Origin of the sequence: Gracilibacillus halophilus YIM-C55.5 (genome assembly GCF_000359605.1) — a bacterium.
Lineage (GTDB): Bacteria > Bacillota > Bacilli > Bacillales > Amphibacillaceae > Gracilibacillus > Gracilibacillus halophilus.
Genome location: NZ_APML01000013.1, coordinates 1 through 52860, shown reverse-complemented (window position 1 = coordinate 52860; position 52860 = coordinate 1). Strand labels below are relative to the sequence as shown.

The window sequence follows — 52860 nt, the reverse complement described above, 5'->3', positions numbered from 1 at the left end:
GCGAATGGAGACAGAAAAGCATCTTGAATTATGAAAAAACTGCCTTCATTCGCTTGCACAAATCTTATTTTATTGACTTATTCTTCATATTCACCGATAACTTCGATTGCTTCTTCGACCAATGACATATCAATCATTTTCTCAAAGTCTAATTCGCCTTGAATCGCGCCTCTTTCTTTATAAAATTCATATTGATTTTTTACATCTTCTTCAAATATCATTCCATTTGGATTTAAGCCAGTGACGCCAACTTCTCTCCACAGTTCATGATCTTTCATTGCTGTGTGATCTGCCATGATCGATATGATTTCTTCTTCATTACCTGATCCTTTCACGAATGCCTCGTGATAGTCACGAATCGCTTGTAGATACGCCGCCATAAAACGTACGGCAACGTCTCGACGTTCAGTCATAAAATGAGGGGAACCAAGTACCATAGCAATTTGTGCTTCTGGAGCATAATCAGTTGCATCCCCGAAGCGTTGATGAATATCTTGATTTTCTCCTTGCGTGATGAGTGGTTCAATTTGTAATGCGAGATCAATTTGTTGATTTCCCATGGCTGACATCATATTGCCGAAGTCTGACATTAAGACAAATTCCACTTCATCTCTAGATACACCAGCGTGACTGAGCATTTGATCAAATATATAATCATCCACACCATTTTTTGTGGATACGGCAATCTTTTTCCCCTTCACATCCTCATATTCGGTAATTTCGTCCTTCAAATCTTCACGAACAACAAATGTGAAATAGGAATTGCCGTCAATATTATGACCTTTGTCAGCAATAAATCGTACGTCAATACCTTGTGCAATGGAATTAAAAAAAGAAGCAGAGGAAATACCGCCAGCTACATCAACTTCACCGGATGCTACAGCGGGTAACATTTCATCACTATTACCGAATGTCGCAAATTCGACTTCGATGTTATATTGTTCAAAGTATCCTTTTTCTTTTGCAATATAGAACCCGGCACCGGAAGCAGATCCATCTTCAGCGATAACAACTGTTTCCGTTTCAGCTAAAGGTTCTAATGGTTGATCTGGATCTTTATCTACCGTTTCTGTTTCCGTTGAATCTGAAGATTGACAACCGAGAAATAAAATCATCATCACTGCCCATAATAGATACATCGACCATTTTTTCATCTCATCACCTCAAAAATTAATGATTTGCAGATCGCGCGTGTTTGACTTCTCTATGCAGATGTTCCCATATGTTCAAAAAAGTGTTTGTCATGTCCTCACTTGCACGTACTTGTTCGATTGATCGAGGGCGCTGCATTTGAATCGGTAAATCCTCAATAATTTTTCCAGGTTGTGCGCTCATGAGTAATATACGATCACTTAATAACAACGCCTCATCTATGCTATGTGTGATAAAGAGGACGGTTTTCTCTGTTTCTTGCCAGATCGATAACAATTCTTCTTGTAAAATAAATTTATTTTGTTCATCAAGGGCTGCGAATGGTTCATCCATTAGTAAAATTTCTGGATTATTAGCAAATGCTCTTGCGATGCTCACCCGTTGTTTCATCCCACCGGAAAGTTCTTTCGGATACAATTTGCGGAAACGACGCAGGCCAACTTTTTCTAAATAATGATTGGTTTGCTCATGAATATAGTCAGTCGGCATATGGCGCATTTTTAACCCAAAGGATACATTTTCTTCCACAGTCATCCATGGAATCACACCACTTTCTTGAAATACCATGGATTGAAGTGGGTTTTGTTTATTTTCATGTTGAATCGAAATGTCCCCTAAACTTGGTTTCTCCAGTCCAGCGAGTATTCGTAGTAACGTTGTTTTGCCACAGCCACTTGGACCTAATAAACAGACAAATTCTCCTTTTTTAATGTCGATCGAAATATTCTCCAGTACATCCACATACTGATGTTGTTTCACGAATTGTTTTTCAAGTTGACGAATTTGAATTTTGAACATGCAACCCCTCGTTTCGTCGTTATTTCCAAGGCAATAATTTACGCTCTAAGCCTCGTAACAATAAAGAGAAAAAGTAACCAAAGAATGAGATAAGTAGTAATCCGACGTACATTTCTGGAAGTAAAAATGCTTTGTAATTCATCCAAATTACATAACCAATTCCTGAATTCGCACCAATCATTTCAGCAGCTACAATCGTCAATAAAGCAATGGCTTGCCCCATCTGTATCCCTTCCAACATGACGGGCAGTGATCCTGGTAAGGCAATTTTTAAGAAAAAGTCTTTGGAACTGGCTTGAAAATTTTTGGCGACGTCTGTATAAATAGGGTCAATATTGGCGACACCAGCTGCCGTGTTGATCGCTACAGGAAAAAATACACTAATAGCAATCGTAACCATTTTGGAAAATTCGCCAATCCCGAATAAAATCAAAATAATGGGTAGCATCGCTAATGTGGGAATTGGCATAAAAATCATGATAATAGGGGAGAAAAATGTTTTAAACCATTTGTACATCCCCATGAATAATCCGATACAAATGGCCGGAATGACACCTAATAGAAAACCACAGAAAATACGTAACAAACTTACCCCGATATGATGAAAAAGTTCACCGCCAGCTCCCATGTCAATCAGTGTTTGTAGAATCAAAGTAGGTGGTGGAAAGAAACGTGGATCTAATATTTCCATTCGCGAGAAAAATTCCCAAGCTATTAATAATACAATCGGAGCAGAAATGGTCAAAATTTGTTGATGTTTGAACCATTTAATTAATTTACGCATCGAGCATCTCTTCCTCTCTTGAATCACATCGTTAACGAAGGAAACATTGCATTTAACTTTATAGACAGTCTATGCGCCTGCCTAGAAGATGTGATTATTGAGAATAGGGAGGAGATAAAAAAAGTGACCCCGAATCGATCGAGATCACTAGTCGTGCCTTGAGCTTATTCAATTATTTGTATAATGAACTAACAGATTGTTGTTTGTATAGTCGAATAATGGCTTCGGCTAATACAGGTGCGACGGTAAGCTGCGTAATATGATCTGTTTGTTTCTCATCAGGAAGAGGAATTGAATTAGAGATTATCAATTCCTCAACATCAGAAGCATGAATGTGTTCAATTGCTGAACCGGATAAGACAGGATGTGTGGCGCACGCGAATATCTCATTCACACCATGTTGTTTTAAGCTTTCGAACTGGAACTGATACGCCAACCTGTATCAATAATATCATCGATAATGACAGCTGTTTTATCTTCGACTTCACCGACAATATTAATATTTGCTGTATCTTCGCTTGTACCTCTGCGATCAACAATCGCAATCGGTGCTTTTAATTGATCGGCTAGTTGACGTGCTCGAGAAACACTACTATGATCTGGTGCAACGACAACTACATCCTCTAATTGTTTTTTCAACAAATAATCGCCTAAGATCGGTACTGCTGTTATGGGATCAACAGGTATGTTAAAGAATCCCTGTGCTTGGGGTGCGTGTAAATCAAGTGATATTAATCGCGTCGCCCCAGCTTTTTGAATTAAATCGGCAATCAATTTTGCGGTAATAGGTTCTCTTGATCTCGTTTTGCGATCTTGCCTAGCATAACCGTAATACGGCATCACAACATTGATTGTTTTGGCAGATGCCCGTTTTAACGCGTCAATCATAATCAGTAATTCGAAAATATGCTGATTAACCGGGTCACATGTAGACTGTACGACAAAAACATCGCAACCTCGAATACTTTCTTCAATATTAATTTGAATTTCACCATCACTAAATGTTTTGACAGAAGATTTGCCTAGTTCAATTCCGATGGTTTCAGCAACTTCCTCTGCTAATTGTGGGTTTGAATTTAAGGAAAAAACTTTTAATTTAGAATCATGAGCTGTATGATTCACCCCGAAGACCTCCTACTTATGTATGCTAATTAAATTATCGCAAAAACAAGTCGTTGTCACAAGTTATATTGTTCGAAAATAGTTGATTAATGTCATTAATTGTTTCGTTTGTTGTTCTAATAAGTAAGAGCATTCTTCCATACACTCATGTAACGATAATGGGCGGTTAACAATCGAAAAACAACCGATAAATTTTTCTTGTAATGCGTCTATATGTTTTCCTAAGCCACCCGAAAGTAAGATCGCCGGAACATGATGGTGACTGGCTAGATCAGCAATAAAACCTGGCGCTTTGCCATAAAGAGTCTGATTATCACTTTGTCCTTCACCGGTAATCACGAGGTCCGCTTGTTGAATGGTTTCTTCCAAATTTGTGACATCCGCAATTAATTTCGCTCCTGATTGTAATGAACCGCCTATCGATAAGAAGGCAAATCCCAATCCACCTGCTGCACCTGCTCCAGTAGCATGTTGATAATTGGTCCCCATATGTTTTTCCATTAATGATGCAAAGTGGTCTAATGCTTGGTCGTATAAGGATATTTGTTCATTGCTTGCTCCTTTTTGCGGACCATAAATCATAGTGGCTCCTTCTGTTCCAGTCAACGGATTATCAACATCACTGGCAATTTGAATGTGAACGGATGATAGACGAGGATCTAGATGGCGAACGGACATATCGTGGATTTGTAATAAATCTTTTCCGAAAGGTCCAATCGGTTGAGAATCTTTATCCCAAGCTTCAAGGCCAAGTGCTTGTAACATTCCAAGCCCGCCATCATTTGTAGCGCTTCCACCTAAGCCAATAATAAAAGAATCACATCCATTGTCTAAAGCATGTAACATGGCTTCACCAATACCGAAACTCGTTGTATCATCAGGATTTCGTTCTGATCCAATGACTTGTGTCAGTCCAGCATGTTTGGCTGTTTCAATGACCGCAATGTGCTTATCAATTATCGCATAACTCGTCTGAATAGGTGTACCTAATGGGCCACTCGTTGTCACATTTATTTCTTCACCTTCAGTGGATGCTAGAATGGCTGCAATCGTTCCTTCTCCGCCATCAGCCATAGGCTTGATGATGGTGGTGTCTTTTCCAAATCGATCAATTGCTGCTTTCATTGTTTGTGCAACTTCAATGGATGTCAAACTTCCTTTAAATGAATCAGGTGCTACTACAATCTCCATTTTTTCTCCCCCAATGAAACAATATAGTTCTATTATACAAAAGTATGTAAGTGATCATGAAGTGAAAACTATAATAAATGTTTTCAGTAATTGGTTGGCAAATGAAAAAAGAGACAGGGACAACATATAATATAGCAACGTTGCATTCGATAACAAAAATAAGCTTTGTCAAAACACATCGCTTTCCGCGGGCAGGCCCCTCAATTTCCCGAAACGAGTTTCAGGTGATTTTCGGCTCGTGCTTGCCCGCAGGAGTTCGTGTTTTGACAAAGCAGTGATGCATAACTAGATCAAAACGAAAAGATAACGTTCATTTTTGTAATAGAGCTTTGTCCTACTCTTTTTAAAAATTATTTTGATTGGATGGCTAGTTGTTGTGACTTATATGATTTTCGCATTTCTAGCAGAATGATTGTGAACGCAATATGACCGTAAACTAAGTTGCTGATAAAGAATGCCCATAGGAACATTTCATTTGGTGCAATACCAACGGTTACATGCTTGATAAAGACAAACCATGAACCAAGAATAAATGGGAGCTGAAACAATGCGGTTTTTCTCCATTTGTCAGCCCATAATAGTAGGGGAGTTGCACTGAAAATAAATAGAAAGATAAGTAAAATATCCATAGTGAATGACCTCCTCTGTGGACGATCTTTGTAAGTGTTTACATAAAGTATAACACATTGTTCATGATTTTGTCATACTTTATTCACAAATTGTACAAAGAATATTCAAAAATGCTAAGGATGGCGAATGTAACTTGATGGGTTTGTATTTTCTGGCGTGGCAAGAATAATTCTCGCGTGACCGCAAATTATCTAGCATGGCAAAATTAATTCTCGTGTGACAACAAAATTACTAAAAAATCCTCTAAAGTGATTTCAACACTTTAGAGGATTTATATCGTGTATTAACCTGTATTGCGAAGGCCAGCTGCGACACCGTTGATGGTTAAAAGTGCTTCTTTTAACAGTTCTTCATAATCTTCGTTATCTTCATCCATTGATCGAACTTGTGACACTAATTGCACTTGTAGTTGATTAAGCGGGTCAACTAACGGATTTCTTAGACGAACGGATTCTTTAATATTTGGTTTATGATCCAGAAGTTCGTCTTGACCAGTAATTTGTAACACAATATCTTTTGTCACATAATACTCATCTTCGATTTGTTTGAAAATACGTTGACCGATTTCTTGATCTTGTACCATATTTGCATATTCTTTAGCTGTACCGAGGTCGGCTTTTGTTAATGCCATTTGTAAATTATTCATGGTTGCTGTAAAGAATGGCCAATCGCGATACATTCGTTGCAACATTTCTAAGTTGCCATGTTCATCAATATATTTCTTAATCCCTGTACCTGTTGCAAACCAAGCTGGTAACAACTGGCGACTCTGTGTCCAGGCGAAAACCCATGGAATTGCACGAAGATCTTCGAAATGATCACTGCCTTTTCGTTTCATAGGCCGTGAACCAATATTTAGATCGCCAAGTTCATGTAATGGTGTAGCTTGGTTGAAATACTTGATAAAGCCAGGATCTTCGAAAACTAATGATTGATATTTCTTCAGTGCGTATTCTGAAATTAAATTCATTGCGTTTTCTTCTTCTTGATTCAGTCCAATGTTTGATGAATTCTCTTCATTTAGTCCCATAATCGCTGTCATCATCGTAGAAGTAGCTTGTTCTAAACTACGATAAGCAATGTCTTTGAGTAAGTAACGAGAGGATAGCACTTCCCCTTGTTCTGTGATTTTCACACCATCGCCTAATGTGACAGGTGGTTGTGATAACAGACTCGAGTATAATGGTCCGCCACCACGACCGAGTGAGCCACCACGACCGTGGAAATATTTCAGTTTGACACCGTAACTGTTGGCAATGTCATGAATTTCTTGTTGTGCTTTATATAATTCCCAGTTCGCGGTGATATTTCCACCGTCTTTACTACTATCTGAGTATCCAAGCATAATTTCTTGTAAATCCCCACGAGCTTCTAAATGCTTACGGTATAATGGGATATCAAATAGTTGTTTAATCATACTAGGACCGTTTTTTAAGTCATCAATTGTTTCTAACAGTGGTGCAACATGGATGCGACTGACCACTTTTCCATCTGGATATACGCGATAAAGTCCAGCTTCTTTTGCTAAAACAAGCACTTCTAGTAGGTCACTGACCGCATCTGTCATACTAATTAAGTATACCTCAATCGCACGAAGACCAAATGTATCTTGTGCCTTCTTAATCATGCGGAACGTTTCAATCACTTCTAGCGTCCCTGGCGTGAATTCGTCATAAATGGAAATCAGCGGCCTTGGATTTTCCAACACACCGATAAGTGTATGAACTTTATCATCTTCATTCAATGCCTTATAATCTTGTGCGATTCCGACTTTACTGAAGACCTCCGTTAACGCTGCTTGGTGTTCACCACTATGATTACGAATATCGAGTGATGCTAGGTGGAAGCCAAATAAATCCACTTGGCGAATCACTTTACGTAGACGTTTAATCGGATTGGAGTTCGGATGATGACCTTCCATACTGTTGCGAATCATGTATAAATCATTAAGCAATTCTTCCGCTTTTGTATATCCTAATTCATGATCTTGTTCGGTATAATCTAACTTTTTCAACATTAACGATAGTTTCACACGATACACTTCATCATCTTTATGCCATCCATTTGTGTTTAATGTTTGGCGATCTTCTTCGATCGATTGTAATAATTCGTCACTCACTTCAACCTTATCCACCGAATGGCTAAGTCGGTCTTTCAATTCACCAAGAGATTCTTTATATTTTTTTAATACAAGTGAACGATGCCGTTTCAATGTTTCATAAGTTGTATCTGCTGTTACAAATGGATTTCCATCACGGTCGCCACCGATCCATGAACCAAAACGAAGGAAGGATGGAATGTTCCAACGTTGCTTATAATTTTCATATAATAAATCTTCTAAATCATCGTGGATTCTTGGTAATACATCGAATAGTACGCGATCGAAATAATATAAACCATTCGATACTTCTTTCATAACAGATGGTTTTTTCTGACGAATCTCTTGTGTTTGCCATAAAATCGTAATTTCATTAGCAATGGTTTCTTTAATAATTTTCTTCTCATAACGCGTGAAGGCATAATCCCATGCAGTTAAAAGGTTTGCAATGCGTTTATGAATTTGTAAAATCGTTCTTCGTGTAGCCTCTGTTGGGTGAGCTGTAATAATCAACTCCAACGAAAGACTCTCTAATAGTTCAGTAATTTGTTCTGGTGTGACGTTGTTATTAATTAATTGTCTCACACCTGCTTCGAGTGAACCTGGTTGAATGCTATCTGCATCTTGAGTTTGGTATTCTCTACGGCGTCGCGTACGATAATTTTGTTCCGCTATGTTAAATAGATGTAAATGAATTGAAAAAGCTCGAATCACATTTTGACGTAATCCCGGTTCTAATTCATTAATGGCTTTTTTAATGTCTTTATAGGTTGCTTCATCTTGTGTTTGACGAAGATTTGTAGAAAGGTTACGAATGTTCTTCACTTTTTCTAATAATTCGTTACCACCTTCGTGTAGTAATACATCATCTAATATTGACGTTAAGTATTCAGCATCTTCAAGTAATGATACTTGCGAATAATGCTCGTTCGTATCTGCTCCCATTTGTTCCACTTCCTTTCAAATTGATAGTAGTTTTCTGGGGTGTCTCTTATAATAGTACTTGCATCCTTTAACAGTACACATGCAATTATTATTTGGTTGGAGTTGGTTAGAGGATATGTTTTCATGGGTATGAAAGCCAACATGAATCACATGAGACGAGATAATGATGGCTATTCTCTACCAATACATGCGTATGATATAGAAATCATGTATAATCTGGTAAGAGACATAGATAATTAGATGAAGCATCCTTGTCTATTTTAAGGGAAAAATCAGATTTGCGCAAATCATTTTTTTGAAAATTATAAAATCTACTAGTGAGGAATGATGATAGTGGTAGAAATCTCAGGGATATTACCAGCGATTCGAAATATGAAAGATTTTGATTCTCTAATAGAAAGTGATCAACCTTTACTGATTATCTTAGAATCACGAATTTCTCAATTACATCATGTCGTGAATTATGCAAAAAAGAAAGGAAAACAAGTGTTGATTCATGCGGATTTAATTAATGGGTTAAAAGTAGATCAATATGGCATGGAATATCTCATTCGTCTAGTGAAAGTTGATGGTGTGATTTCAACAAGAGCAAATGTCATATCATTAGCTAAGAAAAACGGAATTGTTGCGATTCAACGTTTATTTGCACTCGATAGTGTGGCGTTAGAAAGTAATATGAAATTAATTCAAAAAACAAAACCAGATTACATTGAAGTGTTGCCAGGCATTATGCCATCGATTTTGGAAAAAGTGGCTGATCAAACGGGAGTACCAGTTATTGCTGGGGGATTAATTCGAACGAGAGAACATGTAGAAGACGCTTTAGCCAGTGGTGCCACCGCGGTAACGACATCCAACCTCGATTTATGGGAAGTGAAAAAATAAAAGAAATGATTGACAGCGCTTTACTCATGATATATCCTAAAATTAACAAGTTAATGAATGTGTCGGAGAAAAGGAGTCCACACAGCGATTTACGTACTTTCCTAGGACAAAGTATGTCGATTGGCTGTGTGGATTTTTTTATTCGGCGTTGCACGTGCATATCTCATTAGCTTCAAAATTGTTGAAGGGGTGAATGGGAATGTCTGAATTTCTTGCAGAGCTCATTGGAACGATGATTTTAGTTATTCTTGGTGTAGGAGTCGTCGGCGGTGTAGTATTACGAAAAACGAAAGCAGAAGGAGCAGGATGGGTAGTGATTACCATTGGCTGGGGGTTAGGTGTAGCCATGGGCGTCTATGCTGTTGGCCATGTCTCTGGTGCACATATAAATCCGGCTGTGACCTTAGGATTTGCAGCAATCGGTGAATTTCCATGGGGGAAAGTGCCGATGTATATAAGCGCTCAAATGATTGGTGCATTTATTGGTGCTGTCATTGTTTTCTTGCAATATTTACCGCATTGGAAAGAGACACGCGATCAAGGAGCTAAATTAGGTGTATTTGCGACAGATCCAGCGATAAAAAGTCCATTGTCAAACTTAGTGAGTGAAATCATTGGAACGTTTGTTTTGATCATGGGGTTACTTTTTATTGGAGCGAATGAATTTACACAAGGGTTGAACCCAGCGATTGTTGGTTTACTCATTGTAGCTATTGGAATGTCTCTAGGTGGTACGACAGGTTATGCGATTAATCCAGCCAGAGATTTAGGCCCTAGAATCGCACATGCTGTTTTACCCATCATTGGAAAAGGGAAATCAAACTGGGGATATGCATTGATTCCAGTCTTGGGACCAGTTATCGGCGGTGTTTATGGTGCGTTGTTTTATCAAGCGGTTTTCCAAGGTAATATTACATCACCGTTTTGGGTTATGTCTGTTGTAGTAGGGTGCATATTCATTGCATCTGTCATCATTGAGTTAAGAAAAAACCGTGTGCACATCCAATCACACGAAGAAAAAGCGATTTAATGTCGACATATTTTTATCATTAATAAACAAATTGGGGAGGCAAAACATTATGGAAACGTATATTTTATCCATTGATCAAGGGACAACAAGTTCAAGAGCAATCATTTTCAATAAAAAAGGAGAGATTGTGGAAGTTGCGCAACAAGAATTTGAACAGTTTTTTCCACAACCAGGTTGGGTCGAACATGATGCAAATGAAATCTGGACATCTGTTTTAAGTTGTATTGCCGAAGCGTTACGAAAAGCCGACGTTGAACCATCACAAATTGCCGGCATCGGCATTACAAATCAACGTGAAACAGCAGTGGTTTGGGACAAAGATACAGGAAAACCGATTTATAAAGCCGTCGTTTGGCAATCGAGACAAACGGATGATATTTGTCGTGAATTACGTGAAGCAGGGTATCAAGACTTATTCAGAAGTAAAACCGGCCTTTTAATTGATGCTTATTTTTCTGGAACGAAAGTGAAATGGATATTGGATCATGTGGAAGGTGCAAGAGAAAAAGCAGAACAAGGCAAGCTATTATTCGGTACCATTGATACATGGCTCATTTATAAATTAACTGGTGGTAAAGTCCATGTGACCGATTATTCAAATGCTTCGCGTACACTGATGTATAATATTTATGATTTAAAATGGGATGATGAATTGCTCGATATATTAGGTGTACCAAAAAGTATGTTACCAGAGGTTCGTTCATCATCTGAGGTGTATGGTGAAACGGTTGATTATCATTTCCTCGGTGAGAATGTACCGATTGCAGGTGCTGCAGGTGATCAGCAAGCAGCGTTATTTGGGCAAGCATGCTTTGAAGAAGGAATGGTGAAAAATACGTATGGTACAGGCTGCTTTATGTTGATGCATACTGGTGAGTCACCTGTACGTTCGGATCATGGTTTATTGACAACTCTTGCATGTGGTATCGATGGAAAAGTCGAATATGCGTTAGAAGGAAGTATCTTTGTAGCTGGGTCTGCTGTGCAATGGTTACGTGACGGTCTCCACATGTTCCAAAACGCTGAAGAAACTGAGCATTATGCTACCCGAGTTGAGTCCTCAGATGGCGTTTATCTTGTGCCGGCATTTGTTGGTTTAGGAACTCCATACTGGGATAGTGATGTACGCGGGGCGATGTTTGGCTTAACTCGAGGTACAACGAAAGATCATGTGGTACGTGCCACTTTAGAATCGATTGCTTATCAAACAAAAGACGTACTAAATGCGATGATAGAAGATTCGTCGATTGAAGTGAAATCTTTGCGCGTTGATGGAGGTGCCGTAGCGAATAATTTCTTAATGCAATTCCAAAGTGACTTGCTTGAAGTGCCAGTTGAGCGCCCAGAAGTGATCGAAACAACGGCACTTGGGTCTGCTTATCTGGCTGGATTAGCCGTTGGTTATTGGCAAGATCGTGATGAAATCCGCCAACAATGGCAAGTCGATCAACGCTTTACAAGTGCGATGGATGATGCAACGAGACATCAATTGTATCAAGGGTGGAAAAAAGCAGTCGAAGCTGCGCGCACATTTAAATAATGAAACAAAAACGTTAACCATTTCAACAAGATATCGGATGCAAAGGGGCGAAATCTATGAGTTTTTCAAGTAGACAACGACAAAATACCTATCAACAGATAAAAAGTGAAACAGCGGATGTAATTGTTATCGGCGGTGGTATTACCGGAGCAGGGATTGCATTAGACGCTGCATTACGTGGCTTACGCGTCGTCGTACTAGAAATGCAAGACTTTGCTGCAGGAACATCAAGCCGGTCAACTAAACTCGTACATGGTGGCTTACGTTATTTAAAACAATTTGAAGTAAAAATGGTGGCAGAAGTCGGGAAAGAACGTGAAATTGTTTATGAAAATGGCCCTCATGTTACTACGCCAGAATGGATGATGCTACCATTTTACCAAGACGGCACATTCGGTCCGCTGACAACAAATATTGGTCTGCGAGCCTATGACTTTTTAGCAGGGGTAAAGAAATCAGAACGAAGGCAAATATTTTCGAAAGATGAGGCGATCAACCGTGAACCTTTATTAAAGAAGGAAGGGTTAAAAGGTGCGGGGTATTACGTTGAGTATAAAACTGATGATGCGCGCTTAACTATGGAAGTGATGAAAAAAGCGGTCGAAAAAGGTGCGCTAGCGATAAATTATGCGAAAGTGTCCAATTTAGTGTATAAACATGGCACTGTTTGTGGTGTGTGTGTTGATGATGAAATCACTGGTGAACGTCATGACATTTATGGTAAATATGTCATTAATGCGACTGGGCCATGGGTGGATACGATTCGTGACATTGATCATTCGAAGCGGGGAAAAACGTTGCAATTAACCAAAGGCATTCATTTAGTATTCAACCATGACCGTTTTCCGCTTGAACAAGCGATTTATTTTGATACACCTGATGGACGAATGGTATTTGCTATTCCGCGAGAAGGTAAAACTTATGTAGGGACAACAGATACGGTTTATGAAGGAGATATTTCACGTCCAACCATGACGACGAGTGATCGCGATTACGTCCTTCGTGCTATTGATTATATGTTTCCATCCTTAGATATCGGAGCAGAGGATGTGGAATCAAGTTGGTCAGGGCTTCGACCATTGATTCATGAAGAAGGCAAGGATCCTTCTGAAATTTCTCGAAAAGATGAAATATTTGAGTCGCCATCTGGTTTACTATCAATGGCAGGCGGTAAACTGACTGGATATCGAAAAATGGCTCAAGACGTTATGGAATTCGTCGTTGATAAAATGGTGCAGGCAGAACGTAAAGTGCTTTATCCGAGTGATACGAAACATACGCCAATCTCTGGTGGTGATGTAGGTGGTTCAAAAGGATTTCAGCAATTTTTTGAAAAAGAAGTCCAGCATGGTGTAGAACTCGGTTTAACAAAAATAGAGGCAGAACAAGTGACGCGTAGATATGGGTCAAATGTAGTTAACGTTTATTCCTATTACCAAGAAGCACTGGAATCAGCATCAGATGTAGAGCCATTAACAGAAGCGATGTTACGTTATGCAATTGATTATGAAGCTTGTTATAAGCCAGTCGACTTTTTTATTCGTCGAACGGGTGCCCTCTTTTTTGCGATTGATTGGGTAAAACAAGAAAAAGAACCCGTACTTCAATATATGAAAGACGCGCTAAAATGGTCGGATGAACAACTGGATATGTATAGGAATGAATTAGAACAATATTTGTACGAAGCGGTACATCCGATCATAGAAGAATAATGTACTTGAACACCTCAACTTCGGGATAAGCCACATGTTGAGGTGTTTTTTATGTGGTTTATAAGTTGGATGATGTTGTTATAATGGTAATGAGTGAAGATGTACAATCGAATATTCAAATAGGCTAGTGTGTGATAAGATGAAGGAAAAGGTCAAATTGGTAAAACTAAGATAAAAAAAAGGGGTAGCGTATGACAGTATTAACAGTAAACCAAACGATCGATTGGATGAAGGAAACGTATCGTCAATTGAAAGATAATTACGACCAATTAACTGGATTAGATCAAGCAGTTGGTGATGGGGATCATGGCATGAACATGGTCAGTGGTTTTCAAGAAGTCGTAAACAAAATGAATGAAACTTCTTATGAAAGCGCATCCGATGTTTTGAAAAGCGCTGCAATGACATTAAAGGGAAAAGTCGGAGGCACATCTGGCTCTTTATATGGTACGGCATTTTTAAAAATGTCTGTTGCCTTAGAAGGAAAACCAGTCACGAAACAAGCATTTAAGGAAGCGATTGATCAAGCGGTAGAAGGTCTTCAATCATATGGTCATGCAACGTTTGGAGAAAAAACGTTAGTAGACGTCTGGATACAAGTTGCGGCTTATTTAGAAGAAGAAACGGAAATCGATTGGCAAGAAATTACGGAAGTGTGTCAAGCAACGATTGAAGATACGAGAGAAATGATCGCGACCAAAGGCAAGGCTGCTTCATTAAAAGAACAAACACTTGGACATGTTGATCCAGGTTCGATGTCCTCTTTTTATTTGTTTCAATCCCTCGCCGATGTGTTAACGGAAGAGCGAGTAAGCTCATTTCATAATAGTTGAGAATAAAAGCTCGAAAGTTGAGAATAAATATCGCGAAGTTGAGAATAAAACTCAAAAAGTTGAGAATAAAATCCAATGAAAACCATCAGTAAGGAGCGATTATCCCTACTGATGGTCACCTCACGTTTAAAGTTGAATCCTATTTCCTGGTTGCGACCACTCCACATTCAATTCATGTGGTAAACATGCTTTCAGGTAGCATTCCTTTAACGTATCAGCTAAATCATCGACAGTAATGAGTTGGTTCTGTTCATCATAAGCCATCCAATTTTCCGGAAATGTAGGAATAGAAGGGACGGACTTGTGCATGGCGTCAATGGCCTTCACATGTTGAGCGCCTGCCTCAATGCCACAAAGAATGTCTTGATGATTTTCGCGAATCGCTTGAATACAGACATGAAGTTTCGCCGTATGATCCTGTTCGGGATCTGGATATTCAGTAATTGAGCCATCATTCCATCTTACGGTAATATTTCTACCGTGCTCATTCGGATTATAGTCAATCATTGCTTCTTCAAATTCTAGTTGATATTGAGGCGCATGGTTCTCTGGTACTGCATGAGACGCATAATATAGAATTTCAATGTCATTTTCCGTTTGTAGTCGAACGGCGCAAGTATCAAATGTTTCAATCGGATTTGCACGATATAGTTCAGCCGTGACGGTTTTGATCGTCGCACTTGTGTCCATGCGGCCACCATTGACATATAGCAAATGGTGTAAAAAATGAGCGGTAGCATTATTGGCTACACTATCAAAGATCGCTTCACCAGTAGGACTATATTGTTTCCCTGCCCAAGAAGACCGTTGAAAATAAGCTTGATTTCGTGGCCAAAGGACTACACTTTTCATCCGTTTGGCTTGACCAAACGCGCCACGTAATATGTCTTGTTTAAGCGACTGAACGGCATCTGTGAACGACCAGTTAAATCCGATCGCTAAAAATTTACCTGTACGATCTCGCGTTTCTTGCATTTTCTTTACATCTTCCGTATTTGCTGTCGCTGGTTTCTCACAAAGAACATGACTCCCGTTTTCCATTGCTAAACAGGCTTGCCGCTTATGCAAATGTATTGGTGTTGACAAGATAGCTAGATCAGCCTCGTGATGTTGATAGAATTCTTCAAGTGATGCATAAATCGGGATTTGCCGTTGTTGAATCAATGAATAGTATGTAGATTTTTCTGGTGTAACATCGACAACGCCTTTGACGAATGCGTTTACATTTTGTTTATCTAAAATTTCTTTTACATACATTTGCCCATATCCAGCAATACCGACCAATACGACAGATACTTGTTGATTCATAACGTTACTCCTCTCATCTTAATATCTTGTTCTTTCGTAGAGATTTTGCGTTCGAAAATTAAAAACAAGTATAATAATAGATACAACCGTTTGATAAAACAATATACCATATCTTACTAGATTTCAATGTAAAACATGACAAAACCTTTTTGGAGTTGACCATTATGTTGAAAACCATCCGTTTAGGTCGAGACGGTATTCGTTTATATGAGAGTAAACATCAATCAGGCGATCGAGTCCAACCACATTATCATGCTGTTTATCAATTACTTTATGCACTAGAAGGAAAAGGTTCAGTCCATATCAATCAAGTAAACTACCGTTTTGAAAAAGATGCCTTAACCTGTATTCCGCCACAAACACGTCATGCGGTTTTTTCTGAAGAGAAATTAACTGTATTAGTATTGGCTTTTGACATTCAACCTCAAGACTCCACATCGATGACTCACCTGTTGAATCAGTATTTTCAAGAAACCAAATGGTTACAATTAAATCCATTTGACAGTCGCACCATCCGACAATTATTGCGAACGATGCTATATGAACAAAAACAGCGTAGTGAATTCAAGCAGGTGGCTATGCATATTTATCTATCTGAACTGCTGTTACAAATTGCTAGAGTAGAAGAACAACCACAAATGATTGATGCGAATCGTTTGCGAGCCGAACGCCTAAAACAATATATCGATACACATTATTTTGAATGGACGCACGCTGAAGACTTGGCTGCGCGATTAGGAATTAGCACGAGAAGGATGAATACGATATTTAAGGAATCTTTTCATCAGACACCCATGCAGTATTTAAACGAAGTACGCATCAATCTAGCGAAAAAAATGCTTGTTGAAACCGATATGGATATCGCTTCCATTTGTTTTGAAGTCGGTTTTGAGTCGATTTCCACTTTTTATCGTGCATTTAAAAATGTTGTACATCTTTCACCACATAAATACCGAACGAATGAACGTAGTCAGTGATAAACAGAATCAATCGTTTGTGATAAGGATGTCTGTGATGATTTCATTTCCGATTGTTATAAAAAGTTCTTAGATTTATAAGATCATCTCTCTTTCTTTCGTTATAGTAACGATAAGATGAAGGAAAGGAGATAAAGACATGGCTCAACATAACATTGGCATTATTATGAATGGTGTAACAGGGCGAATGGGGACAAATCAACATTTAATTCGTTCGATTGTTGCCATACGCAATCAAGGTGGCGTGAAATTAAAAAACGAAGATACGATTATGCCTGATCCTATTTTAGTCGGACGAAATCAAAAGAAATTACAAGCACTTGCAAATGAACATCAAATCAACCGGTGGACGACGGATTTAGATGAAGCACTCGATGATTCATACAATACGATTTATTTTGATGCGCAAACGACGGTTCGGCGAGCAGAAAGTATCAAACAGGCAATTGCTAAAGGAAAGCATATTTATTGTGAAAAACCGACAGCAACAAATTTGGAGGAATCAATTGAACTTGCCACATTAGCAAAAAACGCAGGTGTCAAAAATGGTGTCGTACAAGATAAATTGTTTTTACCTGGTTTATTAAAATTAAAACGATTAATTAATGCTGGCTTTTTCGGCCGCATGCTTTCCGTACGCATGGAATTTGGCTATTGGGTGTTTGAAGGGGATTGGCAAGAAGCACAGCGACCATCTTGGAATTATCGCAAGGAAGATGGGGGTGGCATCATTGTTGATATGTTTGCCCATTGGCGATATGTGATCGACCATTTATTTGGTCATGTTAAGGCGGTTTCTTGTTTAGGTGCCACACATATTCCTTGGCGAATGGATGAAAACGGAAATAAATATCAAGCGACAGCTGATGATGCCGCTTATGGCACATTCGAGTTGGACAATGGCGTCATTGTACAGGCAAATTCATCGTGGGCTGTGCGAGTGAATCGCGATGATTTACTTACGATTCAAGTAGACGGTACTGAAGGAAGTGCAGTAGCTGGTCTGCGTAATTGTAAAGTGCAACATCGAGTCAATACACCAAAGCCGACGTGGAATCCAGATATAGAAAATCCATTTGATTTCCAAGCACAATGGCAAGATGTTCCGGATAACCAAACATTCGATAATGGTTTCAAAGTACAGTGGGAACTATTTCTAAAGCATGTAGTGACTGATGAAGCATTCCCATGGGATTTGTTAGAAGGAGCCAAAGGAACCCAATTATCTGACCTCGGTTTGAAATCTTGGGAAGAAAGAAGATGGATTGATGTACCGGAAATTATTATCTAGGGAGGTTCAATCATGCGAAAGTTGATCTTACCAAGTCAAGAGCGGTCACTTTATACGTACGAACCACGAAACGATCAGCCTTTTGAAATGCCGACAAATCAACCTTTCACAAAAAGAGTCGCCTATTCGGCAGCGCATGTCGTTGCGGATGCTATGGCGGATAACGATCCAACCCTTGATGGGCAAATTGATTGGGAGCAAACGATGCAATACCGTCATTACCTTTGGTCACTGGGATTTTCGGTGGCAGAAGCGATGGACACGGCACAACGTGGAATGGGTTTGAATTGGGATGGTGCGAAAGAATTAATTTCTCGTTCTGTGAAAGAAGCAAAAGCGGTTGGAGGTGAGATTGCTTGTGGTATCGGGACCGATCATTTGAATCCTTCTGATACAGTTAGCATTGAAGATGTGGAGCGGGCTTATGAAGAGCAAATGTCTTTTGTCGAGGCTCAAGGTAGCAAGATGATTATGATGGCCAGTCGAGCTCTTGCTGCTTGCGCTCAAGGGCCAGAAGATTACCATCGCGTATATCATAAGCTGTTGAAAAAAGTTAAACAACCAGTCATTATTCACTGGCTAGGCGATATGTTTGATCCAGCACTTCGCGGCTACTGGGGATATCAAGATGTCGACCAAGCGATGGAAGTTTGCCTAAATATCATTCGAGAAAATGAATCGAAAATCGATGGCATTAAAATTTCACTTTTAGACGATCAAAAAGAGATCAAAATGCGTCGTCTTTTACCAGAAAGTGTTCGTATGTATACAGGGGATGATTTTAATTTTCCCTCATTAATTAAAGGCGATGAAAAGGGATATAGTCACGCATTACTAGGTATTTTTGATGCAATTGCACCAGCAGCTGCGTCGGCTTTGCACGCATTAGATAAAGGTGATATCAAAGCTTATGATCGATTACTGGAGAAAACAGTCCCATTATCTCGACATATTTTCCAACAACCTACGTTTTCTTATAAAACGGGTGTCGTTTTTATGGCATATCTAAATGGTCATCAAGATCATTTTCGCATGCTTGGTGGAAAAGAGGGAGCGCGTTCGATCGTCCATTTATCCGATTTATTTGTTATGGCTGATCAAGCGGGATTGTTACGAGATCCTGAACAAGCGACCGAAAGAATGCGTCTTTCTCTTGAATTAGCAGGTATTCATCAGGAGGCGTTAAGATGACCAATGAATCATTCATGCAGCGACTAAGTTTGAATCAAATTACGACTGAACAGTGGAGTTTAAAAGAAGCAGTTAATGGCTGTCTTCGTCATGAAATTCCTTGGATTTCTATATGGCGTCACAAAATCGCAGAAGTTGGATTGAAGAAAGCTAGGCGCTTGATTCAAGATGCGAATATGCACGTTTCGAGTATTTGTCGTGGTGGGATGTTTCCAGCAACTACAGCTAAGGAGCGAGCAGAACGAATTGATGATAATAAACGTGCGATTGAAGAAGCGGCTGAATTAGGCGCAGATACGTTAGTGTTAGTGTGTGGTCCGAGTGCAGATCGCGATATTGAAACAGGACGAAAACAAGTAGCTGATGCGATTGATCAGTTGGTCCCATATGCGAAAGATCATGGGGTGAAGTTAGCGATTGAACCATTACATCCAATGTTTGCCGCTGATCGGTCGGTCATTAATACACTTGATCAAGCAAACACCATTGCCAAAAATTATTCATCTGATGAAGTAGGAGTGATTGTTGACGTTTATCATGTCTGGTGGGATCCTCAATTATATGCTGAAATTGAACGCGCTGGTGAGCATATACTTGGTTATCATGTCTCTGACTGGAAAGTACCTATGCCAGATATGTTTAAAGGGCGTGCGATGATGGGGGAAGGCGTCATTGAACTTCATAAAATACGACAAGCAGTAGAGCAAGCCGGGTATGACGGTCCTATTGAAGTAGAAATTATTAATCAATCCTTATGGGACAGTGATCCTCATCAAGTCTTAGATGAAATCAAACGAAGTTATGCAAAATATGTGTAAAGCACGGGGTGTATCGTAATCGATGCACTCTTTTGCATGGCTTGGTGACAAAGATTATCTTAATTACTGTGCAGTTCGAGATTTAAATAATATCTTTATTGAACCTATTATGATGATTCGTGATGTTATCATTTACAATGTATCATATCAATGGTAGTTTGTTAGTTAGTTAGATATATGATTCTATGGGGTGATAATTCTGGCACGTAATCATCATTCAATTCCATTTTATATCACAGTAGCACTAGGTATAACTGTTATCTTTGCAGGGTTATGGATAGGAAAAAGTTACTTAGATGGGAACACTGTATTTAATAATAATAGTATAAAAGAATTTGTTAGTTATGATCATGTACATAAGCAGATTGAAGTAGCCAATTATTCCGATCAACTAGATTCAGATCTGTTTGTAAGCGAAGATGATGAAATAGAAGAAATTTCTACAGATGATCAAGAATCAACGGTCTCCAATGATCAGTGGGCTGAAAATGAAACGACAACGACTGATGTAACACAATCTTCAAGCGGACAAACTGATGATTCGACGGGAAGTAGTTCAGGTTCAACTGAAGAGTCAAACGGAGCGAGTGAATCCGATAGCGGAAGTGATGAACCAGTAGAAGACCCCGATGAATCCGGTAGTAAAAATGGTGAACCAACAGGTGATTCTCCTGATAGTGATAAAGACTCAACAGAAGGAACTGGTGGATCTGGTAATGAAAGTGATGATTCAACAGAGGAAACAGATAAAACTCCTGGTGGAAATGATGACTCAACAGGTGAAACTAGTGATAGTTCAACGGGAGAAACAAATGATGAGAATACTGAAAGTGACAGTTCACAAGATGAAACAAATAATACAGGGGACGACACAGGTGCAAATAATGATGAACAAATTGGTGACTCGGTTCAGTCAGACCAAACAGATTCAAGTAACGAAGATGAGTTAGGTTCAGGTATAACCAATGAATAGCTAATAAAAAGGAGCAACATAAGGGTTGCTTTTTTTTTGGATGAAAAATACGAGTGGTGCAGACATGGCAAAGTATACGACTATCGTTGTCACAATTCCGTCATAAAGTTTTGAACTGTTTGTGAAATATTGAACAATTAAAAACGTAAATGATTAATATATGATATGATGTAATTGTAATAAAGATAAATATTCACATCAGTAAATGTGAAATATTGAGCAAAAGGGGTGTGTTGTACATGTTTGTAGAGTTTTTACGAAAAAATGTTTATGTAGCAGGTTTGTTAGCAATTATTCGCGTTTATCTAGGTTTTCAATGGGTGACTTCTGGATGGGGAAAAATCACAGGCGGCACATTTAGTGCAGAAGGATTTATTCAAGGAAGTATCGCTAAAGCTGGCGGAGAGCATCCCGCCGTTCAAGGATGGTGGGCAACCTTTTTAGAACATGTTGCATTACCTGGAGCAGATGTTTTTACATTCCTCGTCATGTGGGGTGAACTCCTAGTTGGGATTGCTTTAATTCTAGGTTTATTCACCAATTTTGCAGCCTTAATGGGAATTACGATGAACTTCGCCTTCTTGTTTAGTGGCACGATCAGCACCAATGCTCAGATGGTTTTGTTGACGATTTTCTTACTCGTAGCTGGTTATAATGCGGGACGTTTTGGTTTTGACCGTTATGTACTACCATTTTTGAAAAAACGCATCCTTCAGAAAAAAGGAAACAATCAACAATATGGAAATACTATTGAAGCTCAGTAACTTAGAAAAACGCACGCTACGAAAATCATAGCGTGCGTTTTTGCATATCATCTAATATTCGATTACGAATGACTTGATGATTAATGAGAATTTCATATAAAACATAGAAACATATGATACACTTAGCTTATCTTTGATTTTCGATATAAACATTAGTGCTTGTTCAACTAAAGGAGAGGTAGAGTGAAATAGGAATTTATAAAAAATGCCCTTGCTTTAAGGGCATTTTAGTTCTTTTTATCTTTTGCAAGGTCTTTTCTGTTTGGAGCAAGTGGTGGTTGTTCTAACCATTTATTTTTGGTCATTAAATTGAACCACTCTTTTGTAATCATTAAATTCTTTAGTATTATTTTTTCATAAGTCGTCACGAGGTCTGTTCTCATGGCAGATGCGAGACCTGCACCGTGATATGATTGGGATGATTGTAACAAGAATCCAATGTGATACAACATTAACTTATCTGAAAAAGGGGAATCTTGGGAAGTTGTAACCTCGGATTCCCAAGACATGGGAACAGGCAAATTATCTCCTTTAAGTATTTTACTTAGTGATTGAATTTGCTGGTCGGAAGTGTTCTGTGTGCTTTCTAAAAATTTTCTAACCTCTTTTGATTGTGTTACTTGACTAAATCCAATGGAAAGAGATTTTTTCCATTATTTTCTTTTTCAAATTAAGTGATAAGGCAATAATTTCTGTTGATGCTAAAGAACGCTTATCTCCAAAAAAACCATTTATAAATTGCTGTCCTGAAACAAATTCAGGATTCTTTTCTGGGTAAAAGTACGGATCTCTTTGAAGATGTCCTTTTTCGAGTAGTAGTTCAGTTGTTCGATGATACATATTCATCCCGTCACTACTACATGAATCATAAAAATACCTCAAGTCCTTCCTTACAGAAGAACTAAGAGATGTTGAATGCCCTAGTAATCCATGCAGAGTCATAATATGTAAATAGTGCAAACAAAAGATATCGGAAAATAACCTTTTGGTTCCTTTGTTAAGGTCTGATTCAGTAAAGCCAACTGGTACTGGAAAATCTTCATTTTCAATAAAATGTCTTATTTGACTTTTCTGTTTATCAAATATCATGATTGCATCTTCGAACAGCAGTTTTATCTTCTCATCTTCTATAATGGATAGCATATATTTATTAACAATATCAACGGCTGTTCCATTTACATATTCACCCCATAATGTTCCTATCTCAGCAGATGTGAGTTTTAAATCTTCTTTCTGCATATAATCACCTCAATCTAATGTTCCCCAAACTATTCGCATTTTATTATGATAATTGTTCAACTATAGGGTGGTTTTAGCTGAACAAGGAGTTGTCGATTTGGCAGTTTCTATTGCTTATTAAAGTAAAGAAGCAGAATAATTAAATAATTCAATATACAAAACCAGCCAATGTGTAAAAAGTGTTTGACATCAAGGTTGGTTTTTCTTATTATAATAAGTGTAAAAGGTTTTTGACACATAGGAGGGGGGTGATTAAATATTGAAAAATAATATAAAACAATTAAGAGAAGTACGAGGTATTTCTCAAGGAAAATTGGCTTTAATGTGTAGTGTAAGCAGACAAACCATTAATGCTATTGAAAATAACAAATATGACCCAAGTTTAGAATTAGCATTTGGAATTGCTGATGCTTTGGAAACTAAGGTTGACTCAGTGTTCAAATATCAAAAAAAAGAAAAGAAAAGAGGATGATGATATGAATATTATTTTAGTTATTATTGCTGGATTAATAGTGTTTGCGGCAATAATTTCAACAAAAAGGTTGTCGGGTGATGATTCATTAAAGAAAGACGAGCGTCAAAAGAGAATTCTTAAAGATGCAGCACTTACAAGTTGGCAAGTAATAATGCTATATGCCTTTATTCGATTAATGAACTTGTTGCCATTTGTAAATGATTTTATAGACCCATCTAAGATTCAAAATATAGCATTCTTTTCTAATGGCGGGGACATTTTATTAATAGCTATTATAGGTTACTTTATGGGTGGAGTGACTTCCTATTTTCGCTATTCATAATACTTATTATGCTACAAATAAAATTTGGACTATTAAACTAACGGGGTGCGAATATTGAATAAGGAGTTGTCGTTTTGGCAGCTCTTATATGTTAAAGGGCAGGAATGTGGAACAAGGATTTTGTCTTATTATTGCAGATCTAAGTATATTTAAGTTAAATCGAACGAGGTGTTTGGTTTGGTAGGAGAATTGGAATTGGTTCTAGATGTAAAAGCGACACTAGGAGAAGGTCCGTGTTGGGATAATGTAAAACATTTATTGTATTGGGTAGATATTTTAGAAAAAAAGATATACATTTTTAATCCAGTTACAAATGAAAACCGTCTAATTCAGTTAGAACAATATGTTGGAGTTATTGTTCCCAGAAGTTCAGACGAAGCTGTATTGGCATTGGAAAACGGTTTTTATTTTTTAAAATATGACACGGAAAAAGTTTCCCCCATAGATGAACCAGAGAGCCATTTGACAAATAATCGATTCAATGACGGTACATGCGATGCTTATGGACGTTTTTGGGCGGGTACAATGGATAAATCTTATGCTAAAGAGCAAGGTGCTCTTTATTGCTTAGATACAAATTTCAAAGTGAAAAAGAAGTTAAATAAGGTCGGAATATCAAATGGGATTACCTGGTCCCCAGATAATAAGTTTATGTATTACATAGATACTTTAACTAAAAAGGTTTGTAGATTTAATTATAATATTGTTACAGGGGATATTGAAAATCCTATTGATATTATCAGCTTCTCAGTAGGACAAGGAATGCCTGATGGAATGACTATTGATGAAGAAGGAATGTTGTGGATTGCCCATTGGGGTGGCTCAAAAGTATCTAGATGGAATCCTGAAACAGGAAAACAAATAACCACCATAGAAGTCCCTGCATTGAATGTAACATCGTGTATATTTGGAGGAAAAGATTTAAGTGAATTGTATATAACCACGGCAAGGACGGGATTAAGTGAAGAACAGCTAAATAATTACCCTTTTTCGGGAGGGCTTTTTAGAATTAAAACGGATGTAAAAGGAAGTCCATGTTATTCATTTAAGGGTTAAAAATAAGTCAAATAGGTGGCAAAGCTTATTCAGCTAAAGGGTGGCTTTACTTCAAGAAAGGTAAAGGTACTCGTATAAACTATTGGAGCAGGATACTTTTAGAAGGTTATAGAAATAAAAGTATGGAATTTAAGAAAATGGTTTGGGGGTATTTAAAAATGAAACAAAATGTAGGTACTGAAGAAGCAGTTAAGAGATGGGATGCGTTTGCAGATAAATATTCACAAAATCATACTGAACAAGGAGACCTCCATAAAGAAGTCTTTTTAAATCCTACTTTATTTTCACTTATGGGAAATGTGAACAATAAAAAAGTTTTAGATGCAGGTTGTGGTGAAGGATATTTAAGTAGAATTTTATCCAAGTCTGGTGCTACTGTGACAGCAGTGGATTATTCGCCAAGAATGATAGAAATTGCTTTAGGAAGAACTCCAAAAGATTTATTAATTGATTTTAGACAAGGTAATTGTGAGGACTTGATTAATTTAGAAGATAAAAGTTTTGATTTAATAGTGTCAAATATGGTTATTCAAGACCTTGCTAATTATGAAAAAGCATTTCAAGAAATGTATCGGTTATTAGTAAATGAAGGCACTTTTATATTTTCGATATTGCATCCTTGTTTTGTTACTCCAGAATGTGGTTGGGAAAAAACAGAGAGTGGTGAAAAGTTGCACTGGAATGTAGATAAATATTTTTATGAAGGGGCGTATGAACAAGGTTTAGGTGATAAAGAAAAAATGTTATTCTTCCATAGAACATTAACAAGTTATATAAACACATTAATCAAAACTGGTTTTGTATTAGAAGGTATTATAGAACCGAAGCCATCAACTGAGATGCTAAAAAAATATCCTTCATTTGAAGAAGACTTTAGATGTGCTGACTTCATAGTTTTTAAGTTGAAAAAAAATGAAGTGACGTCATCCATTATCAGTTCACTAACCCTTTAAACGCCTTGTCATGTTCATTAATGACATTCCAAAACTATTTCCAATCCTCGTAACTTTTCCTTCGAACGATTCTAAAAATATCCAAATCAACAAGAATCAAACATTAAATTCAACAAAACCAATATAATAAAAAAAGGCATCCTTATTCGATAAGGATGCAAAGGGGGACAATCTATTTTGAATCAAAATACTGTACATGTATTCACGTCCCTACATGAGACATGAACAGCATATGTACAAACAATACAACTAATGTTGTAACCGTTTACAGTATATAATATTATGATAACGTTTGCAATAGGTATATCGTACTATTTTATAAAAAACTTCATAATATTTAAAACAAAAAAGGAATAGACATGTAAAAATGATTGTTTTTTAAGGATGCAATATTTGCGAGTAAGCCTCATGAACAACTTAAAAGAAGGAGGGAGGTGAATGAAGTATAAATGGAGAAAATACAGAATGCTAGTGAAAATCGGCATAGGAGTTATAATTGTTAGTTTGATGATCTTCTTTATATTTCAATTCTTCTCCTCTGAAAGGAAAGCAAGAAATGTTGTGGAACAGTTTTATCAGTATGAGCAAAGTGGAGATTTTGCTCAATCGTGGGATCTGTTTCATTCTTATATGCAAGATAAGTTTGATAAAAGTACATATGTGCAAGACCGTGCGCATGTCTTTCTCGATCACTTCGGCGTTCCAACTTTTGAGGTATCAATGGGAGATACAAAAAAATAAAAATTGGCAGATGAATCATGATATGGAAGCATTCGCTGAAGCTTATAAAGTTTATGTTACCTACATTTATGACAGCAAATACGGAAAATTACAAATCCAGCAACCGGTTTATGTTGTCGAGGAAAAAGGGAAATGGAGAGTTTTATGGGATTATTCATATGAAAATACGTAATCAACAGTATCTTCATGAGAAAAGATCTCACCACTTACAACGGTTGGCGTAAGTGATGAGAGATCCGATGTTAATACAAATCCCATTTCACGGTTTTTGCTTGTTTCAATCGATTATTCACGTTCTTCCAATTCACTACATTCCACCAATTGTTAATATACGCTGTCCGATCATTTTGATGTTGTAAATAGTAGGCATGTTCCCACACATCTAACACAAGTAACGGAATCGTATCGGCTAATTGGAAAAGTTGATGTTTCTCGAATGATTGAACCACTAGCTTACCACTTCTCGGTGACCATAATAATACGGCCCAACCATCGCCTTCTACGGATTTTGCTGTTTCTGTAAATAATGTTTTGAATGACTGCCAGGATCCAAAGTCTGTCTCAATTTGGTTTAAAATTTCACCAGATGGACGTTTTTGACTATCTGGTGTCATATTAAACCAAAAAATTGTATGCAAATAATGGCCAGAACCATGAAATGCTTGTTCTCGTAACCAGTGCTTCAACGGTTGCTCAAACGTTTGGCCAGTGTATATGCTGTCTCAGCTTTGTTTAATCCGTCTACATATGATTGGTGATGTTTTTTATGGTGTAGACGCATGATTTGTTCACTAATATATGGTTCTAATGCGTTATAAGCATAAGGTAGCGGTGGCAGGCGGTGCTTCCCATATGGAACGCTGTTAGAAGATGGCTTTCTAGTGGATTCACGTTGCATGTCATCCAATAGTTCTTCCGCTTCTGTCTGTAAATCAATCAAGTTACGCTGGTTGCCTGTGCTACTATCCATCAGTTGATAAATCTTCTCTTGCCACTTATTGATTTGAGCTATCCAATCATTTTGTTGTTGCTCAGGAATACTCGTTTGCTGTATCTGATGCTTTACTGATTCGCCCCATCGTATTAAATTTTCTAGGTACGTTTGATATTCTGAACTCATTGAATCACCTCGTTTATAGCATATGCCTATTTTCATGAGAGGTGATTTAAAATGATATTGAATTCGTAGTATCTTCTATGACGCTGTTATTTGAGTCAAACAGAGGAAATAGGAGTAGCTGTTTGCATTAAAAATGAATATATAAGTCAAACAGTGGGAGGAGGAAAGGCTATTTGCATGAAAAATAATGTGATATATGCTTTTACCTGGAAATCTACAGTTAACGAATGACTAGGAATCTTGCCTTCCTTTTAGCAAGGGTTCCCAGCCATTGCTTTTTTAGGTCAGTTTTAGAATCGATCCATCTTATGTAAAATCTTTTCTTATAATGATGGGATTTCTCTTAATTAAACCAAGAACTTATTCTGTAGGGCTCATGTTGTTGACACTTGTAGAAAAGAATTTCTCAATCGTAAAAGCAGCTATTCCTAACAGTGTCGAATATTGACCAAGCTGTGCAACATTCAATTTCACATCATTTTTGTTAAAGCCAATGGTGTTCTTTTCTATTCGTTTTTTCATAGCTGGTAGAATAAAGTCAGCAGCTTGAATAAGAGAATTTCCAAGTACGACTTGTTCGGGGTTAAAAATATGAATCGTATTTGTCACACCAACTCCGAGATAATCACCTAATTCCTTGAAGAGTCTTATGGCTATGTCTTCCCCTTGATTTGCTTTTTCAACAAGATCGGTTAATGTTACTGTACCTAAACTAGCTTGTTCAGCCTTTTCTAATAAAGCTTTTTCAGAAGCGTACAGTTCCCAACACCCATTATTGCCACAACGGCAAGCGGCTCCGTCTTTTTCAATCGTCATATGGCCTAATTCACCTGAGAATCCGCGTAATCCTTTATACAACTGGCCATCTAATAGCAAACCTACACCAATCCCGATGCTTGCACTAATATAGACTAATTGATTGGTTGCTTGACCAATGCCAAACACTTTTTCACCGTATGCACCTGCATTTGCTTCATTTTCGATCAAAATGGGTACTTGGTAATGGTCATATAATTTTTGTTGTAATGAGACTCGCTTCCAACCTAAATTCGGCGCCAAAAGAATATGTCCATCTGTCGTTACTACGCCAGGTACACCGACACCAATGCCGACAATTCCGTATTCAGATGTGGGGGCTTGTTGTTTTAACCGATCAATACAATTCATGAGTTGTTGACTGATAAAATCGAATGCAGTGTTATCAATGGCAATTATTTCTTCTGCGTGTATATTGCCTCTTAAATCGGTTAAGACACCGAGTATATGCTTTACACCTAAATCAATGGAAATGGTAAAACCAGCTGTTTCATGCAAAAGTAACATCACAGGTCGTCTACCACCACTCGATACACCAGTGCCCGATTCATTAATTAAATGTTCATCCATTAATTCATTTACAAGAGAGGAAACCGTACCTTTATTTAAACCGGTTACTTTAGCAATACTAGCTCTAGAAATCGGTGCATGATGTATAATGGTTTCTAAAACTAATTGTTTATTTTCTTTCTTCACGACATATTGATTCCATGTTTGACTCATGATCACACACTCCTATGATATAGCAAACCATTCAAATGGATGACTAACTAAGATATTCATCATTTTATCATAGAATACGAAGAAATTCTATCAACTTTGTTTATCGACTAGACAAACTGAGCCAAAATTGCTATACTGTTATCGAATCATTCATTCAATTAAAATGGAGGTAGATACCATGACATGGTTTGAAAACGTTAACAAGATAAAGTATGAAGGGCCGAAGTCAACGAATCCATTTGCCTTTAAATTTTATAATCCACATGAGAAAATCAATGGACAAACGATGGAAGACATTCTTCGCTTTGGGGTTGCTTATTGGCATACGTTTACAGAGGATTTATCCGATCCGTTTGGTGCAGGTACAGCGATCCGAAATTGGGATAAATATGATGGGATGGATCGAGCGAAAGCCCGAGTTGAAGCAGCTTTTGAATTTTTTGACAAAATCGGTGCGAACTATTTTTGTTTTCATGACGTGGATATTGCGCCAGAAGGAGATACACTTAGAGAGACGAATCAAAATTTAGACACTATTGTGACGATGATGAAGGACTATATGAATGACAGTGGTGTGAAACTGCTGTGGAATACAGCAAATAATTTTACGAACCCGCGTTTTGTGCATGGCGCAGCATCCTCTAGTAATGCAGATGCATTTAGTTATGCTGCAGCTAAAGTGAAAAAACAATTGGAAATCGGTAAAGAGCTCGGAGGAGAAAACTATGTATTCTGGGGTGGCCGTGAAGGATATGAAACGTTATTAAACACAGATTTGAAACTTGAACAAGATAACCTTGGACGCTTTTTCCAAATGGCAGTTGATTATGCGAAAGAAATCGGTCATGATGCACAGTTTTTAATTGAACCAAAACCAAAAGAGCCAACGACACATCAATATGATTTTGATACGCAATCGGCACATGCATTTCTATTAAACTATGGATTATCCGATCACTTTAAATTTAATATTGAGGCAAATCATGCGACATTGGCAGGGCATACATTTGAACATGAATTGCGCTATGCACGTATCAATAACATGCTAGGATCGGTTGATGCCAATCAAGGTGATCCTTTACTCGGATGGGATACCGACGAATTCCCAGCAGACATTTATTCAACAACACTAGCGATGTATGAAATTTTGAAAAATGGTGGACTACAGCCAGGTGGCTTGAATTTTGATGCGAAAGTACGTCGTGGCTCATTTGAACAAGACGATTTATTTCATGCTCATATTGCAGGAATGGACCACTTTGCTGTTGGCTTAAAAGTGGCCCATCAACTAATCGAAGATCAAGTGTTTGAAAAAATTATCGATGATCGATATGCAAGCTTTAAAGAAGGTATCGGTAAAGATATTGTTGAAGGTAAAGCTGACTTCAAATCATTAGAAGAACATGCGTTACGTATAAAAGATGTTCGCAACAAGTCAGGCCGTCAGGAAGCGATTAAAGCGACGATTAACCAATACTTACTGAATGCCTATAGCGATCAATAAGCAGGAAGGTTAGTCACATTGCTAAGGATTGGAGTGAAATGATGAGTTATGTAATTGGCGTTGACCTTGGCACGAGTGCGGTAAAGCTGTTGTTAGTCAATCCATCAGGGGAAGTGGTGGAAGAAGTTTCGAAGGAGTATCCACTGTATCAAGAGAAGACCGGTTATTCTGAGCAAAATCCTGAAGATTGGGTAGAGCAAACGATCGCGGGATTGAAGGAATTAGTCGATAAATTTTCAGGGAACCCATCAGACATAGAAGGGATGAGTTTTTCGGGACAGATGCATGGGCTCGTACTCCTTGATGAAAATAATCACGTATTACGAAATGCGATCCTATGGAATGATACACGGACAACGGAACAATGTCAGAAGATTAATGAAATGGTTGGACAGGAAAAGATGATCCAGATCACGAAAAATCCTGTTCTTGAAGGGTTCACATTACCTAAAATGATTTGGGTTCAAGAAAATGAACCAGAACTATTTCGAAAGGCAAAAACGTTTGTACTACCAAAGGATTATCTTCGATTTCGATTAACGAATGAATTGCATATGGAATATTCGGATGCAGCGGGAACAAGTATGCTTGATATTCATGCGAAAAAATGGAGCAAAGAGATTTGTGATACGTTTGGATGGGACTTATCTTTCTGCCCACCCCTTGTAAATTCGCATGATCACGTAGGGACATTAACAAAAGATGTCGCTGAGAGAACAGGCTTGTCAGAACATACAGATGTTTTTGCAGGTGGTGCGGATAATGCCTGTGGTGCGATCGGATCTGGTATTTTATCAGAGGGAAAAACGTTTGCGAGTTTTGGTACTTCGGGAGTTGTGCTTTCTTATGAACCGACGGGTGATAAAGATTATCAGGGGAAAGTGCATTACTTCAATCATGGTGAGCCAAATGCTTACTATGCGATGGGGGTTACTTTATCTGCTGGTTACAGTTTATCTTGGTTCAAAAATACATTTGCACAAGATGAAGATTTTGATCAATTACTTGATGGAATCGGTGACGTTCCAGTCGGAGCAAATGGCTTATTATTTACACCATATATAGTTGGTGAAAGAACACCGCATGCTGATGCAGACATTCGAGGTAGTTTTATAGGTATGGATCATTCACATACGATGAAAGATTTTGCGCGTGCCGTCTTAGAAGGAATTACCTTTTCATTACATGAATCAATTGCGATATTCCGGGAAAACGGAAAACAAATAGATACGATTTATTCCATCGGAGGCGGTGCCAAAAATCCTGATTGGTTGCAAATGCAGGCAGATATCTTTAATGCAAATGTCGTGAAATTAAAAACTGAACAAGGACCTGGTATGGGAGCGGCCATGCTTGCGGGTTACGGTGTGGGTTGGTATGACTCGCTAAAACAAGCAGCAGATAAGATCTTAGAAGCAGCAGAAACCTATCAGCCGATACCAAATCATGTAACACAGTATCAAAAACTTTTTCCGTTGTATCAACATGTTTATTCTGAGACAAAAGGGTTAAACCAGTCATTAATGGAATTTCGGAAGTAAGAAAAGGGCTATACCCAAAAGAAGTCAATCGAAATGACTTCATGTTGGGATGGCCCTTTCTATTTGTTAATTTACCATTCAATTGTATAGTTGGTTGAGTGGTGAGGACTCGCCCATGTATGATTAGCTCCAGGCTCCCACTGTTTTATTTCTCCGTTAGCTCCTACAATGATTGCTTTCATTTCATAATATCGATCCGCAGCAATGTAAGCAGAACCACGCCAATCTTGATTTGAGGAATCCCAAGACAATTTTATATTTTGTCCATTTGGGCTATTCCATTTCCCCATTTCCCAACGGTTTCCGGTTAGGTGAACGGTGTCACCGTAAGAAGTAGGAGCGTTTTTTACAATAAAATTAACTTGAATGGGTGTGACACCCAATATGTTAATAAACCTATTCATCTCGTTTGTTGGTGAACCATTTTCATGAACGATATTTTGTAATCGCAACAATGTGAATCCTTTGAAATCCTCGTTAAATAAATGTTGGGCAATATTCTGGTAACGAGATATGCTATAGTTTGCATCGTTACTGGAAATCGCCAAAGCGTTTTCGCCATTAATCGTGATTTTTTTATCTGCAGCTAATGATGCAATTTGTGTAACAAGAGTTTTGGGTTCTGAATAATATGGGCTTGTCTCGGCGTTACTGTTATCCATTTCTAAAGCAGTAAAAGTTAGTTGTAAATCACTGGCTTTGAATTGATCTAGAATTTGACTATAGTTATAGTATCCTGCTGAATATTCCGCAGCATGAGGCATTTGAGGGTCATTCATCTTCCAGTGGATTCCAGCAATTTTAGCGCCAATTGGTACATGAAAAACGTCGTCAAAATTGCTATGAGCTATATCCGCTACAAGAGAGAGATGATTGGTTAATACGTGTTGATACCAGGTAAGAAAGTCATCACCATAGGTCGATTGATAAGCTGCTCCACTTGTGAAAAATTGATTCCCGTCTGTTGGTGGAGAAACTTGATTCCAAGAAGTTAGATTGGTTTCCCAAGCAGTGTTCAACTGAGATAAATTGTCGTATTTTTGCTTCATGGATTCCCTAAAATCTTGTTTCGCTATGTCACTGTATGCTTGGAATTTGCCACGTTCGGGATAATTCCAATTATCTGATGAAGCATATGAAGAGTAGCGAAGTTCACCAGCTGGGCCAGTACTAATATAAATTTTGTCGATTGTTTCTTTATATTGGGAAAAATGCTGAGCAAATGATTGGTAAAGTTCTTGATATTGTGTTTCGATAATTTGGTTTGCCCATGGAGATAAGGTCTCTTTGTTGATGTATCCAGTTTCAGATTTCTGAGTTAATGTATCATGTGAATCTAAGTTCCATATCCAATCGGGCAGTGGAATATTACAGTCATCACCTACATTACCTCCGCACTGGTGTGTCGATAAAATAGGGACCCATTTCAGTCCAGCGTCTTTAACAACTTCAGCGTATTGTTTATAATAAGACCAATCAAATTGGTTATTTGCTTCAGATTCAACATCGCCCCACCATACGTCCGTAGTAATTGCATGAACACCATTTTCTTTCAAAGTTTCTAATTGATTCGTAAATGAAGACCAGTCTGTAATTTTTGTGAGTGGTGCCATGACATAAGGTTCATAATCTGAGCTAATATCTGCAGATGTAGACATGTGATAAAAAGAATTTGAAACAAAGCCAATAATAAGTAATCCGATCACAATGCGATTAATGATTTTTTTCATGAAATTCCTCCCTTTTATTGTTGATTGATTACGAAACACTACCCTCCTCTCTAATATTAAACGCTTACAAAAAATATTTATGCAAACGTTTGTCTATAATTATAATAAAGTAAAATAAAAATGCAAGTGATTATATACATAATGTTAACAATATGTATAAAGTTTAATAATAGATTTTTTACATCATGGTTGACAGCCTATAACGAAAGTGTTAATGTGTATTTAACGAAAACGTTTGCGCAAAAAGATGACAATTAAAAAATATTCAGTGAACGTTTTCTAAAAAAGGGGAGGTTAATTGAATATGAAACGAAAAGGTATTGGAATTGTTTTTTCATTAGTTCTCGTATTTAGTGTGAGCTTAGTTGCTTGTTCATCAAATGAAAGCGGTTCACAAAATGGTGATGATGGTAATGAAAGTTCTCAAGATGAAGTTGCAATCGATGTATTTCAATTTAAAGTAGAATTCAAAGAACAATTTGAAGAGTTAGCAGCGAAATATGAAGAAGAACATGAAAATGTATCCATAAACATTGAAACGGTCGGTGGTGGCAGTGATTATGCGTCCGTTTTGAAATCAAAAATCTCTTCAGGTGAAACACCAGCCATTTTTAATATTGCAGGCCCGCCTGATGTGGAGCAATATGAGGATTTATTGGCAGATGTCAGTGATACAAAAGCAGCTGAAGCGGCTCTAGATGGAACATTGGCCGGAGTATCGCAAAACGAAGAAGTACTAGGGTTGCCGTATAATCAAGAGGGATATGGTATGATTTATAATAAGCAAATGTTTGAAGATGCTGGCGTTGATCCTAGTTCGATTCAAAGTTTTGAAGATTTACAAGCTGCGGCAGAAACCATCGATAGTCAAAAAGACGAGTTGGGAATTCAAGCTGCGTTAGCTTTTCCTGCGAAAGAAACATGGGTAACCGGTCAGCATTTAGCTAACGTATTTCTTGCACCAGAATTTAACGGTAATGTCATGGAAGCCTACAATGCTAGCACAGTTCAGTTTACGAATAGTGAGCAGATGAAATCGTTCGTTGATTTTCAGAATAAGTATTCTGTGCAACCGACAATCAGTCTGAATTATTCACAACAAGTCGAAGAATTATTCTCGACTGGTCAAGTGGCGATGATTCAACAAGGGAACTGGTATACAGTACAATTGAATCAATGGATCCAGAATTAGCTGAAAATAATATCGGTATTATTCCGATTCCGCTAAATGGGGAAATGAATATGCCGGTTGGTGTGCCAAATTATTGGGCAGTGAATAAAAATAAAGATGAAAAAGTTGTGCAAGCGGCAAAAGATTTTCTAGATTGGATGTACACATCTGATACAGGGAAACAATTTGTGCTAGAACAATTTAAATTTATTCCTGCATATGAAGGGTACGACGAATCAAAAATTGCCGATCCGCTATCAAAAGAGATCTACGGTTATGCAACAGAGGGCAAAACTAGCGGGTGGACATTTAACGGATATCCTGTTTCTTGGGCACAAGATATTTTAGGAGCGAACATTCAAAAATATCTTGCAGAAGAAGCAACTTGGGATGAGATTGTGGAGCAAAGTATTGCCGAATGGGAAAGTAGCCGAGAGTAAAAAATATCAATCACTAATGGGAAAAGCTGGGGTGTTTATCGTAACATCTTGCTGCTTTTCCCGTTACCATGTTGTAACCATCAACGTTCGAAGATTGAACTAGGTTAGGGAGTGAAGGTATGCGAAATAAAGGTTTATCCTATTGGTTATTTTTAGCACCTGTATTACTTGCGTTGTCATTTGTTGTTATTATTCCATTACTATATGGTACATTCTATTCTTTTACGAATTGGGATGGAATTACTGCTGAAGGTTTTGTCGGTTTGAGTCATTATATCGAATTATTTCAAGATAGTGAATTTCTTAATGCCTTAAAATTTACTACACTATTTTCCATTGCTTCGATTCTATTAATCAATTTTTTTGGATTGAGTTTAGCGCTAATTGTTACATCTAAGTTGAAATCGAGTAACTTTTTGCGAACGGTCTTTTTTATGCCGAATTTAATCGGGGGATTAATTCTCGGTTTTATTTGGCAGTTTGTGTTCGTTAAGGTGTTCGCTAGTATTGGTGATATATTAGGATTACAATTCTTACAAGGATGGCTATCGACAACGGAGACTGGTTTTTGGGGGCTTGTCATATTAATGACGTGGCAGTTGTCTGGGTATGTCATGATTATTTATATTGCTTATCTTCAAGGAATTCCAAATGAACTGTTGGAAGCAGCTGATATAGATGGAGCTAGTGCTTTTCAGAAATTTATGAAAGTAAAGTTTCCACTTGTTGCACCGGCTTTTACTGTTAGTTTATTTTTAACATTATCAAATAGCTTTAAACTATATGACCAAAACTTAGCATTAACGGATGGTGGACCATTTAACTCTACTCAAATGGTAGCGATGGATATTGTTAGAACTGCATTTACTGATAATGAAATGGCATATGCGCAGGCAAAAGCAGTTGTTTTCTTCATTATTGTAGCAGTGTTTTCATTAACGCAAGTCTACTATAATAAGAAGAAAGAGGTTGATTTATAATGGTGAATAAAAGAAAAAAGTTTCTGATCGGTGCGATTGGAATCGCGCTAGCCATTATTTGGCTAATCCCTTTTTATTTAATGGTGACCAATGCATTGAAAACAAAACGCAATATTTTCACAGATACATTAGGTCTGCCGAAAGAATATTCATTTAGTAATTTTGTACAAGCGTTTCAAGAATTGGAATTTTTACAAACCTTTATGAATTCGTTACTGATTACTGCATCAAGCATATTTATTATTATTATTTTTTCATCCATGGCAGCCTATGCTTTAAATCGAAATGACGGAAAATTGAGTAACTTTATCTTTCTGTTTTTCGTAGCAGCTATGTTGATTCCGTTTCAGTCGGTGATGATCCCACTTGTATCTATCTTTGGCGCAGTGAATATGTTAAATCCTGTAGGGCTCGTATTTATGTATTTAGGATTTGGTTCAAGTTTAGCCATCTTCTTATATCACGGTGCGATGAAGAGTGTACCGAAGGCGTTGGATGAAGCTGCAACCATAGATGGATGCAACCCGTTCCAAACATTTTGGTATGTTATCTTCCCTCAATTGAAGCCAATTTCAGTTACAGTAGCTATTTTAAATGTGATCTGGATTTGGAATGATTATTTATTACCGTCACTTGTGATTGGTGGAAGCGATACAGAAACCATTCCCTTACGATTATTCTTATTCTTTGGGGAATATACGACTCAATGGCATTTAGCATTGGCAGGACTATCGATTTCGATTATTCCAGTAATCATCGGCTACTTTATTGCACAAAAACAAATTATTGCAGGTGTATCCGAAGGTGCTGTTAAATAACCTATCATTCTTAAAAGAAAGACATGTGAGAATCAAAAACGATTCTCACTGTTTTTGTTTTTAGCTATTTTTCGTATATGTAAAAATGGAATGGGGATTTCTATTGAAACAATGATCATCAAAGTGAAAGGCATTGCATAAGCATATCAAAGGCATGAAAAAATGAATATTTTACTGTTTTCATTACAAACGAGATGAATGAGCCACCATTGGTATTTGTGACTGTAATTTTTAAGCCCTTAAAAAGGAGCGATGAGATGATCAAGGTTGCGATTATTGGTACCGGAGCGATTTGTCCAGCACATGTCAAAGGCTACTTACAATTTCCTCATCGGTGCAAGATTGTTGCACTATGTGATATCTATCCTGAAAAAGCGGAAAAGATGAAGCAAGAGTTTCAGTTAGATGCGCGTGTGTATCATAATTATCAAGATGTCGTAAAAGAAGAACAGATCGATTTAATTTCTGTTTGCACCCCACCTTATACTCATGCAAATATCACGATTGCAAGTTTAGATGAAGGCAAACATGTTTTAGTGGAAAAGCCAATGGCTGCATCATTAGAGGAATGTGATGCGATGTTAGAAGCTGCCGACCGCAACCATCGGCTGTTATCTGTGGTTGCACAAAATCGTTTTACGACACCAATGATGCGCTTGAAACACATTCTGGATCAAGACGTCATCGGTAAAATTGTTCACACCCAAGTCGATTCGTATTGGTGGCGTGGTTACAGTTATTATGATTTATGGTGGCGTGGCACGTGGGAAAAAGAAGGTGGCGGATGTACGCTGAATCACGCTGTTCATCATATCGATTTATTCCAATGGATGAATGGTTTTCCTGATGCCATTACTGCCGTAACTAGTAATGTGTCCCACGACAATGCAGAGGTAGAAGATATTTCGATTGCCATTGCCACGTATCAAGATGGTGCACTCGCTCAGCTAACTAGTTCGGTCGTGCATCACGGAGAAGAACAGCAAATGATTTTTCAAGGGGAAAAGGCACGTATATCTGTACCATGGAAAGTCGTCGCTTCAAACGCAAAAGAAAATGGATTTCCTGAGCCTGATCAAAAACGAATGGAACAATTGAATCAAATATATGAACAATATCCACCTTTACAAGTAGAAGGACATGCTGGTCAAATTAATGATGTCTTACACGCGATTGAATCACAAGGCAAAGTTCTAGTAGATGGCGAACAGGGAAGACAGACGCTTGAATTGATTACAGCCATTTATCAATCTGCCAATACGGGAGAATCTGTCCGTTTACCGTTAGATAAAAAGGCACGTTTTTATACGAGGGACGGGATTCTACAACATGTAAAACCTTTTTATAAGAAGGGGAAATCGGTTGATAATTTTTCAGATCAATCGATCACGATCAGTGGAAGTGAAAAATAATTAAAAAGTGTGTATTCGATGATTGGGTCCCCAGATTTTGTCTGGGGATTTGTTCATTATACAAACCTAAATATCGTCCGCTCAACACGAGGTAAATTATACCGTTTTTTGAGAGTAAATGGTACACTATGATTAGATGAAGTAATTTTCTGCTAATTCATAGTTTAGGAGATGAACATAGATGAAAAAAAATACATTTTTCTTAAAAAGGATATGGGATATCGCTCAACCTTCTCGTATGCCGTTTTTCGGTGGGATCATTTTTTCGATTATATCTGTTTTATTTTCGATTACGATTCCGTTGATCATCATGAATGTAATGAATGATTTATCAGGTGGTATTTCATCAACTCTAATCTTATTTTTAATTTTATTTCTTGTTTTAGAGATTATTTTTTCTTCTTTGTCTATTTACTTACTTTCATTAACCGGTGAATTTATAGTAAAGAAAGTAAGAAGTACAATTTTTGAAAGGTTATTAAACGTATCCGTGTCTTTTTACCAATCCTATAAACCAGGTGGATTAGTCAGTCGAATAACAAATGATACAACAGTTATTGTTAATATTATTTCAAAAGAGTTCCCTGATTTAATTGCGTCATTTTTATCATTTTCATTATCTTTAATTATATTATTTTTGTTAGATGTACCGATGACTTTAATGTTGCTTATAGCAGTTCCAGTTACGATATTTATCGTTATACCAATTGGAAAGAAAATATTTGATATCTCCAATCATGAACAATTGGTTATGTCTAAGTTAACAAGTTTTTTATCACAAAAATTGTATGAAGTAAAATTAATCAAAGCATTTAATGCGCAGAATAAAGAAATAGAAAAAGGTGAAGAAAACTTTCAAGAATTATATAATTATGGATTAAAGGGTGCGAAAATTAATGCGATTCTCACACCGTTACTAGGGATGATTACAACGACTGTATTGATAGGGGTCGTTGGTTTTGGTGCTTGGAGAGTGGGACAAGGATACATTTCAACAGGAGAACTAGTTGCCTTTATATTATATCTATTTCAAATTATTGAGCCATTTATACAGTTGAACAGTTTTGTTACAGGTTATCAAGAAGCCAATGGAGCCACACATCGTATTTTGAAAATTTTAGATGAAATTAAGGAGGAAGATCGAACTTCTAATAGTAAAAGAATAAGCGGGCCCTTATCGTTAGAACTTGATCAAGTTTCCTTTGGTTATCAAAAAGGTGAATCGATCTTGAAAAACGTATCATTTGATTTGCAACCTGGGGAAACAGTAGCCTTAGTCGGTCCTAGTGGTGCAGGAAAAAGTACGATTTTTTCTTTGATTGAACGATTCTATCAACCAGATGAAGGTGATATAAGAATTAATCATGTTTCATATAAGGACATAGATGTGTTTAAATGGAGGGAACTGTTTAGCTATGTACCCCAAGAGTCATCATTATTTTCTGGTACAGTGAAAGAAAATATTATGTATGGAGTGAATGGGGATGTAAGCGATGAAAAAATCCAAAAAGCGGCTAAACTTGCCAATGCACATGAATTTATCATTCGCTTATCTGAAGGTTATGATACAGAGGTTGGGGAAAAAGGAGCGAATTTATCTGGTGGTCAAAAACAACGAATTGCAATTGCACGAGCGTTTATTCGTGAAACTCCGTTTTTACTTCTTGATGAATCTACCGCAAATCTTGATTCCGAATCTGAAAAAAGCATAACCGATGTCATTAGTAACTTAGGAAATGATTATACTACATTTATTATTGCTCACCGATTATCAACAATTTTAACTGCTGACAAAATTATTGTATTGGAAGATGGACAAGTAAAAGAAATAGGGCAGCATAGAGACCTAATTCAAGATTCTGTTTATTATCATAAGATGTTGTATGCAAATCAAAGAAATTCAGGCTAAAATCATTTGAATATAGCACCGTATTCGGAACTATATGTACGGTGTTGTAAGAGGATGGGGATAAAACCTCACCTCTTACTCGATTACGTCAGTTGCGTTTAGCACCGAATTCAATTATAATACAGTTAATAGTGGAAATGAAAATATTGTCATTACTTCATGATTTCAGCTTAAATTTTAACGTTCAAAACGCAATAATGAAAGCGTTAGCTAATAAGGTGTGCCCATCGCTAGAAAAACGCATGGGTTCGCTGAAATTTCACAATAGAGGAGAATGATAATGCACGAAAAGCCAGACAGAGGTGTTTGGACCGAAAAATTAGCCGATCGATGGGAAGATGGATTGGTGAGTGGCAACGGCAGCCAAGGTGTCATTGTGTATGGTCACCCAGTCCATGATACGCTCATCGGAAATCATTGTCGATGTTACTTACCTCAAGGCAATCAATTTGACCCTCCTCATATGGCACCGTATTTATCTGAAACAAGGCAATTAATCCAAACGGATGGCTATGATAAAGCATTAGCATTTTATTATCAAAGAGCTCGAGCGCAAGGTTACCAAGGACTCACCATGAGTGATCCATTTCATCCAGCATATTCCTTATCGATTCAGACAGATCACTACGATTATACAGATTATTTTCGATCGATAAACTATCAAACAGGTGAATTAATAGTTTCTTATCGATTCAATGGCATAGATTACAAGCGACGAACATTCGTGTCTCGATCTGATCATCTGATGATCCATCAATTATCCCCAGGTTCTTATCGACTTCAAATGCAAGATGAACAACAACATCAAATGAAGCAGCATTTTTCGGTAGGTGGTGATCATCTACATATCAACACTTCTTATCTTCATAGTGAAGGTGGATATGATGTTTTGATGCAAATAAACAGTGAAGAATTGACGCCATTGACTGACAAAAAAGGTTATATAGCTTCCTCTCAGACACCCATTTTAATCGCTATTAAGATCCAACCATATTCTTCATCAGATAAACGCCCACTGCTCAAACAACTCGGTATGGAAAAACAAAATTACAAACAACTTTTTGAGCGACATCAAAGCATTCATCAAGAAATGTTTGACCGTGTACGTCTGGATTTAGCGGATTCCGATGACCGTGCCCAAGATATTTGGAAAATTGTTGAGCAAGCGCAAAAACAAGATTCGCTTCCATCTGTTTTGATTGAAAAAATGTATGACGCGGGTCGATATATGTATATATGCAGTGCTGGCGAGTTAACGCCGAATTTACAAGGAATTTGGACGGGTACATTCCATCCGGCATGGAGTGGTGATTTTACCTTTGATACCAATGTTCAACTTTCGATTGCATCCGCCTTATCTGGTCGCATGGCTGAAGGATTACACGGCTTTTTTCGGTTAGTGAAAGAGTTGTTGCCAGGCTTTAGAGAAAATGCACGCAAATATTATGGATGTAGAGGGATCTTATCGACGGCTCATTCGAGTAATGACGGTCGCCATGTCCATTGGAATCCTGATTGGCCATTGCATTTTTGGACTTGTGGTGCTGGTTGGTTGGCGCATTGGTTTTATCAATATTATCGCTATACAAAAGATCAGTTGTTTTTACGAGAAGAAGTCATTCCGTTACTCAAAGAAATCGTGCTATTCTATGAAGATTTTTTAATTGAAGATACGGATGGTGTCTACCGTTTTACGCCATCTTATTCAGCTGAAAATGGTTGTGGAGACAATGCGACCCAAGATATAGCGGTAGCCAAGGAAGTATTGATGAACTTGATTGAAGCACATCAAATATTAGGTATAGAAACAAAAGCGATAGAAAAATGGCGCAAAATGATAAATAAAATGCCTCGTTATCAAGTAAATCAAGAGGGTGTATTAAAGGAATGGCTCACACCAGACAAGGAAGAAAATGATAATCACCGACACTTCTCACATCTATATCCGATTTTTCAAAGCAGAGAATGGAATCCTCAAACAGACGTAGCATTATGGCAAGCAGCTCGAAAGGCTTTCGATAAACGACTGGAAGCTTGGTTGCGAAACGAAGATAGTGACAATACTTCGACACACGGCCGTATGCACGCAGCATTATGTGCGACTCAGTTTCATATGCCGGCATTAATCGATGAGATTTTCAAACAATTGGTTGACGGAAAATGTTTTTTTTCTTCGCTAATGATGTCTCATTATGAACAACAAGAAATATTTAATGTCGATGGTAACGGAGCATTTCCGCAAGTGATTCATGAAATGTTAGTAGACTACAAAGATCAGAGACTGGTGTTACTAGGTGCATTACCAGATTCAATTCCACACGGCGAAATTAGAGGTATGCAATTAGCGGATCAGATCACGGTTGACTATATGAGTTGGAATTTGGAGCGTCGTCAATTGATGATCACTTTGTCTAGCGAACACAATCGGACATTGCATAGTGATTTACCATTGTTTCCTCAAGCGAAACCTATCGATCATTCTAGTAATACCATCGACACCGACAACATTCACCTAACAAAAGAAGCTACAACCACAATCAACTATCACTTGTCATGAATGAGTTCCAATGATAAAAAAGTGAAGTTTGAACAGTGAGGAGGGGGACTGTGATACGGTGGATCGTTGATGGGTTTCACCAGTTAAAGGTCAAACATAAATTATTAGGTATATACTTGATCGTCACAGCCATCCCTGTCCTGTTCGTTGGCGCCTATGTAAATTATGGTATGCGGGACGTTGTATTAAATCATACGTTAAGTGAAGCCGAATCAAATGTAGATAAGTTGGAAATGCGTATGCAATCCATCTGTAACCGCATGACGAATATTTCTGATCAAATTTATCTTAACCGAGATTTAAAAGAGCTTTTGGCTCGAGATTATGACACAGCACTTGAAGTCTACAACGCCTATCATCAGTATCCCGTATTTAGCGATTATCTAAATTATTACGACGAAATTGCGAATATTCGTTTTTTTATGACGAAAGAAATGATAACAGATTCCCATTTTATTCACGCAGATCGAGCCGTTCGCAACAAGAATTGGTATCAAGAAGCAATGGCGAAAAAAGGAAAAATATCATGGGTCTATATGCAAGACTATTGGACGAATGAACACTATTTAGCATTGACGAGAGCGGTTTACGGACAATCGAAGCAGTTAATGGGAGTACTAGCGATTTACGTTTCACCAGAAAAGTTACGAGCAGTAACAGAAGGCGAACCATATCGTTCGTTTATCACATTAGATGATAGAACCATTGTCCATTCGCAAGAAGAAACAAGAATGGGCGAAACGCCGCAATTTTTAACGAGAGAAACAGAGGGATATGATCAATACATAACGGATCACCAACTGAACGGGAAAGATGTAAAAGTACGTGTTCATTCTTTTCAACCAGAACAATCACTTGATAATGACATTCAAATCGCAACGATAATTCCTATAGAAGATGTGATGCGTGATTCGAATCAAATTTTTTCGCGTGGATTTTTTGTTATAACAGGAGCACTATCACTTTCATTAGTATTCTTTGTGTTTTTTATAAAAAGTTTTCACCACCGTATTGAACAATTACGTCAATCAATGGTTCAAGTGGCACAAGGGGACTTTCATATGAAAAAGAATATGAAAGGAAGAGATGAGATTAGTCAAGTGTATCAAGATCTCCTGACAACCTCAGAAAGTTTGCAGAAGATGATTGAAGAAGTTTATATTCATCAAATTAAAGAAGAAAAATGGAAGCGAAAACAAAAAGAGATGGATTTTAAAATGCTGGCTAGCCAAATCAATCCACATTTTCTATATAATACGTTAGAAATGATTCGGATGAAGGCGATATTACAACAAGATCGTGAAGTGGCTGATATCGTGAAACGACTAAGTAAAATGATGCGCTCAGCACTTGAAAGAACCGATCGACCGATACCACTACAACAAGAAATTGCGCTTATTCAAAACTATTTAGAGATACAGAAACTCCGGTTTGGTGATACATTTCACTATTCCATTGAGGTGGATGATGCGTATCAAAATTATGCACTCTATCCATTATTGATTCAACCAATTGTCGAAAATGCGATTATTCATGGATTAGAAGAGAAAGAAGGAGAAGGGTTTATCAAAATAAAAGTAGTAGAAGAGAGTGATCATCTCGTCATTGCAGTGATTGATAATGGCATCGGGTTATCACGCAGTCAACTTGCACAGGTAAAAAATCAACTACATAAGGACTATCATCAATCGAATGATCAGCGAATTGGGCTACATAATGTGCATCAACGCATACAACTAACATATGGCAATCGATTTGGTTTAAAGGTAGATAGCATACAAGGTGTAGGAACTGTGATGCGTTTGTATTTACCAGCATCCGTAGATAGGAGGGGGAAGTCATGCTGAATGTACTATTAGTCGATGATGAGAAAATCATTCGTGACGGCTTATGTGCAGTGATTGATTGGGAACATTACGGGTGCCAAATTTGTGGTACAGCCGTAGATGGAAAAGATGGCATACAAAAAATACGTACTTATCAGCCTGATGTCGTGTTTGTGGATATTCGGATGCCAGGTTTAAATGGAATTGATATGGTGAAACAGGCGCAAGCAGAAGGATTTACGTGCAAATTTGTCGTGTTATCAGGTTATTCGCATTTTTCATATGCGCAACAATCGATTCGCTTAGGCGTCACCTCTTATTTGCTCAAACCAGTTGATGAAGATGAACTGATTCCGTTACTTGAAACGTTACATAAACAATGTGCGAAAGAGAACAACATGCATTCGCAATTACGTCAATATGAAAGGATATCTGAAACAACAAAATGGCGCTCGGTTTTAACGGGCCACGATCGTCAACGGAAACAGGAATGGCTATTACCATACAATGATCAGACATTTTTTATCGGAAGCATGATCGGTTCACATATGTTAGATGTTGAGAAAATAAGGGATCAATTACAACACGAAAAGCAGAAAGAACTGAAAATGGTTGAGATAGGACATGTGATTTATTTGATATTTATTCAATATGATAGGAAAGACGTGCGAAAAACACTGGAGAAACTTGTGCGTGATGGGTATACGTCAGTCGATCGCCATACACAAGTACAACTGATCGACCATCCTGTATCGTTAGACGAGTTACCAAAGACGGTACGACAGCTTCAACAATTACAACAATTGACGTTCCTTTATCGCGATCTAGTCATTTTAACGCAACATGACGTCGTTAATAAAGAAGTAATCAATGATTGGCATGAAAAAACGTGGATTCAAATTGTTTTACGTGCCATCGAATTTGGGGATCCTGCTCATTTAAAAGAAGCATTGCAAGAATTAGAAACGTATATACAAGCAAAACAATTTCATGCAACGAGAATTCGAGCAGATCTTATTCATCTTATCAAAATAGTAAACCAAAACTTAGCAGAAGATCATGATATCACATCGACTCAAACCGATCATTGGTCAGATCAAATCTGTCAAGTTGAGAGTTTGCAGGCTGCCTTATCGGTAATGAGTGACCATTTTACTTCATTGATGGATCAAGTGAATGGCTATGCCTGTCAAGGTGACCATACGATTGAAAAAATACTGGCATTCGTTGATCAGTATTATGATCGAGATTTAAATGTAAAAATATTAGCTGATTTATTTAACTATAATCCCTCTTATTTAGGGAAGAAATTTAAAAAACATACAGGTGACTATTTTCATCACTATTTAGATCATGTGCGCCTCGAAAAAGCAAAACAATTACTAGAACAAGATCAACTCATGGTTTATCAAGTAGCAGAAAAGGTAGGCTATCGCAATATTGATTACTTTTATAGAAAATTTAAAAAAGCGGTCGGAATAAGCCCAAAAGCATATCAAAAAAAGGCGGCAATGAATGAACGAAGTCTACGTTGTGATAAGGAGGGTTACGAATGGAGCAATTGGTAACGGAGCGACCACTCTATCGGCTGATCCAATATGTCTATTATTTTTTCTTAACAAATATCTATTTTTTATTAGCGAATGTTCTCTATTTATTCGTCTTTAGTCTGTTTGAATTACGTCTTGAAAATATCTTAGTTTTCTATGTTGGTGCATTACCAGCTGGTCCAGCCATTGCTGCCATGTATGCTAGTATGGGGAAATTAGTACGGCATCAATCGATACAGCCAACGAAAGATTTCTGGCATTATTATCGTTTGAATTTTGCGATTGCGACAAAATTTTGGTTATTATTTTCTACGATGATCGCCATTATGCTGGTAGATATTTATTATGTAAATACAAGAATACCTTGGTTAACCCCCGTATTTATTGCAATCATCGTATGTGGCTGTTTACTTATGATGTATGGTTTTCCGATTTTAAGTAGATTTGAAGTGAAAGTGAAAAATTTATTGATTGTTTCTATTTATGCGACGTTCAAGTATGTGAAAACGACGATATTAAATGTGACAACGGTCATTGCTTTGGCTGTGATCTACGTGTTTGCACCTGGAATTACTATGTGGTTTTTTATGAGTGTCGGTGTCTTTTTTATGATGTTTAATATGCAAATGCCACTCCATCATTTACAAGAAACGGTGTCTAGTGAAAAAACTCAAACGAGGGCGGATGAAGAATGAAAATTAGGCGAAAATGGTTATTGTTGATCATGATGTTTGTGGGGCTTATAAGCATACTCATTTGGGCGGTGTTAAAGAATGATCAAGAAACCGTTGAAGCTGCAGAAGAACAAGTACTAAAGGCAACAGGTGAGATTCAAGCGATTGATGTTTTTGCAGATCAACGTGTGTCACTTACGAAAGAAGGCGATAATTGGACAGTGCCTCATGTAGATCAATCCATTTATAGGGAACGAGTGCAAGGATTTATTACTGCGATGACCGAAATGAAAGGGGAAGCCATTGATGTGGATCGATCATCTGTAGCGCTGAAATTTCCAAATGTAACCGTCAAATTTACGAATCAAGCGGGGGAAGGACAACGTATTTCCGTCGGTCAGATGCACCCCAATCGTGAGCAATATTACATTGAACACATGGAAAGACAACAAGTGTATCTTGTCGATCGTACTGTCATTGAGACAATTCCTTTACATCCCAACGATATTGTTGATCAACGGTTGATCTCAATTGCACCGAACCAATTACAACAAATCACGATTCATAATGGAACCGAACACATTGAATTACAGAAGGAATCTCCTTATTCAGATGCAGAAGCACTTGCGCATATTAGTGGCTGGTATATGCATGAGCCGTATGAAGGCGTTTATAGTGTTGGTTTTACTCCGATGCAAGAAATTCTGAACGGAATCGAGCAACTGGAAGCAACAAAAACGGTAGATGATGAAAGCGATGTTGGCTTAACGGATTCAAATTTTTCGATTACTTTTATGAGTGAAAATCAAAGGAAACAAACGGTAGTGATTGGTGATCCTGCCCCAGAGCAACAGTATTATGCGAAAGTAAAGGGCGAGGATCAAATCTATACTTTGGAAACAGCGTTACTTGATCCGTATAGTCGTCCAAGTTTTGATATGATCGATAAATTTGTTTCCATTATTTCATTAGATGTGTTAAATCAATTAACGATTGATACTTCTTCCGGCGAAAAAATACGTATTGAAGTAGATCATAAGCAAAGTTCGACCGACCAAGACGGTAAACAGGACTTCTTTATTAATGATAAAAAAATAGAGGAACAATCCTTTCGAAACATGTATCAATCCGTCGCTGGACTAACGGTGGATCGTCATCTCAAGAAAGAACCGAAAACAGAAGAAGCAGATGTCACCATGACGTATGAGATTCGCTTGGAAAATGGTGACGTTAAAACGAAAAAGGTGAATTTTGTCTCCCTCAATCAAGAAGAATTTGCCGTACAATTACGTGAACAAGTAATGGAATTTGCCATCAAAAAGGAAAAAGTGTATCAAGCAATTGAAACGATAAGAAATGGAGAAGGCTAATGTTGATGGGCATTAGTCTTTTTTTATTTTGCATTATGGCGAATGATCTCCATCACATGGATCGAACGAAAAAGTACCTCTCATTTTTACATGATTTTATAGCTCATTTGTTAGGTTTATAAAGAAAGCGCTTACCAATATAATGACAATGAAGACATGATTTTCTTAAAAGGGGTGAGCTGAATGAGCAAGCAGAATCATGTATATCCACAACCCCAATCAGAACTACTAGATCCGAATACATCGACATCAAAACGACCAGGTGAAAAAAGTGTATGGCAAAGAATGAAAACACAAAAAGCCTATTACTCATGTCCTTCCCTTTCATTATTTGGCTACTCATTTTTAAATATGTGCCAATTGCAGGTTGGGTGATGGCATTTCAAGATTATAAACCTGCATTTGGATTATTCAATCAAGAATGGGTAGGTTTTGCACATTTTCGCGATTTATTTCAAGAACCGATGTTTTACCGGGCACTTGAGAATACACTTGGTATGGGGATATTAGGATTGGTCTTTGGTACGATATCAGCGATTGGTTTTGCTCTCTTGTTAAATGAACTCCGCTTTATAACAATGAAAAAATGGACACAAACGATTTCGTATTTGCCTCATTTTGTGTCATGGGTGATTGTTGCCAATATTGTTATTACGATGCTGTCACAAGACGGAATCGTTAATAATTTGTTGACGGGTATCGGTATCGTTGATCGTCCCATCAGTTTTATGGCTGAGCCGAATTTATTTTGGGGCATTGTGACAGCTGCTGACGTTTGGAAGGAAACAGGCTGGAATGCAATTATATATTTAGCTGCGATGGCAGGTGTCGATCCCCAGTTGTATGAAGCGGCTAAGGTAGACGGGGCAAGTCGATGGCGGCAGATGTGGCATATTACACTCCCGAGCATTCGCCCAGTGATTATCGTTTTACTAATTTTAAACATTGGAAATTTGATTAATATTGGATTTGAGAAGCAGATGTTGTTAGGAAACAATATTGTGGCTGAAAAAGCGTTAGTGATTGATATGTATGCATTAGAATACGGGATTGGTATGTTTCGCTATTCATTTGGTACAGCCATCGGTATTTTTAAATCTGTTATCAGTGTCATTTTAATCCTTATTTGTAACGGATTTGCAAAACGAATTGGCGAAGGACGTGTGTTTTAATAAAAATCATCAGCGAAGGGAGGAATTGCTATGAGTCGGAGAAAATGGACGACATTTGATATGCTGCTTACATTGTTTATGATCTTTATTATTGTTATTACCCTTTATCCTTTTCTCAATATACTAGCCATTTCGCTTAACAATGCAGTGGATACAGCAAAAGGCGGTATTCATATATGGCCACGCGATTTTACCTTAGCAAACTACCAAGAGATTTTCGGAAGTAATGACTTGCTCCTGCAAGCTTCACTGATGTCTGTTCTTCGCACTGTCGTTGGAACCATTACCGGAATTATCGCCAGTACAATGTTGGCGTATACGTTGAGTCGCAAAGATTTTGTTTTTAAAGGCATTTTCGGCTTTTTACTAGTATTGACGATGTTTATAAGCGGTGGTTTGATTCCAGACTATATTTTAATTCGAGAGCTCGGTTTAATTAATGATTTTATGGTTTACATTTGGCCCATGTTAATCTCTGCTTTTCATGTGATCATTATTCGATCATTTATGGATAGTTTGCCAACTGCGCTTGAAGAATCGGCGAAAATGGATGGTGCGAATGATTTTGTCATTTTTTATAAGATTATTATTCCCTTATGCATGCCAGTCGTTGCAACAATTGCGTTATTTCTAGCTGTTGCGCAGTGGAATAGTTGGTTTGACACGTATTTATATGCACGAGGGAACGAGGCATTGACGACTCTACAATTCGAATTAATGAAAATATTAGATAATGCGAATATATCGAGTGGTGATATTACATCACAGAATGCAGAAGTCATAGCCGGACAGACAAATCCACAATCCATTAAAATGGCCATTACGATTATCGCTACTGTACCAATTCTATTAGTTTATCCATTTTTGCAAAAGTATTTTGTAACCGGTTTAACACTTGGTGCCGTCAAAAGCTAAAGATGTTTGTTACATCAATCATTTATAAAATGGAGGGAAATAATGAAACGAAAATTTTTGTATCCATTGTGGGTGTTGTTTTTTTTCGTCGCTGTTGTTGTTCTAGTTGCTTGTAGTGATGATGAAGAAGCCGGAACCGATGAAGGTGAAAATTCTCAAGAAGAAACGGGATCTGAGTCCGACGAACCATTAACGCTTACTTTTTTTAATGCAGATGGGGAAGAGAAAGCATTTGATGATCCTGTTGCCAAAAAAATCACTGAAAAAACAGGTATTAAATTAGAAATGGATTATCCAGTTGGTGGTGATGAAGAAGCGATCCCGCTAATGATCGCTAGTGGTGATTATCCTGATTTAATTTATGCTAAAGGAGACATTGGAAAGTTAATCGAAGCAGGTGGTGTCATTAAACTCGATGATTTGATTGAGGAAAAAGGTGATCATCTAAAAGCGATGTATGGAGATCAGATCGACCGTTTACGGAATTCAATCGATGACCCAAGCATTTATACAGTCGGAACGTATGGAGTTGAAAATGCTCATTGGGAAACGAGCGGTACGTTTCAAGTTCAGCTAGATGTGTTGCGTGAATTAGGGTATCCAGAAATCCGCACATTAGAAGATTTTGAACAAGCAATTACTGAATATTATGAAATGTATCCGGAAATTGACGGTCAAGAGACGATTCCCCTGTCATTATTAGGTAGTGATTGGCGTTGGTTAATAACAGTTGGTAATCCAGCTGGGTTTGCTGCAGGTCTTGCTGATGATGGTCAGTGGGCCGTAGATAATGACACTGGGGAAACGACGTATAAATTTTTATTGCCAGAGATGAAAGCATATTTTAAATGGCTCAACGGCATGCATGACAAAGGATTACTTGATCCAGAATCATTCACCCATACACATGATACGTATATTTCAAAATTGTCTTCTGGTCGGGTATTAGCGATTGCTGATCAAAATTGGAACATTGGCGATGCGGATAAAGCATTAGTCGCTGATGGTAAGGATTGGCGGACCTATGCACCACTTCCAGTTACGTTAGGGTCTGACTACCAATCCCAAGCATTGAAAGATTATGGTTTTGCTGGTGGTTGGGGGATTGCGATTTCGTCAACAAGTGAGCATAAAGAAGAGGCATTTGAATTTTTAGATTGGATGGCATCTGAAGAAGCGCAAATTCTCACCAATTGGGGAATTGAAGGTGAAAATTATGACATAGTCGATGGAAAACGTGTGATGCATGAAGAGGATCGAGAACGGATGAATACAGACGCTGATTATGCGAAAGAAACGGGTGTTGGTTATTATGTGTATCCATTTCCTCAATGGGGTAATGGAGCGGTTGATTCCAATGGTCAATCGATCACGCCAAACACCGAGCAGGATATAATCGATAACTTTAACAGTGCAGAGAAAGAAGCGTTATCAGAATATGGAATGGAAAACTGGATTGATTGGTTCCCGCAGACAGAAGACTTAGAAACCTCTAAGCATGGTAGTGTGGCAAACTACACGATCCCTTCTGGTAGTGACGTTGAAATTATTCAGCAAAAGGCGGATGATTTAACCGAACAACGAATTACGCAAATGATATTAGGTGATCCCGCTGATTTTGATGACAGTTGGGATGCGATGATCGACGAATTAGATGCGATGAATATTGAAAAAGCGAATCAAGATATGACTCAAATGACTCAGGATATCATGGAATTATGGGGAACGAACTAAGTAGATAAAAGGTATTAGCTTTTTACTGGGAAATCGAGTCTTGGTCACATGCGGATTTCCCAGTAATATG

General features: G+C 37.8%; 41 protein-coding genes and 3 pseudogenes. 31 read left to right on the top strand and 13 right to left on the bottom strand.

From position 1 onward, the window contains the following. Positions 1-77 precede the first annotated feature (77 nt). The 7 genes and pseudogenes from J416_RS03185 to ppc form a co-directional block, all read right to left on the bottom strand. Positions 78-1154 (bottom strand): ABC transporter substrate-binding protein, encoded by a 1077-nt coding sequence (locus J416_RS03185; protein WP_003464587.1) that lies wholly within the window; start codon positions 1152-1154, stop codon positions 78-80. A 16-nt stretch (positions 1155-1170) separates the two neighbouring features. After that, the gene (locus J416_RS03180; protein ID WP_003464586.1) at positions 1171-1950 is read right to left on the bottom strand and encodes an ABC transporter ATP-binding protein; all 780 of its coding nucleotides are present in this window, start codon (positions 1948-1950) and stop codon (positions 1171-1173) included. A 19-nt stretch (positions 1951-1969) separates the two neighbouring features. Further along, positions 1970-2734 carry an ABC transporter permease gene (locus tag J416_RS03175; RefSeq protein ID WP_003464585.1) on the bottom strand — a complete coding sequence of 255 codons (765 nt, stop codon included), beginning with the start codon at positions 2732-2734 and terminating at the stop codon, positions 1970-1972. A gap of 172 nt (positions 2735-2906) precedes the next feature. After that, positions 2907-3856: pseudogene (locus tag J416_RS03170) on the bottom strand (ribose-phosphate diphosphokinase). Between the two features lie 63 nt (positions 3857-3919). Further along, complete coding sequence (locus J416_RS03165; RefSeq protein WP_003464577.1) at positions 3920-5047, bottom strand: glycerate kinase; 1128 nt, start codon at positions 5045-5047, stop codon at positions 3920-3922. Positions 5048-5397: 350 nt separating this feature from the next. Beyond that, positions 5398-5676 carry a spore morphogenesis/germination protein YwcE gene (locus J416_RS03160; RefSeq protein WP_003464576.1) on the bottom strand — a complete coding sequence of 93 codons (279 nt, stop codon included), beginning with the start codon at positions 5674-5676 and terminating at the stop codon, positions 5398-5400. A 284-nt stretch (positions 5677-5960) separates the two neighbouring features. Continuing rightward, positions 5961-8720, bottom strand: coding sequence for a phosphoenolpyruvate carboxylase (ppc, locus tag J416_RS03155; RefSeq protein ID WP_003464573.1), 2760 nt, complete (start codon positions 8718-8720; stop codon positions 5961-5963). Positions 8721-9053: 333 nt separating this feature from the next. Here ppc and J416_RS03150 point away from each other — a divergent pair, with 333 nt between their 5' ends. From J416_RS03150 to dhaL, 5 genes are all read left to right on the top strand, one after another. Continuing rightward, positions 9054-9605 (top strand): glycerol-3-phosphate responsive antiterminator, encoded by a 552-nt coding sequence (locus J416_RS03150; protein ID WP_003464570.1) that lies wholly within the window; start codon positions 9054-9056, stop codon positions 9603-9605. A gap of 199 nt (positions 9606-9804) precedes the next feature. Next, positions 9805-10635 carry an MIP/aquaporin family protein gene (locus J416_RS03145; protein ID WP_003464567.1) on the top strand — a complete coding sequence of 277 codons (831 nt, stop codon included), beginning with the start codon at positions 9805-9807 and terminating at the stop codon, positions 10633-10635. A 49-nt stretch (positions 10636-10684) separates the two neighbouring features. After that, complete coding sequence (gene glpK, locus J416_RS03140) at positions 10685-12175, top strand: glycerol kinase GlpK (RefSeq protein ID WP_003464564.1); 1491 nt, start codon at positions 10685-10687, stop codon at positions 12173-12175. Positions 12176-12231: 56 nt separating this feature from the next. Then, entirely contained in the window at positions 12232-13887 is a 1656-nt protein-coding gene (locus J416_RS03135; RefSeq protein ID WP_003464562.1) for a glycerol-3-phosphate dehydrogenase/oxidase, read from the top strand. A 191-nt stretch (positions 13888-14078) separates the two neighbouring features. Continuing rightward, positions 14079-14720, top strand: a complete 642-nt coding sequence (gene dhaL / locus J416_RS03130; RefSeq protein ID WP_003464554.1) for a dihydroxyacetone kinase subunit DhaL — start codon at positions 14079-14081, stop codon at positions 14718-14720. Positions 14721-14846: 126 nt separating this feature from the next. Here the strand turns inward: dhaL and J416_RS03125 are convergent, their stop codons facing one another. After that, positions 14847-16028, bottom strand: coding sequence for a Gfo/Idh/MocA family protein (locus J416_RS03125; protein ID WP_003464551.1), 1182 nt, complete (start codon positions 16026-16028; stop codon positions 14847-14849). Positions 16029-16192: 164 nt separating this feature from the next. Here J416_RS03125 and J416_RS03120 point away from each other — a divergent pair, with 164 nt between their 5' ends. The 6 genes from J416_RS03120 to J416_RS03095 all read left to right on the top strand — a co-directional run bounded on the left by J416_RS03120 (position 16193) and on the right by J416_RS03095 (position 22042). Then, positions 16193-17005, top strand: coding sequence for a helix-turn-helix domain-containing protein (locus J416_RS03120; RefSeq protein WP_003464549.1), 813 nt, complete (start codon positions 16193-16195; stop codon positions 17003-17005). Between the two features lie 139 nt (positions 17006-17144). Next, positions 17145-18296, top strand: coding sequence for a Gfo/Idh/MocA family protein (locus J416_RS03115; RefSeq protein WP_003464545.1), 1152 nt, complete (start codon positions 17145-17147; stop codon positions 18294-18296). A 12-nt stretch (positions 18297-18308) separates the two neighbouring features. Continuing rightward, positions 18309-19487, top strand: coding sequence for a dihydrodipicolinate synthase family protein (locus J416_RS03110; protein ID WP_003464542.1), 1179 nt, complete (start codon positions 18309-18311; stop codon positions 19485-19487). Then, the gene (locus tag J416_RS03105; RefSeq protein WP_003464538.1) at positions 19484-20305 is read left to right on the top strand and encodes a sugar phosphate isomerase/epimerase family protein; all 822 of its coding nucleotides are present in this window, start codon (positions 19484-19486) and stop codon (positions 20303-20305) included. The genes J416_RS03110 and J416_RS03105 overlap by 4 nt, the downstream gene beginning before the upstream one ends. A gap of 190 nt (positions 20306-20495) precedes the next feature. Further along, a complete protein-coding gene (locus J416_RS03100) occupies positions 20496-21278 on the top strand; it encodes a prolipoprotein diacylglyceryl transferase (protein ID WP_003464535.1) in 783 nt (260 codons plus the stop codon). Between the two features lie 239 nt (positions 21279-21517). Further along, on the top strand, positions 21518-22042 hold the full coding sequence (locus J416_RS03095; RefSeq protein ID WP_003464533.1) for a DoxX family protein: 525 nt from the start codon (positions 21518-21520) through the stop codon (positions 22040-22042). A gap of 227 nt (positions 22043-22269) precedes the next feature. Here the strand turns inward: J416_RS03095 and J416_RS03090 are convergent. Continuing rightward, positions 22270-23281: pseudogene (locus J416_RS03090) on the bottom strand (DUF3231 family protein). Between the two features lie 259 nt (positions 23282-23540). Here J416_RS03090 and J416_RS03085 point away from each other — a divergent pair. The 5 genes from J416_RS03085 (at position 23541) to J416_RS15010 (ending at position 26828) form a co-directional block, all read left to right on the top strand. Beyond that, positions 23541-23753, top strand: coding sequence for a helix-turn-helix transcriptional regulator (locus J416_RS03085; RefSeq protein ID WP_003464531.1), 213 nt, complete (start codon positions 23541-23543; stop codon positions 23751-23753). A 4-nt stretch (positions 23754-23757) separates the two neighbouring features. Then, positions 23758-24078 carry a hypothetical protein gene (locus tag J416_RS03080; protein ID WP_003464529.1) on the top strand — a complete coding sequence of 107 codons (321 nt, stop codon included), beginning with the start codon at positions 23758-23760 and terminating at the stop codon, positions 24076-24078. A 177-nt stretch (positions 24079-24255) separates the two neighbouring features. Further along, the gene (locus tag J416_RS03075) at positions 24256-25134 is read left to right on the top strand and encodes an SMP-30/gluconolactonase/LRE family protein (RefSeq protein ID WP_040512771.1); all 879 of its coding nucleotides are present in this window, start codon (positions 24256-24258) and stop codon (positions 25132-25134) included. Positions 25135-25292: 158 nt separating this feature from the next. Next, positions 25293-26087: a class I SAM-dependent methyltransferase gene (locus J416_RS03070; protein ID WP_003464524.1), complete on the top strand. Its 795-nt coding sequence runs from the start codon at positions 25293-25295 to the stop codon at positions 26085-26087. A 438-nt stretch (positions 26088-26525) separates the two neighbouring features. Next, positions 26526-26828, top strand: coding sequence for a hypothetical protein (locus J416_RS15010; protein ID WP_003464521.1), 303 nt, complete (start codon positions 26526-26528; stop codon positions 26826-26828). 242 nt (positions 26829-27070) lie between these two features. Here J416_RS15010 and J416_RS16130 read toward each other — a convergent pair whose 3' ends face one another. The 3 genes from J416_RS16130 to J416_RS03055 form a co-directional block, all read right to left on the bottom strand. Continuing rightward, a complete protein-coding gene (locus J416_RS16130) occupies positions 27071-27514 on the bottom strand; it encodes a superoxide dismutase (protein ID WP_003464518.1) in 444 nt (147 codons plus the stop codon). Then, entirely contained in the window at positions 27511-27948 is a 438-nt protein-coding gene (locus J416_RS16125) for a superoxide dismutase (RefSeq protein ID WP_003464516.1), read from the bottom strand. The genes J416_RS16130 and J416_RS16125 overlap by 4 nt, the downstream gene beginning before the upstream one ends. 360 nt (positions 27949-28308) lie before the next feature. After that, the gene (locus J416_RS03055; protein WP_003464513.1) at positions 28309-29487 is read right to left on the bottom strand and encodes an ROK family transcriptional regulator; all 1179 of its coding nucleotides are present in this window, start codon (positions 29485-29487) and stop codon (positions 28309-28311) included. Positions 29488-29665: 178 nt separating this feature from the next. Here J416_RS03055 and xylA point away from each other — a divergent pair, with 178 nt between their 5' ends. Next, the gene (gene xylA / locus J416_RS03050) at positions 29666-30991 is read left to right on the top strand and encodes a xylose isomerase (protein ID WP_003464511.1); all 1326 of its coding nucleotides are present in this window, start codon (positions 29666-29668) and stop codon (positions 30989-30991) included. A gap of 41 nt (positions 30992-31032) precedes the next feature. Then, positions 31033-32532 (top strand): xylulokinase, encoded by a 1500-nt coding sequence (xylB, locus tag J416_RS03045; RefSeq protein WP_003464508.1) that lies wholly within the window; start codon positions 31033-31035, stop codon positions 32530-32532. A 71-nt stretch (positions 32533-32603) separates the two neighbouring features. Here the strand turns inward: xylB and J416_RS03040 are convergent, their stop codons facing one another. Next, positions 32604-34262 (bottom strand): family 14 glycosylhydrolase, encoded by a 1659-nt coding sequence (locus tag J416_RS03040; RefSeq protein WP_003464505.1) that lies wholly within the window; start codon positions 34260-34262, stop codon positions 32604-32606. A 304-nt stretch (positions 34263-34566) separates the two neighbouring features. On the opposite strand from J416_RS03040, the pseudogene J416_RS03035 reads away from it, so the two are divergent. The 13 genes and pseudogenes from J416_RS03035 to J416_RS02975 all read left to right on the top strand — a co-directional run bounded on the left by J416_RS03035 (position 34567) and on the right by J416_RS02975 (position 52790). After that, positions 34567-35873: pseudogene (locus tag J416_RS03035) on the top strand (ABC transporter substrate-binding protein). A 119-nt stretch (positions 35874-35992) separates the two neighbouring features. Beyond that, complete coding sequence (locus tag J416_RS03030) at positions 35993-36853, top strand: carbohydrate ABC transporter permease (protein WP_003464503.1); 861 nt, start codon at positions 35993-35995, stop codon at positions 36851-36853. Beyond that, entirely contained in the window at positions 36853-37671 is an 819-nt protein-coding gene (locus tag J416_RS03025) for a carbohydrate ABC transporter permease (protein ID WP_003464501.1), read from the top strand. Before J416_RS03030 ends, J416_RS03025 begins: the two co-directional genes overlap by 1 nt. 257 nt (positions 37672-37928) lie before the next feature. Continuing rightward, on the top strand, positions 37929-39083 hold the full coding sequence (locus J416_RS03020) for a Gfo/Idh/MocA family protein (RefSeq protein ID WP_003464499.1): 1155 nt from the start codon (positions 37929-37931) through the stop codon (positions 39081-39083). Positions 39084-39264: 181 nt separating this feature from the next. Further along, a complete protein-coding gene (locus tag J416_RS03015; RefSeq protein ID WP_003464497.1) occupies positions 39265-40992 on the top strand; it encodes an ABC transporter ATP-binding protein in 1728 nt (575 codons plus the stop codon). 280 nt (positions 40993-41272) lie between these two features. Then, complete coding sequence (locus J416_RS03010) at positions 41273-43549, top strand: glycosyl hydrolase family 95 catalytic domain-containing protein (protein ID WP_003464495.1); 2277 nt, start codon at positions 41273-41275, stop codon at positions 43547-43549. 50 nt (positions 43550-43599) lie between these two features. Further along, positions 43600-45396, top strand: coding sequence for a cache domain-containing sensor histidine kinase (locus J416_RS03005; RefSeq protein WP_003464493.1), 1797 nt, complete (start codon positions 43600-43602; stop codon positions 45394-45396). Next, complete coding sequence (locus tag J416_RS03000; protein ID WP_003464491.1) at positions 45390-46943, top strand: response regulator; 1554 nt, start codon at positions 45390-45392, stop codon at positions 46941-46943. The genes J416_RS03005 and J416_RS03000 overlap by 7 nt, the downstream gene beginning before the upstream one ends. After that, positions 46928-47620, top strand: a complete 693-nt coding sequence (locus J416_RS02995) for a YesL family protein (protein ID WP_003464489.1) — start codon at positions 46928-46930, stop codon at positions 47618-47620. The genes J416_RS03000 and J416_RS02995 overlap by 16 nt, the downstream gene beginning before the upstream one ends. After that, positions 47617-48969, top strand: coding sequence for a DUF4340 domain-containing protein (locus J416_RS02990; protein ID WP_003464486.1), 1353 nt, complete (start codon positions 47617-47619; stop codon positions 48967-48969). The genes J416_RS02995 and J416_RS02990 overlap by 4 nt, the downstream gene beginning before the upstream one ends. A 275-nt stretch (positions 48970-49244) precedes the next feature. Beyond that, entirely contained in the window at positions 49245-50141 is an 897-nt protein-coding gene (locus tag J416_RS02985; protein ID WP_003464484.1) for an ABC transporter permease, read from the top strand. A 30-nt stretch (positions 50142-50171) separates the two neighbouring features. After that, complete coding sequence (locus J416_RS02980; RefSeq protein WP_003464480.1) at positions 50172-51056, top strand: carbohydrate ABC transporter permease; 885 nt, start codon at positions 50172-50174, stop codon at positions 51054-51056. A 42-nt stretch (positions 51057-51098) separates the two neighbouring features. Then, positions 51099-52790, top strand: coding sequence for an ABC transporter substrate-binding protein (locus tag J416_RS02975; RefSeq protein WP_003464479.1), 1692 nt, complete (start codon positions 51099-51101; stop codon positions 52788-52790). Positions 52791-52860: the final 70 nt, after the last annotated feature.

What these genes read in the sequence shown, in the direction of transcription:
- J416_RS03175 (WP_003464585.1), bottom strand. Translation starts at nt 2,734, where the DNA reads ATGCGTAAATTAATTAAATGGTTCAAACATCAACAAATTTTGACCATT.
- J416_RS03165 (WP_003464577.1), bottom strand. Translation starts at nt 5,047, where the DNA reads ATGGAGATTGTAGTAGCACCTGATTCATTTAAAGGAAGTTTGACATCC.
- J416_RS03020 (WP_003464499.1), top strand. Translation starts at nt 37,929, where the DNA reads ATGATCAAGGTTGCGATTATTGGTACCGGAGCGATTTGTCCAGCACAT.
- J416_RS03120 (WP_003464549.1), top strand. Translation starts at nt 16,193, where the DNA reads ATGTTGAAAACCATCCGTTTAGGTCGAGACGGTATTCGTTTATATGAG.
- J416_RS16125 (WP_003464516.1), bottom strand. Translation starts at nt 27,948, where the DNA reads ATGAGTTCAGAATATCAAACGTACCTAGAAAATTTAATACGATGGGGC.
- J416_RS03015 (WP_003464497.1), top strand. Translation starts at nt 39,265, where the DNA reads ATGAAAAAAAATACATTTTTCTTAAAAAGGATATGGGATATCGCTCAA.
- J416_RS03185 (WP_003464587.1), bottom strand. Translation starts at nt 1,154, where the DNA reads ATGAAAAAATGGTCGATGTATCTATTATGGGCAGTGATGATGATTTTA.
- J416_RS03180 (WP_003464586.1), bottom strand. Translation starts at nt 1,950, where the DNA reads ATGTTCAAAATTCAAATTCGTCAACTTGAAAAACAATTCGTGAAACAA.
- dhaL (WP_003464554.1), top strand. Translation starts at nt 14,079, where the DNA reads ATGACAGTATTAACAGTAAACCAAACGATCGATTGGATGAAGGAAACG.
- J416_RS03110 (WP_003464542.1), top strand. Translation starts at nt 18,309, where the DNA reads ATGCGAAAGTTGATCTTACCAAGTCAAGAGCGGTCACTTTATACGTAC.
- J416_RS02995 (WP_003464489.1), top strand. Translation starts at nt 46,928, where the DNA reads ATGGAGCAATTGGTAACGGAGCGACCACTCTATCGGCTGATCCAATAT.
- J416_RS03025 (WP_003464501.1), top strand. Translation starts at nt 36,853, where the DNA reads ATGGTGAATAAAAGAAAAAAGTTTCTGATCGGTGCGATTGGAATCGCG.
- J416_RS02990 (WP_003464486.1), top strand. Translation starts at nt 47,617, where the DNA reads ATGAAAATTAGGCGAAAATGGTTATTGTTGATCATGATGTTTGTGGGG.
- xylB (WP_003464508.1), top strand. Translation starts at nt 31,033, where the DNA reads ATGAGTTATGTAATTGGCGTTGACCTTGGCACGAGTGCGGTAAAGCTG.
- J416_RS03125 (WP_003464551.1), bottom strand. Translation starts at nt 16,028, where the DNA reads ATGAATCAACAAGTATCTGTCGTATTGGTCGGTATTGCTGGATATGGG.
- ppc (WP_003464573.1), bottom strand. Translation starts at nt 8,720, where the DNA reads ATGGGAGCAGATACGAACGAGCATTATTCGCAAGTATCATTACTTGAA.
- xylA (WP_003464511.1), top strand. Translation starts at nt 29,666, where the DNA reads ATGACATGGTTTGAAAACGTTAACAAGATAAAGTATGAAGGGCCGAAG.
- J416_RS03135 (WP_003464562.1), top strand. Translation starts at nt 12,232, where the DNA reads ATGAGTTTTTCAAGTAGACAACGACAAAATACCTATCAACAGATAAAA.
- J416_RS02985 (WP_003464484.1), top strand. Translation starts at nt 49,245, where the DNA reads ATGGCAAAGAATGAAAACACAAAAAGCCTATTACTCATGTCCTTCCCT.
- J416_RS03105 (WP_003464538.1), top strand. Translation starts at nt 19,484, where the DNA reads ATGACCAATGAATCATTCATGCAGCGACTAAGTTTGAATCAAATTACG.
- J416_RS03095 (WP_003464533.1), top strand. Translation starts at nt 21,518, where the DNA reads ATGTTTGTAGAGTTTTTACGAAAAAATGTTTATGTAGCAGGTTTGTTA.
- J416_RS03055 (WP_003464513.1), bottom strand. Translation starts at nt 29,487, where the DNA reads ATGAGTCAAACATGGAATCAATATGTCGTGAAGAAAGAAAATAAACAA.
- J416_RS03040 (WP_003464505.1), bottom strand. Translation starts at nt 34,262, where the DNA reads ATGAAAAAAATCATTAATCGCATTGTGATCGGATTACTTATTATTGGC.
- J416_RS03000 (WP_003464491.1), top strand. Translation starts at nt 45,390, where the DNA reads ATGCTGAATGTACTATTAGTCGATGATGAGAAAATCATTCGTGACGGC.
- J416_RS03160 (WP_003464576.1), bottom strand. Translation starts at nt 5,676, where the DNA reads ATGGATATTTTACTTATCTTTCTATTTATTTTCAGTGCAACTCCCCTA.
- J416_RS03115 (WP_003464545.1), top strand. Translation starts at nt 17,145, where the DNA reads ATGGCTCAACATAACATTGGCATTATTATGAATGGTGTAACAGGGCGA.
- J416_RS02980 (WP_003464480.1), top strand. Translation starts at nt 50,172, where the DNA reads ATGAGTCGGAGAAAATGGACGACATTTGATATGCTGCTTACATTGTTT.
- J416_RS03070 (WP_003464524.1), top strand. Translation starts at nt 25,293, where the DNA reads ATGAAACAAAATGTAGGTACTGAAGAAGCAGTTAAGAGATGGGATGCG.
- J416_RS03080 (WP_003464529.1), top strand. Translation starts at nt 23,758, where the DNA reads ATGAATATTATTTTAGTTATTATTGCTGGATTAATAGTGTTTGCGGCA.
- J416_RS15010 (WP_003464521.1), top strand. Translation starts at nt 26,526, where the DNA reads ATGAAGTATAAATGGAGAAAATACAGAATGCTAGTGAAAATCGGCATA.
- J416_RS03010 (WP_003464495.1), top strand. Translation starts at nt 41,273, where the DNA reads ATGCACGAAAAGCCAGACAGAGGTGTTTGGACCGAAAAATTAGCCGAT.
- J416_RS03145 (WP_003464567.1), top strand. Translation starts at nt 9,805, where the DNA reads ATGTCTGAATTTCTTGCAGAGCTCATTGGAACGATGATTTTAGTTATT.
- glpK (WP_003464564.1), top strand. Translation starts at nt 10,685, where the DNA reads ATGGAAACGTATATTTTATCCATTGATCAAGGGACAACAAGTTCAAGA.
- J416_RS02975 (WP_003464479.1), top strand. Translation starts at nt 51,099, where the DNA reads ATGAAACGAAAATTTTTGTATCCATTGTGGGTGTTGTTTTTTTTCGTC.
- J416_RS03030 (WP_003464503.1), top strand. Translation starts at nt 35,993, where the DNA reads ATGCGAAATAAAGGTTTATCCTATTGGTTATTTTTAGCACCTGTATTA.